This window comes from Vibrio sp. 10N.239.311.G01, from assembly GCF_041465805.1.
Lineage (GTDB): Bacteria > Pseudomonadota > Gammaproteobacteria > Enterobacterales > Vibrionaceae > Vibrio > Vibrio crassostreae_C.
This window is the reverse complement of the sequence record NZ_JBFSRM010000025.1, coordinates 35000-75911: the sequence shown is the minus strand read 5'-3', so window position 1 is coordinate 75911 and position 40912 is coordinate 35000. Positions and strand designations below refer to the sequence as shown.

General features: G+C 43.1%; 38 protein-coding genes and 1 riboswitch. Of the genes, 12 read left to right on the top strand and 26 right to left on the bottom strand.

The genetic code is table 11. From position 1 onward, the window contains the following. Positions 1-419 precede the first annotated feature (419 nt). Entirely contained in the window at positions 420-872 is a 453-nt protein-coding gene (locus tag AB6D06_RS17985; RefSeq protein ID WP_017061054.1) for an RNA-binding protein, read from the top strand. Here AB6D06_RS17985 and murI read toward each other — a convergent pair. The 3 genes from murI to AB6D06_RS17970 are packed head-to-tail and all read right to left on the bottom strand — an operon-like array spanning position 835 to position 4236. Beyond that, positions 835-1641: a glutamate racemase gene (gene murI, locus AB6D06_RS17980; protein ID WP_017061053.1), complete on the bottom strand. Its 807-nt coding sequence runs from the start codon at positions 1639-1641 to the stop codon at positions 835-837. The two genes, AB6D06_RS17985 and murI, sit on opposite strands and share 38 nt — an antisense overlap. 60 nt (positions 1642-1701) lie before the next feature. Beyond that, the gene (locus tag AB6D06_RS17975; protein ID WP_372101097.1) at positions 1702-2367 is read right to left on the bottom strand and encodes an ATPase; all 666 of its coding nucleotides are present in this window, start codon (positions 2365-2367) and stop codon (positions 1702-1704) included. A 48-nt stretch (positions 2368-2415) separates the two neighbouring features. Continuing rightward, positions 2416-4236, bottom strand: a complete 1821-nt coding sequence (locus tag AB6D06_RS17970) for a TonB-dependent receptor domain-containing protein (protein WP_102444726.1) — start codon at positions 4234-4236, stop codon at positions 2416-2418. Positions 4237-4275: 39 nt separating this feature from the next. After that, a riboswitch (cobalamin riboswitch) is annotated at positions 4276-4479 on the bottom strand. A gap of 154 nt (positions 4480-4633) precedes the next feature. Between AB6D06_RS17970 and trmA the strand changes: the two genes are divergently transcribed. Beyond that, the gene (trmA, locus tag AB6D06_RS17965; protein ID WP_372111251.1) at positions 4634-5743 is read left to right on the top strand and encodes a tRNA (uridine(54)-C5)-methyltransferase TrmA; all 1110 of its coding nucleotides are present in this window, start codon (positions 4634-4636) and stop codon (positions 5741-5743) included. Between the two features lie 155 nt (positions 5744-5898). On the opposite strand, the gene AB6D06_RS17960 is transcribed toward trmA, so the two are convergent. From AB6D06_RS17960 to AB6D06_RS17935, 6 genes are all read right to left on the bottom strand, one after another. Then, on the bottom strand, positions 5899-9711 hold the full coding sequence (locus tag AB6D06_RS17960; protein ID WP_372111250.1) for a hypothetical protein: 3813 nt from the start codon (positions 9709-9711) through the stop codon (positions 5899-5901). 669 nt (positions 9712-10380) lie between these two features. After that, complete coding sequence (locus AB6D06_RS17955) at positions 10381-12990, bottom strand: S8 family peptidase (RefSeq protein WP_372111247.1); 2610 nt, start codon at positions 12988-12990, stop codon at positions 10381-10383. Positions 12991-13003: 13 nt separating this feature from the next. Next, a complete protein-coding gene (locus tag AB6D06_RS17950) occupies positions 13004-13978 on the bottom strand; it encodes an AAA family ATPase (protein ID WP_311017989.1) in 975 nt (324 codons plus the stop codon). A 388-nt stretch (positions 13979-14366) separates the two neighbouring features. Then, positions 14367-14546, bottom strand: a complete 180-nt coding sequence (locus AB6D06_RS17945) for a hypothetical protein (RefSeq protein WP_372111244.1) — start codon at positions 14544-14546, stop codon at positions 14367-14369. Between the two features lie 285 nt (positions 14547-14831). After that, positions 14832-15017, bottom strand: coding sequence for an AlpA family phage regulatory protein (locus tag AB6D06_RS17940; RefSeq protein ID WP_311017990.1), 186 nt, complete (start codon positions 15015-15017; stop codon positions 14832-14834). Between the two features lie 161 nt (positions 15018-15178). Then, positions 15179-15616: an RNase H family protein gene (locus tag AB6D06_RS17935; RefSeq protein WP_372111240.1), complete on the bottom strand. Its 438-nt coding sequence runs from the start codon at positions 15614-15616 to the stop codon at positions 15179-15181. A gap of 221 nt (positions 15617-15837) precedes the next feature. Here AB6D06_RS17935 and radC point away from each other — a divergent pair, with 221 nt between their 5' ends. The 6 genes from radC to AB6D06_RS17905 all read left to right on the top strand — a co-directional run bounded on the left by radC (position 15838) and on the right by AB6D06_RS17905 (position 19775). Beyond that, complete coding sequence (gene radC, locus AB6D06_RS17930; RefSeq protein ID WP_137033702.1) at positions 15838-16314, top strand: DNA repair protein RadC; 477 nt, start codon at positions 15838-15840, stop codon at positions 16312-16314. Further along, a complete protein-coding gene (locus AB6D06_RS17925) occupies positions 16311-16736 on the top strand; it encodes a DUF2787 family protein (protein WP_137033704.1) in 426 nt (141 codons plus the stop codon). The genes radC and AB6D06_RS17925 overlap by 4 nt, the downstream gene beginning before the upstream one ends. Before the next feature lie 26 nt (positions 16737-16762). Beyond that, positions 16763-17191, top strand: coding sequence for a DUF2787 family protein (locus AB6D06_RS17920; protein WP_372111237.1), 429 nt, complete (start codon positions 16763-16765; stop codon positions 17189-17191). Between the two features lie 227 nt (positions 17192-17418). Further along, a complete protein-coding gene (locus tag AB6D06_RS17915; protein WP_372111232.1) occupies positions 17419-18249 on the top strand; it encodes a hypothetical protein in 831 nt (276 codons plus the stop codon). Between the two features lie 366 nt (positions 18250-18615). Beyond that, positions 18616-19176 carry a tyrosine-type recombinase/integrase gene (locus AB6D06_RS17910; RefSeq protein ID WP_372111229.1) on the top strand — a complete coding sequence of 187 codons (561 nt, stop codon included), beginning with the start codon at positions 18616-18618 and terminating at the stop codon, positions 19174-19176. A 98-nt stretch (positions 19177-19274) separates the two neighbouring features. Next, positions 19275-19775, top strand: coding sequence for a lecithin retinol acyltransferase family protein (locus AB6D06_RS17905; RefSeq protein ID WP_372111226.1), 501 nt, complete (start codon positions 19275-19277; stop codon positions 19773-19775). Positions 19776-19799: 24 nt separating this feature from the next. Here AB6D06_RS17905 and AB6D06_RS17900 read toward each other — a convergent pair whose 3' ends face one another. Further along, positions 19800-20567, bottom strand: a complete 768-nt coding sequence (locus AB6D06_RS17900; RefSeq protein WP_016788406.1) for an inovirus Gp2 family protein — start codon at positions 20565-20567, stop codon at positions 19800-19802. A gap of 191 nt (positions 20568-20758) precedes the next feature. Further along, a complete protein-coding gene (locus tag AB6D06_RS17895; protein WP_372111224.1) occupies positions 20759-21871 on the bottom strand; it encodes a hypothetical protein in 1113 nt (370 codons plus the stop codon). Between the two features lie 113 nt (positions 21872-21984). Here AB6D06_RS17895 and AB6D06_RS17890 point away from each other — a divergent pair, with 113 nt between their 5' ends. Then, positions 21985-22566 carry a hypothetical protein gene (locus AB6D06_RS17890; RefSeq protein WP_372111221.1) on the top strand — a complete coding sequence of 194 codons (582 nt, stop codon included), beginning with the start codon at positions 21985-21987 and terminating at the stop codon, positions 22564-22566. 92 nt (positions 22567-22658) lie between these two features. Here AB6D06_RS17890 and AB6D06_RS17885 read toward each other — a convergent pair whose 3' ends face one another. From AB6D06_RS17885 to fabR, 3 genes are all read right to left on the bottom strand, one after another. Beyond that, the gene (locus tag AB6D06_RS17885) at positions 22659-23918 is read right to left on the bottom strand and encodes a tyrosine-type recombinase/integrase (protein WP_372111218.1); all 1260 of its coding nucleotides are present in this window, start codon (positions 23916-23918) and stop codon (positions 22659-22661) included. Positions 23919-24219: 301 nt separating this feature from the next. Next, positions 24220-24591, bottom strand: a complete 372-nt coding sequence (locus AB6D06_RS17880; RefSeq protein ID WP_004736696.1) for a YijD family membrane protein — start codon at positions 24589-24591, stop codon at positions 24220-24222. Continuing rightward, positions 24591-25232, bottom strand: a complete 642-nt coding sequence (gene fabR / locus AB6D06_RS17875; protein ID WP_010438693.1) for an HTH-type transcriptional repressor FabR — start codon at positions 25230-25232, stop codon at positions 24591-24593. The genes AB6D06_RS17880 and fabR overlap by 1 nt, the downstream gene beginning before the upstream one ends. A gap of 327 nt (positions 25233-25559) precedes the next feature. Between fabR and sthA the strand changes: the two genes are divergently transcribed. After that, positions 25560-26960 (top strand): Si-specific NAD(P)(+) transhydrogenase, encoded by a 1401-nt coding sequence (gene sthA / locus AB6D06_RS17870; protein ID WP_017061048.1) that lies wholly within the window; start codon positions 25560-25562, stop codon positions 26958-26960. Positions 26961-27143: 183 nt separating this feature from the next. On the opposite strand, the gene dinF is transcribed toward sthA, so the two are convergent. The 4 genes from dinF to AB6D06_RS17850 all read right to left on the bottom strand — a co-directional run bounded on the left by dinF (position 27144) and on the right by AB6D06_RS17850 (position 30670). Beyond that, complete coding sequence (dinF, locus tag AB6D06_RS17865; protein WP_017067882.1) at positions 27144-28499, bottom strand: MATE family efflux transporter DinF; 1356 nt, start codon at positions 28497-28499, stop codon at positions 27144-27146. Positions 28500-28616: 117 nt separating this feature from the next. Continuing rightward, positions 28617-29495, bottom strand: a complete 879-nt coding sequence (locus tag AB6D06_RS17860) for a class I SAM-dependent methyltransferase (protein WP_017070281.1) — start codon at positions 29493-29495, stop codon at positions 28617-28619. 97 nt (positions 29496-29592) lie between these two features. Then, entirely contained in the window at positions 29593-30213 is a 621-nt protein-coding gene (gene lexA, locus AB6D06_RS17855) for a transcriptional repressor LexA (RefSeq protein WP_022570862.1), read from the bottom strand. 94 nt (positions 30214-30307) lie between these two features. Next, positions 30308-30670: a diacylglycerol kinase gene (locus tag AB6D06_RS17850; protein ID WP_010438699.1), complete on the bottom strand. Its 363-nt coding sequence runs from the start codon at positions 30668-30670 to the stop codon at positions 30308-30310. Positions 30671-30891: 221 nt separating this feature from the next. Between AB6D06_RS17850 and plsB the strand changes: the two genes are divergently transcribed. Beyond that, positions 30892-33315 carry a glycerol-3-phosphate 1-O-acyltransferase PlsB gene (gene plsB, locus AB6D06_RS17845; RefSeq protein ID WP_010438703.1) on the top strand — a complete coding sequence of 808 codons (2424 nt, stop codon included), beginning with the start codon at positions 30892-30894 and terminating at the stop codon, positions 33313-33315. A gap of 101 nt (positions 33316-33416) precedes the next feature. Here the strand turns inward: plsB and ubiA are convergent, their stop codons facing one another. Next, positions 33417-34271: a 4-hydroxybenzoate octaprenyltransferase gene (gene ubiA, locus AB6D06_RS17840; RefSeq protein ID WP_102332802.1), complete on the bottom strand. Its 855-nt coding sequence runs from the start codon at positions 34269-34271 to the stop codon at positions 33417-33419. After that, positions 34272-34814: a chorismate lyase gene (locus AB6D06_RS17835; protein ID WP_164091128.1), complete on the bottom strand. Its 543-nt coding sequence runs from the start codon at positions 34812-34814 to the stop codon at positions 34272-34274. It lies immediately after the preceding gene. Between the two features lie 162 nt (positions 34815-34976). On the opposite strand from AB6D06_RS17835, the gene AB6D06_RS17830 reads away from it, so the two are divergent. Beyond that, positions 34977-35384 (top strand): flagellar basal body-associated protein FliL, encoded by a 408-nt coding sequence (locus tag AB6D06_RS17830; protein ID WP_017063771.1) that lies wholly within the window; start codon positions 34977-34979, stop codon positions 35382-35384. Between the two features lie 87 nt (positions 35385-35471). On the opposite strand, the gene glpG is transcribed toward AB6D06_RS17830, so the two are convergent. The 6 genes from glpG to ftsY form a co-directional block, all read right to left on the bottom strand. Further along, positions 35472-36314 carry a rhomboid family intramembrane serine protease GlpG gene (glpG, locus tag AB6D06_RS17825; RefSeq protein WP_017063770.1) on the bottom strand — a complete coding sequence of 281 codons (843 nt, stop codon included), beginning with the start codon at positions 36312-36314 and terminating at the stop codon, positions 35472-35474. A gap of 58 nt (positions 36315-36372) precedes the next feature. After that, a complete protein-coding gene (gene glpE / locus AB6D06_RS17820) occupies positions 36373-36693 on the bottom strand; it encodes a thiosulfate sulfurtransferase GlpE (RefSeq protein WP_017061039.1) in 321 nt (106 codons plus the stop codon). A gap of 440 nt (positions 36694-37133) precedes the next feature. Continuing rightward, complete coding sequence (gene rpoH / locus AB6D06_RS17815; RefSeq protein WP_017055518.1) at positions 37134-37991, bottom strand: RNA polymerase sigma factor RpoH; 858 nt, start codon at positions 37989-37991, stop codon at positions 37134-37136. 177 nt (positions 37992-38168) lie between these two features. Beyond that, positions 38169-39137 (bottom strand): permease-like cell division protein FtsX, encoded by a 969-nt coding sequence (ftsX, locus tag AB6D06_RS17810; protein ID WP_017061038.1) that lies wholly within the window; start codon positions 39135-39137, stop codon positions 38169-38171. Next, complete coding sequence (ftsE, locus tag AB6D06_RS17805; RefSeq protein WP_004736585.1) at positions 39124-39801, bottom strand: cell division ATP-binding protein FtsE; 678 nt, start codon at positions 39799-39801, stop codon at positions 39124-39126. The genes ftsX and ftsE overlap by 14 nt, the downstream gene beginning before the upstream one ends. A 78-nt stretch (positions 39802-39879) precedes the next feature. After that, on the bottom strand, positions 39880-40912 hold a 1033-nt coding region (gene ftsY / locus AB6D06_RS17800; RefSeq protein ID WP_372101093.1), incomplete at its 5' end, for a signal recognition particle-docking protein FtsY.

The following is a 40912-nucleotide window of genomic DNA, read 5'->3' as shown; positions in this document are numbered from 1 at the left end:
TGATATTCATCAACGAGTGCCCACACAGATTGATAGGTTTAAATTGTTAAAGAGCGCTAGCGTTTTGTGATTCACATCTCAGTCGCTAGGGGTGCGTACTATACCTGCACCACTTTGAGAGTCAAGGGTTATTTTCAAACTCTTTTTCTCTACCGATTTCGCTGTGTGACTTTCGTCTCACTCCGTGTCGGTGAGGCGGCATTATAGAGAGATTGAGATGGAGCACAAGGGCTTTTTGAAATAAAAGTTTTGTTCGCCTAAAAAGCCACCAGATCCGCATTTTTCGAATAAAAACTAAACATTTGAGACGTATCACAGCAATACATTGGAAAAATGGAAGCCATGAACGTAAGATTCATGTGTCTATTTTGTTAATGGTAGATGCGTCTATTTCGTTTATTAATATGTAGTATTCCGATATGAACTCAAAAAAATCGATGTTGTTAATTGTCGCACTGGCTGTATTAGGCGGCATTGTTTTCTCTCAGGTAGATATATCGCCTGCAATTACCTTTATCCTTGGTGTCTTGGCTTCCGCTTTTGTTGTTAACTTTTCAAGCACCGACTCAAAATCAGATTCAGAACCTAAGGCTTCAACCAAAACACTTTATGTGGGTAACCTTCCATACAAAGCGAACGAATCACATGTACGTGAATTATTCTCAGAGCATGGTGAAGTATTTGCAGTACGTTTAATGAAAGACAAACGTACTGGTAAAAGAAGAGGCTTTGGATTTGTTGTTATGGCAAGTAATGATGTGAATCATGCAATCTCTGCACTTAACGATAAAGATTACATGCAACGCACTTTAAAAGTACGTGTTGCAAATGATCCTAAACATCCTGAAGCGGACGAATCTGAACTGAGCTAAACCCTAACTGCTTTAACATACTATTTAGTGCACTTTCTTTTTTAGGAAGTGCACTACAAAAAACTTCACGTACTCCCCCTTCTTTATTAACGCTTTCCAAACCCAACAAATCTTGAACCCGCTTAGCTATCGCTTTACCAGAATCTATCAGCACTACACTTTCACCTAGTACTTGTTGAATCTCTGATTTGATCAATGGGAAATGAGTACATCCTAATACAGCCACATCAATTGTGTTGATCATCGGCTGAAGGATTTGCTGTAACTCTTCAAGGCTAATCTCCTCGCCTCTGAGTTTATCTTCGGCCATATCCACCAGCCGAGTAGAACCCAACAGCTCTACTCTTTTATTACTCGAGAAGTTTTTGATGAGCTCGTGTGTGTATTCACGAGTAATCGTCGCGGGAGTCGCAATAAGGCCAACCGCTTTATTAGCCAGTAACGAAGCAGGTTTGATTGCCGGGACTACGCCGACAATAGGGATAAGGTTATTAGCGCGAAGTGTCGGCAGGACTATCGTACTGGCCGTATTACAAGCTATCACCACGATATCAATAGCGTGACTCGCCACAAAACTGGCGACGATACTTTGGACTCGCTGAATAAGGACTTGCTGATCGAGCTCACCATAAGGGTAAGCCTCGTTATCGAATACATAGATATAGTTGTGATTGGGTAGTAACTGGCTTATCTCTTTATATACAGACAGACCGCCAACTCCAGAATCAAAGACCAATATGTTTTTTTGTATGCTTTCCGACACAACCATTACCTGTAATAAGTTCCGCAGCAATGATACCCCTTCACCTAGTTTTCGCCAATCATCACTCTACATAATGCAAGCTCGGTAGCGTTGATGCCCAAAGCGCTCACCCTGCTCTACATTTTCTAGCTCTATCTTAAGCTTACCTTTAAAGCATGGCGCTGACGTGACTAAGGTATGGAACTCACCATCTTCTCCACATGGGTCGACGTGACTTGGCAAACTGTCTATTAGTTCAGGCGTGTATTCTTTCCCGCAATAGCTCATGTCTAATGCATCGCTATCAACTGTGACGAGAAAGGTTTCGATTCCTCTATTTATGATTTCTTGAGCCAGAGTTTGGCTACTCTCTCCCATTAGGGGAAACACACACTCCCAACCCGCTGGTTCTATATAGCTTCTTCGGTAATCGGCAATGCCATTACAGAACATGTCTCCAAACGCGACCGCATCAATTGATAAGCCAGAACTTTTAAGTGCGGAGACAATAGTACTTTGATAAATCTCATTACTAGGGAACACTTCTGGAAGCTCAATCGTAACTAATGGCAACCCGACTAACTTAGCTTGCATAGCAACCACATCAATCGGAGTCACTTGGAAAGGAACTTCATCTCCAACATACGTCGTATAGAGAGCTACAACTTCATATTCGGAGCTTTCAAGTAGACGCTCCAGGGTTAATGTCGAGTCTTTACCTGACGACCAACTTATGATGACTTTCTTTTTCATTGATATACCCAATAAGAAAAAACCGCCCGAAGGCGGTTTAGATGTAAATTAGAATTGATAAGCTAGATTAGCAAAGTACCTGCGTTCAGGAGCGTTATATCCTAGCGTTGTTTGGTATTTCTCGTTAGTTAAGTTATCAACTCGACCACGAACAACTAGCTCAGGGGAAATCCAATACCCCACAGAAACATCCCACAAGCTCACTGATGGCAAAATATTATCTGGATCGGTTGTTTCTTTTGGATTACCCGCTCTATCACCCGTGTATGTATAAGTAAGGTTCACATCAAAATCTTCATATGAAGCATCCATCAACCACTTGTAGTTTTCATCAGCACGCTTCGCTAATTTGTTGCCCGCAGAGTCTTTATGATCTTTAAACTCAGCAACAACCGTGTGATGGATAAACCACGTGTCAAAATTACCTGTGATTTCTAAACCTTTAAGTTTTGCATCTACGTTTTGAGGATACCAAAATGGGCTACCTTCATACCAAATAATTAAGTTATCGACTTCATTATCGTATGCAGTCACATCCAGCTTGAATAAATCGAATTCACCGGTGTATCCAATTTCGCGATTTTCGGCCTCTTCAGGTTTTAGGTCTGAGTTTGTTGTTAGATCAGAATAGCTCGGAGCTTTAAATGATGTACCTGCGGCAGCTCTTAACGAGTGTTTCTCCGTTAGGTAATAGCGAGTCCCTAAAGACCAAGTCGTATGATTATCGTATGTATCGTGTTTATCGTTACGCACACTACCTACGATTTGAACATCACCGAATCTAAGTTCAGAAGAAGCGTAAACACCCGTCGTATCGCGAGACTCACCAGCTAGAGCATCAGGAGATCCATATGACAAAGCATCATCATCAAGCTTTTCTCTACGCCAATCTGCGCCAGCACCAACAGAAACGTTCTCGTTGATGTAATACTGATTTAAGAACTGTAAGTTCGTTAGGTCTATTTTCTTTTTAGTACCAGCATTATCTTTACCCTGAGCTTGAGAATAGTCTAGGTTCTCGATCGCTTGTTGATTAGCCCTAAGAGTCGAGCTTAAGTTATCACCTTTATAATCAAGAGCAGCTGTAACACTCAGATTCTCAGAGTAGCCATAGTTCTTACCACCAGAATCGTACTCAGTTAAACTATCGAACCAGCGAACTGAAGCACTACCTGAAAAGGCCTCATTAATAGGTTGAGAATACGATGCAAAAAGATTTTGGCTTTCATACCCATAATTAAGTCCAGTAGCAGGATCTTTGATATCGTAACCTTCAGTCTCATCAAAACCACCAGCGAGCTTTAATGTTCCACCATTAGACAAATTACGGGTCGTTGAAAAATTAGCTTCCTTTTGAGCGTCGCTACCAGCTCCAACGGAAATCATTGTCGATTCAGTTGAACTACCAGAGGCTGTAATAACATTAATTACACCCGCTACAGCATCAGAACCATAAAGAGCTCCGCCAGAACCACGAATCACTTCAACTCTCTCAATAATGCCTACTGGGATATGATTAAAATTAATACCGCCAGCAGCAGAGTCAATACGGACACCATCAACTAGAAACAATACTTGATCACTATTATAGCCGCGCATAAAAACAGATGCGCTATGTCCACGTCCGCCACTTTGAGAAACTTCAACGCCAGGTACTCGTTTCAATACATCCACTAGAGATTTAGCTTGGGTTTCTTCGATTTCTTGTTTAGAAACAACCGTTGTTGATGCAATAACATCACTTAAAGGCTGCTCAAAACGGTTAGCCGTAACCACCATGGTTTCGTCAGTAGATACTTCTTGTGCGTGTAAATTGGAGATAGGTGAAAGTAGCGATGCTACAGCAACCGCTAAAAGGGATTTGTTCATGTTGTGATCCTAAATCGCGTAAAGTCCTACCAAGCCACATTGTATGGCTTAGCCGCTGGCAGGTATTCGGACTCAAGAGCACAACCTTATGGTTACCTGATATTCGACTTCCCACAAAACGCTATTTGCAGTGTCTTTGAATACTCGTTCTCTCTTACCGCTGCGCGTCAGTTCTGGATTCACACCAGATTCCCTCTTCAGCCATCTATACATCTAAATGGCACCAGCTTGCCGAAGATAGTATTGACCTCTGAATCATTTGTCTAGTCTAAGATAGTTATAAGCTATAGTTTTCATGGCCTATTTACACTGATTGGCTCTCAACACTGGACAAGCGCCTGTGATTGAATAAAATCTGCGCTCTTGATTTAAAAGCACGACAGCAAAAGGCATAACAATGGCGAATTTAGATGTAAACCCGCAACGCTACCAAGAACAACTGGCAGAAAAGACTGAGCGTCTTACTGAAATGTTCTCAGAATATAATGTGCCTGAGCTGGAAGTGTATGAATCTCCAGAACAACACTACCGCATGCGTGCTGAGTTCCGCGTGTGGCATGAAGGTGACGATATGTATTACGTCATGTTCAATCAAGAGACCAAAGAAAAATATCGTGTAGACCAGTTCCCTGCTGCTAGTCGTCTTATTAATGACTTGATGCCTTTGTTAGTCGATGCAATGAAGGACAACCATTCTCTACGCCACAAGCTATTCCAAGTAGACTTCCTATCTACACTAAGCGGCGAAATTTTGGTGTCACTGCTTTACCACCGTCAATTGGGTGAACAGTGGATTCAAGATGCTAAAGCACTTAAACAGCAATTAAACGATGAAGGTTTCAATCTAAACCTGATTGGCCGTGCGCGTAAGATGAAAATCGTACTAGACCGCGACTACGTCATTGAAAAGCTAGACGTGAATGGTGACAGCTACATCTACCAACAAGTAGAAAACAGCTTTACTCAACCAAACGGCAAAGTAGCAGAGAAAATGTTGGAATGGGCTGTCGATTGTACTCAAGACAGCAAAGGCGACTTACTTGAGCTTTACTGTGGTAACGGTAACTTCTCATTAGCGCTAGCACAAAACTTCGAGCGTGTACTGGCAACTGAACTGGCGAAACCGTCAGTAGAATCTGCGCAATACAACATCGCTGCGAACAACATTGAAAATGTTCAGATCATCCGTATGTCTGCAGAAGATTTTACTGTAGCAATGGAAGGCAAGCGTGAGTTCCGTCGTCTACAGCAAGCGAACATCGATCTTAAGAGCTACAACTGCAACACTATCTTTGTTGATCCACCGCGTTCAGGTATGGATGTTGATACTTGTAAGATGGTTCAAGGCTACGAGCGTATCATGTACATCTCTTGTAACCCTGAAACATTGAAAGAGAACCTAGACATCCTAAGCGAAACGCACGACATCACTCGTTTTGCTCTGTTTGACCAGTTCCCTTACACGCACCACATGGAAGCAGGTGTGCTTTTGGAGCGCATAAAATAAGGGAAAAGCAGGATCTATAACATCAAAAAAATACCTCTGGGTACGGCCCTGGGTACGGATAGAGCTTAAGACTTTAAAACTAGAAGTGTTAAAAAACAAAAAGAGGATGCGCTTGGCATCCTCTTGTCAGTTCATACTAAAAGACATAGTTTAGATTAATACTCATATGGATTACGCTTTTCGTCTTGTTCAGCTTGTCGTTCATATCGCTCAGCAAACTCTCTCATTTCAGTCGCAAACCTCGTGTATCCGTTCGCATCTAGGGCCTCCGCTTTATCCCTATAACCTCTTGCTAGGTTACGTTCCTCTTGCCCATGCGTAAATCCATAAACTCCACGATCATTGAAAAGTTGATTGGTAAAGCCTGAGCGCATGTCTCCTGTATCACGATAATTTAAGACCGTCGCAACCGCTTTATGAATCCATAAACCATCAGGGTCTGGGGGAGCACAGGTTAATACATGGCCAACCTGAATCAGAGCAACTTCTGCATGTCCCGATTCTTCTGTTAATTTACGCACTTCACTAAACCAAGTATTAAATGATTCAGTAATAAACGTCCCATCCTCTAGGGTTCCAGGGCAACGCTTCCATTCAGTAAGAAGTTTATAAGCATTTTTTGCTAAGCTTTTTTTATGTTCATCGAATTGTTCATTATCTTCTTGATGAGACTTTTTCGAACGATAAACAAGCCCAACAACCTCCGCAAAGAAACCTGGTTCAGACGCCAATCGCTTTTCTAACGTAACTGGTGAGCCGGATGAGAAACGATCTAACCATGGAAGGAAATTCCATTCGATTTTGAACAAGGCATCCTGATCTGCGGTTTTAGATTTTTGAAGATGTGTTATCAATTCGACAGTTTGATGAGCATTCAGCTCCGAGATTCCACTACCTTTTTCAATAACATCTAACAAAGCTTGTATCGCGAGGGATTCATTAAATTGAGAACTTCGGTCAGCCATTCGAGAAACGCACGTTACTGCCGAACCTCCACGCCCGTATTTTAACAAATTTTCAATCGCTACAGTCAAATCTCGAGCTGGACCATATGGATTCACAACCACATTTTTCCAATACAGTGACTCTTGCTCATCTAAGAACGATGAAACCCTCTCCCATATCTTCTCTTCAAAAGGAAGATGAGTTAAAAACTTAGCTTTTTGCTCAATAGTCCAAGCTCTTTGAAGGATTTCATCAACCCACTCTATTTGAAATTTCCAGTATCTAGACCAAACATAACCAGCAACAAGTCGAGCAGATATATCATCGTTACGATCAAAAAAAGAAGGAAGAATCAACAGCTCAAAATTATCTGACGCAACAGTTCCTAGTACCCGTCCAACTTCACTGGGAACAGTAACGCTTGAAGCAAAGTGAAACACGGCATTACTATCGTCATCATTTATGATCTCTATGATAGCTCTCTCGCGTAATGAATCGAGTCGCTTTTGTTGCTCATCAAAATCTCCCTTTTCGTCATAAAGGTCAATATCCCTGCCACTAAAGAGGTGCCGATATTTTAGCTCCGGCAAAGTAGGAGCAAGTATTTGTGCTGTATTCGCTATTTTGTGAACCGTATTTTCAGGCAAAGCCCAATCGGCATCAGCGAATTTCCTGTGGTGCCGAACTAGCTCATCAAGACACTCCCAAATAGGTAGACGCTCTACTTCTGGTAAGGACACAATTAAGTCGGAATTCAAATGCTCAAGTAAACTGTCGTGAGCAGGCTCTGGTAAGTCAGATAACCTCTTTATTAACTCACACAGCTTCTCTGAATCACTTTTAGCTAAATTAACAGCGAGAACCGTAAATGTATCAATCTGCTCCCAATACTGACTTTTTAAAACGCCACCCTTCCAATCTCTAGGAATAAATTCACGCCAGACAGGGCGATGGCACCCACTTGTAAAGCCATGGTTGTGTGGCAAAAGTGCAAGAATAAGCTGCCACCCAACCACAGGATGCTCCCTAATCACAGACTCAATAGCAGCTTTGCGTTTATCAAAGGTAGCCGTAGTCTGTACATGCCATGGTAAAAAAATGTCAGCTAAAGAATTAGAAGGACGATTTGACCATTGCCCGCCAGTATCAAATGAAGCGATATCAGCCAAGATAACTGATACACGAGACAAATATTCCGGACTCCAAGCCAATGTTTCCAACGCCCAGAGCAGGCCAACCATATAATTCTCGCCACCTACGGCCCCACTTCCCTCTTCACTAAAAATTTTATGAAATGGTGTATCTCGCAGATCCATAAGGACAGAATCTAATGCATCAAGGAACTCGTCAGGAGCAGCTTCTGCTAAAAGTGGCATGAGAGAGTCTAAACTTGCCCAACGTTTCCAGTCTGCTTTATTTAGTAACTCACGTACAACAATAACAGCCGTAGAAGTCGCTTTTCCGAAGGAGCATGAAGTCAATGCTTGAGGGCGACAACCAATTAAAGCTAGCGTTTCGGCAATACCCTTTCTAACTAGGGAAGAATGTGTAAGGACTTTTCCATGAACACTGGCAGCAAACCGATCTTCCTTAGCAAGTTCAAACTTAGGATCTTCCTCTCCTAATACAAAAAGGGCGGTCTTTTCAAACCTTTCTAGGTCATCATCAGTAACTCGAGCTCCGAGAGCCCCCCAAGCTTCACCACGCGCGACAAATCTCCACTTCTCATCATGTTGAACTAGGGGAGAGTCCGAGCGAAGTGTGCCAGGCCTAAGAGTTTCGATCCACTCCCCGTAATCTTTTCCCAGCAGCATCTCAATTAAAGCTCGATCTGAAGGATTAGAACCGTCCCATTTTCCAACTAGTCCAGCCTGAGCTAACTGCGTTGCAGTATCCCAAGTAGCATATGGTGGTAAGGCCCCATATCCTCTTAAGTAACGTCGAAGTGCAGAAAGCCTCTCACCACCGACTCTTGCAAGTTCTGTAGCTCTTCCTTCGGTATAACCCGATTCTTTTAGAACCGATTCAATTTGTGATTGCGAAGGGCTTCTTAGCTTTAAAATTTCTGGATTATCACCAGACCAAGCGCCACATAGAGGAACAACGACAGCATGACCTTTACGACGAGCTAAAGCTTGGAGAGTAGCACCTTCATCTGTTTCTAAACCAAGGCGGGGATCTGCAACTAAAACATGTGGGGAACGAGTTTCAACGATGCTACGCCAAGCTTGTTCATCACTAATGTAGAGGCAACGATTACTGTATGCTGCTGATGCTTCCGGCTCTAATTCTGCAATAAAAGCTGAGACGAAATCAGCTACATCATTCGGACTCTCCGCAAAAAGCATTAATACTGGTGTCCTTCCTTCAAATAGTGCCTGCAACGCTTCACATGCACTATTTCTTCCTATAGTAAATAGCTTAGGCGGGAGAGCTTCACCATCCTCACACTCTGAGTTTACATTTTCCCAATGTTCAATCGCAGTCGCGATACCTCCTAAATTGGCAGTCAAGTTCAGCTTCTTGGCCATCCATTTTCCAATAGCTGGATATTCTCTTAACCAATCAGCAAGCTTAACTCCATCTATTATGCGAATCAGTTTCCACCCTGTATCTTTTCGTGTCTCCAACCATTGAGTTTGTGCTGGCTCACTCCATCCACCAGATCCTGATGATCGCGGAGTTACAAAAACAAAAGACGAGCTTGCACGCTCGACATCATCAATTTCCTCTGTTCGTTTCTTAAAATCATCTGTAGCCTTAGCTCTTGGATTAGAGTTTGTACCTATCTCCCAAAAAGATTTACCACTTGGAACAAATTCGAGAAACCCTTCCTCAACTTCAACCATACCATCCCAACCTGGTTGGTTGACGGCATCACCATACGGAATTCGACATAAAACGAGATTGGAACAAGATTGGGTCACAAGCCAATAAATTAGTTCCGGAATAACTGACTGACTTTCTCTTGTTGGAGCAAATCGGTCTAGATCGCCAGCTTGGACTATATGAGTGTGATCCATGCTCCTGCTTCCTTAGATTGAAAAGTGCTTCATGTAGGTAGTTCTCATATTTGATATACTGATTACCATTGAGCTTCTATCCGACACCCGATAGGCGTGTAGTCTAATTCATTAATATTTGCTACATTGAAGTTCAATATTCAGAATGAATACCAGACTGCCATGCCCTACTAAACTTTTGATATTTATAACAATAAAAATCCATCAACACTTTTCAGATCGAAGTAAACCACCCCTAAAAATGCACCGGATTGCTTAATAGATTAGCAAAATTAGCACTTAAGCGTATATAGGCATAAGACACAAGTCGAGAGCATATTTTCTAAAGCTAAGAGAAGTTTAGAACAAATCGAAACCATAAATTCCTTTGCTCTTCGTTTCTATAGCAGGGGCATAATCTCAACCTCAGAACCTTCAGTATTAGTACAAACCCATCTAAAGATGATAGACGTTCTTTCTGTGCACATTTAACCTCAACTGTTGCACATTATCAGCACATTAACCCCTCGGCCATGTGGCCGAGGGGTGCTTGAATCACAAGTTAAAAGGTGTTGAAGGAATTTATGACCGACATGATTATTTTGAAGAGCAAAGCCACCTACTTCGCGTTCCGGCAATCTGAAGTTAAAAAATAAAGCCCCCAATTTTGGGGGCTTTGTTATCTTAAGATTAGACTTGAACCTGTGTTCTCGTACTTTGTTGAACCTGTTGCTCGATTCCCTGCTGCACTTCTTGGTAAAGATCAATGCTAGTGCCATCTGCAACTTCGAGGGTAATCGCTAAGCCATAACGAATTGGTTCTACAATGTCTACAGCATCACTTTTACAGCTAACTTTAATATGAATACTGCGGTCATCTTGCGCTAGAACAACCAAATTCTCACCTTCAAAGATTTCATGCTGCAACGTTCCTTTTCTGACCATCTGCCAATCATACGCAACGTTTCTAGGTCGAGATGTTAGGGTCTTATTATCACCCTCAACAGTAAACCAAAGAGCACTATCTCTGTATTTGATATATGCAGGACAAGGTGTAGCAATCCAAGCTAAAGTAACAGTAAGTCTTCGCCAAGTATCAACACCACCTAATCCCTCAGGAACGGGAAGCTTAAACAGATGAGCCTGATCGTGCTCTAGTGCACCGTAACCAAGGACCGTTGCTCTGTTATCGAGACAATACATAGCTCTATCAAAGTCCGGCTTGCCATATCCGAGCATTTTAGAGATCGCTAACTTAAACTTTCTGGTATCAGTAATTCCTAGATAACCAGACATACGATCGTACATTGCTCCCCATGCTGCGCCATGGACAGAAAGCGCTTTTAGCAATTGAGTACCGTACTGTTCCAATTGCGCTGTCTTATTGTTTTCAGTAAACAGCTCACTCATAACATCCCATAGCTGAGCACAAGCCCTCGACGTTAAAGCAGTCGAGTTACTGGTACCTCGCATGTACGCTGTATAGCTCAAATCACCAGAACTGCTAGGCGCCGGAACTTTGTGACCAGGGGCTGCAATATAATTCAACGGTCTAAGATGAGCATCAGTAGCTAACGGCTCTTCAAGAAGCATTCGCCCGCCATCCACTGCAATATCTGGCTTCATAGAACGAGCATAACCAATCCCATGAGCTGAATAGAATGCAGGCATTTCATCTCCCATGTAGATGTCATACTTCCCTACCAAAAATGCTGGTGGAATAGTCGAGCTATCAGAACTAATTGCCCCAACAGTAACAGAGTTAATACTTTCAGCAGGAGACAGTATCTTTCGATTCCACGTATCTGCATGAACAGCCTTCAAAGCTTCGCTAGCTTTATCATCACTACTTAACTGTCTGAACTGACTAGCATTCATATTGGGAACCGCAATACGCCCTGCATGATTCCCCGTACTAACCATGAATAAAACATTGTAGCGTTGACTTAACCAGTCAAGAAGTCTCGCAAAAGGACTAATAGAACCGTTAAAGTGAATATTAGGGTCACCAACAGAAAGGTTAATAACTTTGACTGTCGGTGCTACTGGTGGCTCTGCTCCATCATATTCAAATAGTCTTCTAACTGCCCTGTGAATTAGATCTAGAGGTAGCACTGAGTCCGGGATTGTTTCCACATTCGAAATATTATGAGGACGGAAAATCGGTCTCACATACAATGGGGAGGATAGAGGATCGCTATTTAATTCAAGATCACCATTACAGATTAGGGACGCCATTGCGGTGCCATGCTTACGATAAGAAGCCGGATAATTTTGCTCAAAGTTATCTGGATCATCAACAATCAACTTTCCAATAAGGTCGTTGTGATTAGTTATTGGCAACCCATCTAACAAAGCTACGACTGGTTCACCTTGAACAGGCTCAGCTTCCCCTTCATAAGGAACAGTATCCTCTGAAACAATATCTTCTTCTAAGCTATCATTCCAAAGAGGCTCAATTGTCATTTGACCAAGAGGTCTGAACAACATCACATTGTCGCACTTAACGAGCTCAACATTTCGATTATCAATGATCGTTTGAATCTGACCTGCTGGCAACTCAAGGAGTAGGGAGTGATATCGAATCCCTTCAATACAACAGCTAGAGATAAAGCTACCGCCTAGTTCTTCTACTAGTTCACGGATATGTGATTCAGCTCGTTCACGCGCTCGTTCATCATTTCGAAACCAAAGCTCAGTTTCAAATCGAACTTCACTGTCAGGCATTTCTTCTAGTCGATAGCGCCAATCTTCCAAAACACCTGTGTGTTCCAAGCGGTCCTGAACATCCCAAACTCTGATGTCTTTTAATTGACGAAACAGGTGCTTACACTTTGCTAAACCAGTTGGAAAAACCATTGTCTCATTACGAGCAAAACGGTTCCAAAGAGATAGAAGTTCATCGATGGCTCTCCTGTCTGAAAGCATCAACATTACTTGCCCGTTTAGAGGTTTTTCTCTATTCGAGCCGTCATAGAAGTCATCGTCAGGTTGGATATCGCGCAGCTCATACTCGCCAAGCCATTCAAGACCGGGAATTAGTTGAGCAGCATTGTAAAATTCGGCAACGGTTCCGATTGTTTCTAAGACAAGAGTGTATTCCGGCTCGACACCTTGAGCAGAGCCTCGAAAATCGAGCCTACGGCTATCTAAAGCACGCTCTAAACGGCTAATGGTAGGGCGTAATCGTTCTTGCTGGCGAGACACAGGGGGCAGAACATTGTTACCACCGCCACCTCCTCTTCTCGCTGTACTTGTTGTATCCGGATTAGGAAATAGCAATAGTGGGTGACGACTCATCAATTAATCCTCTTTAACTAGAGGACAGAGTCCTCTCAGACCAAGTTTTTAGAGTCGATGATATTATAGAACGCATATTTGCACCAGGTTGAGTAAGCACGTACTTGCGTAATATCACTCTGCCAAATTCTTCAATTTCCGCAAAGTTTGATCCATATAGTCGCTTGGACAGCGTTTCATAGCCGTAATCAATCGATACGTTATGTCGCTTTTCAAAAGCCATAAACCAAGCTTCAATCTGAGCTCTCGTAGGTTGAGGAACCTCTAACCTCAACTGGAATCGCCTCCATACTGCTCTATCTAACAGCTCAGCGTGGTTTGTCGCAGCCATAACAATTACATGACTAGGAAGGGAGTCTATCTGCATCAACAGAGAACTAACAACACGCTTGATCTCACCTGTTTCATGAGTGTCGCCACGCTCTTTTCCAAGAGTCTCAAATTCATCAAATAGGAGCACACAACGACGGGTAGACGCATAGTCTATTACTTTCTTAAGTCTCGAGGCTGTTTCACCAAGGTAAGAACCAATGATTCCCTCATAGCGCACTACCAACAGCGGAACCATCATTGACTCAGCGAGAGCTTCAGCTAATGAAGTTTTGCCATTACCAGGAGGTCCAATAAGTAAAACTCTATTTCTTGGTTCAAGACTATATGAGCGAAGTAAGTCTACTCTGGATTGCTCTTCAACTAACTCATTCAAAGACTCTTTGACCGATGCAGTTAAGATTAAGTCTTCAAACCTTAACTTGGGTGAGATCTCATCGACTAATGACGATACGCGACTATCTTTAGCAATCGGAGCTTCCACTGTGGAATTAGAAGTGCTGAGCTTTACCAACTCTTGTTCTAATCTCTCCGCTATAACGTGATGTCTTTTTTGCCTTTCATCAGCTATCAGAGACTCTACAACTCTCTTGAATTGTACCTTGTCTCCCATAGCGCCAGCTCTTACTAAGCTGATGATTTTATCTGACTTTGCCATTTTCTGTTCACTCCACACAATTATTCATACACACGAAATCCCAGTTAAATACTGGTAACTGCTTAGAGCTGCTAGTTATGTATGGTGTACATAGTGAACCTCAATAGGATGAAAAACTTGCGTGATGCAATTAAAAATGTGGTGCGATATTACCACACTAAAACCTTAAATAGTTATGAATCTGCTTTACTAAGTTAGTAATTATTGAAGCGGAACCACCCCCCAAATCAAACTTATCTACCTGTTTTTAATGATAGAACCATATCTAAGATAGTACACATCAAGGTGCACAATATTGTTAACTAAATAACTATGCTCAATGCGAACCTGAAGCGTACTTCACAGCAAATGTTTTGAAGGGAACTCACATTCATCCCAAGACGGTTTATTAGGACGAAACTATCTGCTTGGTGAAGTGGGCGATGCCATCGACGCCGTGCTTTGTGGTGCTGGATAGAGCCTGAGAATGATTTTGAAGAAGCTGCGGCTTCTTTTTTGCTGGATTTTGGCTCAGATAATGAGCCATCAAAGGCAAATGCCTTTTCAGCTTAGCCCAGAAGGTCATCATTGATGCGATCCAGCATTTCTTTTAGCGTCTTGCAAACTTACAATACTCAACACCTTCTAATTTCACCCAAGTTGGGCGAAAGAAATAGTGCCTGCTTCAACAGGTCTGAAGGTGAGGGTATTGTCGTAGTTTTTAATGACGTTGCTTATGCACTCATTTATAGCCTTGCGCACTCTGTTCTAGGCATACTGCAAACATGGCTTCCTCACTAGCAACGTCTTGGTTTATAAAAATTGATAACCTGCAAGATAATACAAACCTTATCTGTGTCATTTTCTATCTGATTTACAATTCAGAGTTCTCCATTTTACTCATCATCCAATCTTCAACCGCTTTTTCATTCCAGGCCTTACGTTTACCTGATACGGTGAAGTTTTTTGGAAACTCTCCAATTTTCATTAGCTCATAAATAGTGCTTTTGCATAGTGTTGTTTTGGTTACAACTTGCTCTAAATTAAGGAAATTCAACATTTTAAAACCTTGTTATGTAGTTCAACTCATAACAAAGGCCGCTGCGTTATTTTTTACTTTTCCTACTCGCCTACTCTAAGGCTACAGCTAACAGTTCCTGTACAAAGCAGCACACAAAGATGAATCACTTGCTGGCTATACCAGCAAGTGATTCATTGTCTTTACAACTGACGTTTCGTCGCTAGGAGAGCATATCTATAAGCGGCATCTTTCCCAGCTGAACAGGCAGCGACTTTTCTTACCTCAACTTGCTTATCTGTACTTCGTTTATCCACTAGCTCCCAAAGGTCTTGATGAGCTATCGGCTTTTTATTTGCTTTACGCCAATTTCGACGTTTCCAACCATCAAGCCAGTCATTAAAACCATCAACGCAATAGTCACTGCTTAAATAAATAATATCGCCATCACAAGCACGCTCCAACCCCAAAGCAAGTGCTGATAAGTCTGCGTAATTACGGTCTGTGATGCTATCAAGGAGCAGCCAGTCTTCATCCGCTATTCTTTCATAGTCATCGAATACAACCAGCCCTACCCCAGCAGAGAGTCGTCCTCTTCGCTTCTCTGCGGTGGCTGCTTCTACATAAATTTCTTTTTTCATTTTTATACTCTCCAGAGACTAAAAAGCCGATACATCCTTTGCACCAGCTGATTATGTTGATTGTTCATTCGTCGCTTTATTGCGATTGCTACATAACAACGGCAAGAGAGTTATTTTTTACCTGTCTCTGGAAATACTCCCCCCTCCACGCCTCGATTCAAAATGCTCTCAGATATATTTCATCAGTACGCATAACCAAACAGATAACCCAAGGAGCTCTTATGCGTAACGCCAACAACCAACACGATTACCCTTTTAAAACTTCAGAGTTAAATGAACTGCTAGAACGTGCAGCCGACGCACTGGCTGCAAAATACAAACGAGAGGGCACGTTCACTAATCCAACCAATGTTAAGGAATATTTAAAGCTCAAGTTAGGGGCTCATGACCGCGAAGTGTTCGCCGTGATGTTTCTTGATAATCAACATCAATTGATCAGTTTTGAAAAGTTGTTCTTTGGCACTATCGATGCTGCCTCTATTTACCCACGCGAAGTACTCAAAGCAGCACTAAACCATAACGCTGCTGCCGTCGTTTTTGCTCATAACCATCCTTCAGGTGTCGCTGAGCCCTCTCAAGCAGATAGACGCATTACACAGCGCTTAGTAGATGCTCTCAAGCTGGTGGATATCCGAGTATTGGACCACATCGTTGTGGGTGAGGATTGTGTGTCATTTGCAGAAAAGGGGTGGGTATGAACAAATTTGTTATTTCAGGACTTAATGATGAACTCGTTAGTCCCATGCACTGTTTTCTTGAAGCACTTATGTCTGAAAACGCCATCCCGAATACAGTCGGGCGGGTAGCGTTAAACATACGCTCTAAAGATATGAATAGCCGTTTTCAACCAATCGAAATTCAATTGGAGCGAGCATCAAGCAAAACACCTTGGCAACTACGCTTTATTGCCACCTTTGATGTGATGGTCACAGGTACTCCACAAAAAGAGCTATCGCTGTATTTCAACTTCGCAGGGTGTTGGTTCTACCACCCAGAGATTAAGCAGTGCAACTTACAACGGCCAGAAGTACAAGCCTTGCTTGCTAGCTGGCTGAAAGCCATCACTCACACTCTCATCACGCAACCAGCTATCTCAATCAACATCACATCCGTTCGTTAACCCTAACTTACTTCAAAGAGGTCCCTATGAATCAAGCTGCCAACCTGGCTCTATTCGCATGCAAGCGTGCCAAGCCTTCACATCAACTGAAAGACTTAATCAAACGCTCTATTGATGATGTTAATTACCGAGGAAAAATGACCATCTGTTTTCAAGATACCAATTACCACCCGAAAGACGGCGGCTTTCACCCTGTATCTATTACGGTAGATGTCAAAGATAGCCATATCGCTCTTATTGAAATCACTGACCTTGTTTATGTGGGAGCCAGTACACCAGAGCTCGTTCCTGACTTAGCTTTTGATTTTGCTAACAACGTCGCTTTCGCTCGTTTCAGCGGATGGCTTGGTATGTACCTGCAAGAAACAACCGAACTATATGAGATGTGGGAGTGTAACTTTCTAGCTTATGTAGAAATGGGGGCTTATGACTCGATAAAAGTAACCGAAGATTGAGTTGAACTTTGCAACCATACAGAAAGCGCATTCTTTATCAAAAAAATCAATGTGGCGCATAGAAAACTCCACACATAAATAGGTATAGTGCCGCCTATATAAGTATTTCCGTTCAACATGACGGGGAAGTCATCACCAACGTGGCTACGACTACTTTTGTTGGTGATACCGCTTCGCTTATAAAAAGGCTTAACTTAACAATTGATTAATGACCCTAAGGATAAACAATGTCAGTAAAAAAACAGTTTCTGTTAAGTGTAACGGCTGTCGTCGCTACCGTTTCACTTTCAGGTTGTGAGGGTGATATAGAATCACTCCAAAACCAACCGTTTAGCTACATCAATGTAGATAACGAAGTTATCCAATATGAACGCTCATTCACTATTGAGCAGGCTTTCAATAATCGTCAGATATGTGAAGAAGTTAACTGGGAAACTTTCGAAGATAGTCGTGAAAGAATCATCGTACAATACCAATGTGACTTTAAACAATTAACCAATGCAGTTAATACTCAGGTTGAAGATGAAAGGTCTGAGAAAATCGAAATACTAACTCAAGAATACAAAAAGTTAGTTAAAGATATGGAGCTAAAACATTCTCTAGAACAACGTTTAGAAGAAACAGCCAAGATCGAAAGCCTACTCAAAAAGCTTGAAGCTGAAAGGCCCATCAAAGATCGCCTTGTATGGCTGGAGCATTCCGAACGAAAGATGAAAAAAGAGTTCCCTCAAGGGTTGGACCCGAGAATCGACGAGATCAACAATAAATATGCCGATATCATATCTCCAGTTAAAATCAGCGAAATTTATCAATGGTCTACCACACCAGATGAAACCTATATATTTTCTTACAATGGCTTTAGCACAGAGATGTCGGACGGTACTCATGTTGACTGCCAAATTGACCTCTTTGACTCTCTAAAAAGTATCTACAAAGATAATAATGCAATAAGTTATATGCCATTAACCAAAACGATACTGCATTGGACTCAAGGCATTAATGGCTTGAGTAATAGCGACATTATCCACTTACGTGATTTAAAGTGTAAGCGCACATAAAATGTTCTTCAGCCTTGGGTAGTTCTCAGGGCTTTTTATTACAACAAAATTACCTTTCATCCAAAACATAATGCTCTAAATCACTGATCCTTTCTCACCTGCGTACGTCTAATCTAACCTCATTCTTTACGGCTTACATCAACCACTATTCTGCAAAAGTTTAAACCTGTCATGTAACACTCCGTAAACCATTGCATTTCCAGTGACTAAGGATTCAACACAACCACCAGCATAGAGCCAAAACGAGGCTGCTTCCCATATTGTTAAAACGGGAAGCTTCCATCCCTTGCCGTATAAGGGCTCTTTAATATCGTCGGCTCTGTGCTTCCCAAAACACCCTTCTACAGACAAAAAAGGAAGCAGATTATGGCTGAGGTCCAAGCAGTCAAAGACGATGACACTATACGTATGGTTGGTCACCTATTGAGTATTCGTTGTCATCCACAAATGGCCGATGTATGGCATATCGGATTAAACTTGGCACTGAGGATTTCTGATTTGTTATCGATTCGCTTTGAAGACATTCATGATGATCGAGTCATTATTCGTGAAAGTAAAACAGGCAAGCTCGCTAACATTCAACTCAATACCAAAGCGCAGCAGCACATTGCTAGATTGAGAGAGCAACATCCCGACCACGTTTACTTGTTTCAATCCCACCGATGCCAACAGCTGAAAAATAAACCACCACAGCCAATCTCACGACGCGCCGTGTCCATGGAATTTCAACAAGTAGGTCAAGAACTGAATATCGCTTTAGGTACTCATTCGATGAGAAAGACGCGAGGTTACTTTCTTTACCAATCAACAAAAGATATAGGACGTGTCATGAAAATGCTTCGTCACACATCTGAGGGCGTCACACTTCGCTATATAGGAATCACTCAAGATGAAGTCGATAAAGACTTTGTTTCTCTTGAACTTTAAACCTAATCATTTATTCAGGGGGCGGGACCGCTAATCCCTTATAAACATTAAGCTCAGAGCCCTTTTGAGTTTCACCACCACATTGGAGAACAAATAACATGAACCCATATAACGCAATAGGGAGCTTTGTTGTAGGCAGCTTATCGAAAAGCTTAATCCAAAATTTATTCTGGAAAACCGACGGTCCAGTTAGAGGGAGCATTGTGTATTGCGATCTCGCGTTTGGATATGCTGAACATTCAGGTGTCTACGTGGGAGATGGACGTATCATCCACCGTAATGGCAAAGGTCTTATCGAGGCCGTATCAATTCATCAATTCCTGACCGATACCACAGCCCTTTCCATTTACGTGAGTTGCAATGCGCAAGGTAGAGCCATTGGTAATGAGTTTACCGCTCAAATTGCAGAAGCCATGCTTGGCATACAAACAGACTATTCCCTGCTAAATGAAAACTGTCATCAGTTCTGTAGCTACTGCCTAAATGGTGACATCTTCTCTAACACTTTCACATTGACTCAGCTTAAACGTGACGCTCATGCGCACATTCAAGCGAGTCAGTGGCGCGCATGGGACTTAAGACATCGTCACAAAGGATAAGGGGATTCTATCCCCTTTTTTTGTTTAAAAGCGAGGAAGTAAGCTGTCTTGCAATAACTCTCTAAAGAACTGATTATCGATTTCTTCTTGAGTACGCCGACTAGTACCAAATGTTCTACCTCTACCGACAGCCCTCGACCTTAGCTTAGTCAAATATATGGCACGGTTAAATAACGAATTGAACATTGCACTAAAACTCTGCCCCTCATAATCCTCATCGTCATAATCATCAAAAGGATGACGCTCTACCACATAGTAAGTTGGATTAGCTGGGACTCTTACGCCCCAATGCGCCGCCCTAAATTCAATATTGAGCGCCCGCGACCATGCACATACCACCATTTGATAAAGCGTTTTACATTTACCAACATTTTCTAAGAGGCTAAAATCACTGTAGTCTCCTAGGTAACGAAAGTTATCTTTGTTTAAGATAATCACAATGTGGTAATGAGGATATGATGAAGAATCGATTTCTTTACACCAAATAAACCGTAAGCGCTCTCTACTAACAGAAGTTTTTCGTCTTTTTCGCCGCTTAAGCTCCTCTTTGATTTGACTGTTTAATGAACGAAAAAAACTGGTAATCGCATTAGGGGCTTCATTACCTTCATATGATTTAGGGTATCGTAAATCGAACCTAATAGCCGTTATTCGTGAAAAGTCCTCAATCGCATCCATCAGTACATCGTGAACTTGAACTAGGTTTTTAGATATCAAAGGAAGCTCCCTGGTTTTAAGGTGTATTCCTCTAAACCTCTTAACATTCGTCGTTGATGGGCTACGTCTTGTCATGATACTACTCCTTAATTTATGAACATATGAGTAGTAATGATGTAAATACTTACGGTATGGCTAGTCCTCTATCTTGAAATAGATAACAGGTAATATATTAAACAGGTCCGACACCGAAACATCACATGACAATAGATACTGATTAGGCTAGAGGACAGGGTTCAACTCGACATTTAGTTACATATAAACGACTAGCTATCGAGAAAACGTGGTACAAACCCTTGGATATCCACTTTTAGATCATTCGACTCAAACTCTATGATCTTTTCTTCAGAGTGACTCAAAACTAGACGCCCTCGAACTTTTAAAGGCAAGTTCAATAAAATGATCATGGATTGCTTTCGTTGAAAGCAATAGATATCCAATTCTTGGCTTTCAGAAGCTTCTGGGATAAGGGTTGGTATAATATTGCAGATCGGTATGGAGTACTCATTCACATGATCTCGCAAACTCTTTGCGATTTCGCGATTCAATTTAGGATCATCGGTAAGTACGTTAAACTCCCGCTCTCTTATTTGATAGTTTTGTTCTAAAATCCCCCTGACCTTTCGTGAAATCAGTTCATCAAACATATGATAGAGTCTGATATCACTGTTATGTCGTGAGACTTCACCTCGACGCTTGTGGTCTACCCCCCAAATCCATGCTTTGACCCCTTTATGGATAGCGCTTAAAGGGTCGTAACTGAAGCAATCTTGAGTAAGGTAGTCTCTTACATAAACTTTACCCCCACCGAATCCCTCTGGGTCAATAATAAAGATAGAATAGGCCTTTTTATAAAGTGTTGGGGCATTACATCCGTTGATAAATTTTAGGATAAAGCCCGAGTCTATGAGCTCGTCCCTATATCGACGTAAGCGTTGCACCGTCATTCCTGTAACACTTGAAAGCTGAGAAAAACTAATCATATTGACTACTCCGATGTCGTCACTCAAAGCGACCAGTACCGATTTTAGTAACCGTTTAGAGATACTTTCAGCTCGTACACCGTACAAGTCCTCACCTTCTCCCAAAAGCTGTTTTATATAGGATTTCTTCGCTTCACTTAGCTCTCGATTTTTATCGCCGATTTCAGGTTGAGCAATGACATATCGTCCTCCTTCTTTACTTCGAGTCACATACTCATTTAGACATAACCGGGTAACCGAAGCTCGGACCATAGAAGCTTTCATCATTAGCTTTTCAGCCAATAATGCGATTGAGCATTGACTATACCCTTGTCCATTAGCAAGTAAGAGCCACCGTATATATATGACCTTATCTTGAGGCTTCAAACCTTTCCAAGGCTGGATCAGTATATTCATAACCATCAATTATTAACTTTATAATACCTATTAAATTCATAATACCATATTTTTTGACAGCGAATTAGTTACATGTAAAGCTACATGTAACTAATTAATAAGAAAAGAAAGCAATGACTAAAGAAATGGATGACTTCCGGGATTGGGTAAATTTTAAGAACCAAAAGATGACCCGATGGGTAACTGATTATTTTGTTAAAAAAGGGATCACTAGAAGACTTCCTTCCATAGAAGATATAACTACCTACTCTCAGGAAAAAGGTATTTTAGAACAAGCTGAGCACTACTTTTCTAGCATGAGAGACCAGGTTTCAAAGCAAGAAAAACTGTCGAAGATGAAAAAATCTTGGGCACAATACAGCCGCAGAAAAAAAGGCACCAAAAGAGTACATACTGTCTATGTCGATGATAGCACCCACAAAGTTCTTGAGAGCATTAAGAAAAAAAAAGGATTAGATAACTTAGGCCAATCTGTAGAGTCAATTATCAATGGAACAGCATTTAGAAGAGAGATTCTAAGACTAGAAAAAGACAATTATTCACTGAATGAAAAGCTCGAAAATTTCAGCTTGCTAAAGGCGAAATATCGTCAGCAAAGAGACCAATTGGAAGAAATACGTAATAAAGTAGACTCACTTGAAGAGAGAAACTTAATGTTGACGAAAGCGCTCGAACAGTTAACCAACTCTCTATAATCTAAGTAACATAGGCTCATAAAACTAGAATTCATGCTGTTCCTCGAACCATTAAGAAGAGTCTGTATCTTCGTTACACATTGGACGAAAAATCAAGCCGATCTCGTCGCTGATAAAGGAACAATATTCTCAACTGTCAAAGCCTGAAGCTTATCGCCCCACGCCTGTAAAACGACTAGTTGCTCATCAAGGTAGTCATGGTGGTTATAAACTCTAAGCATACCCGGTAGCTGGTGGCCGACTGTCTTTTCTATTGCCACGATATCCAGCCCCATTTCACTACAACGGCTGATAAAGGTACGACGCAAGTCATGGGGTGAAAAACGCTCTAGATCGGCTGGTAAATTACGTTTGATCAATGCCCGTACTGCCGCAGGCTCTTGGGCTTTATCTACAGTGAGTTGAGGCCAAACAAACTTCCATTTACTTGGGACACTTTCACGCTGCTCTTGCAATAACTCAACAAGATAATCACTGAGCGGTACTTTGCGACTATCCGGACTTTTAGTATGTCGCTCTGCTGAGCTGGCTGGTAGAGTCCAAACCTTGTTTTCCAGATCTAGCTCACCCCAACGCATTTCTAGAACAGCACTGATACGTTGACCACATCCCAGCAAGAAACGTATTAAACGGACGTTAGAAGGGGCTGTGCGCCACTCCCCTAAGCTAGTTAACAATATCTTCAACTCAGAAAAGCTAAGGTTTCGCTTTGTTACTTTAGAGCCCCCTCCAACATCCTTTGCTTTTAGTTGTGGTGCCGGATGAGAATCAAGCATATTAAGAGCTAAGGCATGGTTAATCACTTGATTGATGACTTTATGGCAAGCACCGATAGCACCAGCCATACGCTTACCCTCTTTATCAACCTTCGCATCAAAAACCTTATTAAGATCATATATGCTTAAATCCGCCAGCTTAATATTACCGATAATTGGCTTTATATCTCGATTGTAAATGGTTCTCGACTGATCGCCTCGTAATTGCTTAGAAAGACGCTTCTCATCAAAACTCTCAAATGCATCGTTAAAGGTCTTTGCCTCATCTTGTGCGCGTTTTTCTTTATCCAGTTCAACCTTTGGGTTCTTGTTGTTCTCCAGCCAACTCCGATAGCGGCCAGCTTCTACTCTTGCCTGCTCTAATGTCATACCCTGCTCAGGTTTTGACTTCACATATCGCCCCATAGAGATTTTTTCGTGTTTCTTTCCAATCTGAAAACGAAATGTCCATGTCATTGTACCGGTAGGACGAACACGTATATTCAGCCCTTCAATTTTTTTATCTGGGATTAAATACTCTTTATCTTTTGGCTTCAGAGCTTGTAGTGTGGCATTGCTGTTTATTCGTTTTGTCATTATAAGCAACTCTCTAACTAAATCCTGGGTACGGCGTGGGGTACGGCAATAACGCGGTTTCTATTGTACCCATAAAGACGTCAATGGAAAACAAATAGAGACAAACAACCATAAAACATTGACTTAAATGACATCGAAAGACATTGGTGGACACCTATGGAATTATGTAACCATTTACGCAGCACATGGAAGCTGGCGTATTCCTAGAGCGTAAAGCGTAAGTATCGCTTTCAGGTCTAAGCCAAACAGCAGATACAAAAAAACGAGCCCATTGGCTCGTTTTTTTAATTTCTAAATCAGCTTAAGCAGTTTTGCCAATAAAGCCGAGTTTCTTACCTACCCATGCAAGAAGCAACATCGCGACAATAATCGCAAAGAAGTTTGAGCCAGCATCAGGGTGTTGTGCCTTCACAAAAGCCGAGTGGCCAAATGCACCCACGAAGAAACAAGCTAAACCTACTAGTGGGATATCTTCAGATACTGGGTTAGTTAGGTACTCTTGGTAAAGCGCTTGTACAGCCAAAACTAAAGCGATAAGCGGGAAAATAGAGAAGCCCACTTCGCTCATTGTTACCCAAGATAACAATGCATCACCACACACACCGGCTACAACAGCAAGTACGAGTGTTTTTCTTTCAGAACCACGGTTTACAGTATTATTTTCATTCGACATTATTCAATCCCGCCTTTTAATCGGTTACGTTCACGTTCTTTACGATACCAAAAAGCTCCTTTGGCCATCATTCGCAATTGCATGATCAAGCGTTCAGCCAATTCATCTCGCTGACGTCGATCTAAATCTAATGCTTCTGCCCCTGAGTTGAAGACTAAGATAACCGAGGCTTCCGCTTGAGTGAAAGCTTCGTCCCTTGTCATGCCAGTCGTTATCAAATATTCGGTTAACTCAGCAGAGAAGTGCTGTATCTCACGAGCTACCGCTGCACGAAACTCAAATGAAGTTCCTGAGCGCTCTCGCAATAACAGTCTGAATACGTTAGGGCTGCTTTCAATGAATTCCATAAAGGTTTCAACCGATGTACGAATCACACTGCCTTCTTTTACTATGCGTTGCCTAGCTTGACGCATTAACTGGCGCAGCAGTAAGCCACCTTCATCAACCATGGTTAAGCCAAGCTCATCCATGTCTTTGAAGTGACGATAAAAGGAAGTCGGTGCTATTCCAGCCTCACGAGCGACTTCTCTCAAGCTTAGATTGGAAAAACTACGATCGGCGCTGAGTTGGCTAAATGCTGCATCGATTAAGCTGCGACGAGTTTTTTCTTTTTGCTGTGCGCGAATGCCCATTGGTTTCATACTTTATCAATTTCTTCTTTTACAGCCTAAACAGGCATGTCTAATACTCTATTCAATATAACGCGAATCACTTATTTATATAAGGCACTCTGGTTATATAAGACACTAAACATACCTCTTTGTTCACGTACCGAAGTAAATACGTTCGAAGAAAAAATTTCAATATCCACACTGTCATTTGGAGACATACGACATACCAAATATTATTTTTTCGATAACACTGCGTGATCCCACCGACTCTCTGATGCCCTTTTCATGTACCCAAGAACAGAATCAGTTAAAATCTCGCTAAAGCAATGTTACTCAAATATAACAAGGAAGATATCTATGCCGCACTCCAACCACTTTGATGTAATCGTAATTGGTAGTGGCCCCGGAGGAGAAGGGGCAGCGATGGGATTAACCAAAGCCGGGTTGAACGTTGCAATCATTGAGAAAGAGAGCAGCGTTGGTGGTGGTTGTACTCACTGGGGAACCATTCCTTCAAAGGCACTGCGTCATGCCGTAAGTCGTATTATCGAATTCAACAGTAATCCGCTGTTTTGTCAGAACAACAAAAGCATACACTCAACGTTTTCTAACATTTTGGGGCATGCCAAATCGGTTATCGACAAGCAGACTCGATTACGCCAAGGCTTCTACGACCGCAACCAGTGCACGTTGGTCTTTGGTACTGCACGTTTTATCGATACCAACACTGTCTCGGTAATGCAAAGCGATGGCACTGAAGAACATTACAGTGCAGACAAATTTGTTATCGCGACAGGCTCTCGCCCTTACCAACCAGATAACGTCGACTTCCTGCATGAACGTATCTACGACAGTGACTCGATTCTTTCTCTTAAACACGACCCGCAACACATCATCATCTATGGTGCTGGCGTTATTGGTTGTGAATACGCGTCGATTTTCCGCGGTTTGGGTGTAAAAACCGATCTTATCAATACTCGTGACCGTCTGTTGTCATTCCTAGACAATGAAACCTCAGATGCACTTTCTTATCACTTCTGGAACAGCGGTGTCGTGATTCGCAACGATGAAACCTTTGAGAAAATTGAAGGCACTGATGATGGCGTGATCATTCACCTAGAGTCAGGTAAAAAGATGCGCGCTGATTGCCTACTGTATGCCAATGGCCGAACGGGTAATACCGATAAACTGAACCTTGGTGCTGTTGGCTTAGAAGCGGACTCGCGTGGGCAAGTCTCAGTAAATACCAATTACCAAACCAATGTTGACCATGTTTACGCTGTCGGTGATGTGATTGGCTACCCTAGCCTAGCAAGCGCGGCTTATGACCAAGGTCGATTTGTGGCTCAAGCAATTGTGAAAGGTGAAGCTGAACGCCACCTTATCGAAGACATTCCAACAGGTATCTACACCATCCCGGAGATCAGCTCTGTTGGTAAAACTGAGCAAGAGCTTACCGCAGCTAAAGTACCGTATGAAGTGGGACGTTCTTCCTTCAAGCACCTAGCTCGTGCTCAAATTGCGGGTAAAGACATTGGTAGCTTGAAGATTCTGTTCCATCGCGAAACCAAAGAGATTTTAGGTATCCACGTGTTTGGTGAGCGTGCCGCTGAAATCATCCATATCGGACAAGCGATCATGGAACAGAAAGGTGAAGCAAATACCATCGAGTACTTTGTGAATACAACCTTTAACTATCCAACGATGGCGGAAGCTTATCGTGTTGCAGCACTCAACGGGCTTAACCGTTTATTCTAGATAAAGAACCAATAGGAGTATTTGACCACCCATAGGCCAAATACATAAACAGCAAGCCACGCGCTTGCTGTTTTTATTTAAAACACTGAATATTAAGGCATTGATAGTAATTAGATCATGATGTTCTAAATACCCCTTTACCTGTACAGCCTCATTTACTCTCCACAAACAGAGCCCTCAGAGCTAAGCGAGAAACTCCCCTTTCTTCCACTGAGAAACAAACAACACACCAAGACCAATTCCGCGCATTGCCATAAAGCTCAGCATCGCTAACCACAGTGCATGGTTCTCTAAACCTGATGCTAAATAGAAAATCGCGAAGAAACTACAGGTCGCAACAAACATACTATTGCGCATATCCTTGCCCTTGGTTGCTCCAACAAAAATACCATCCAACAAGAAGCACCACATAGACACCAATGGCATTGCGACTAACCACGGTAAATACACCTCGGCTTGGTTCTTCACGTCAGGAATGGTAGTGATCATATTAATCAAACTCGAGCCAGCGAGTGCGAACGCTATGGTCAGTACCAAACAAATATTAAAGCTCCAGAAGAAAGTACCAATCAATGACTGGTTCAGTTCATCTTTGTCTTTCGCGCCTATCGCCTTACCGACCATCGCTTCCATTGCGTAGGCAAAGCCATCCATCCCATAAGAGATGATCATCAAGAAACTCATCAACACTGCATTGGCCGCAACAACATCATCGCCAAAGCTTGCACCTTGGAAAGTCATGAAAGTGAAAGTCGCTTGTAGATACAATGAACGAAGAAAGATATCGCGATTCAATTTCACGAAACGACTCAAACCTTGGCTGGTTTTCTTAAGCAGATCCCATGGCGATGGTAACTGCTTCTTCGCCCAGATTCGGTAAACACAAATCAAGCCAAATGTTAGACCGGCATAATCAGCCATTACAGATGCCAATGCTGCACCTTCCACTTGCCATCCTAAGCCGATAACAAAAACAATATCCAAAACGATATTGGTGATATTGGTGATGATCACCATCCACATGGGCGCTTTGGCATTTTGAGTCCCGAGTAACCAACCTAGAATCACAAAGTTAGTTAGCGCAGCAGGCGCACTCCAAGCGCGGATTGAGAAATATTGCTGACCATAGTGCTTAACTTGATCACTGGCGCTACTCAATGAGAAAACTAAATCGGCGACTAGACTGTGTAAAAGCAAAAAGACACCAGCAAACCCTAAGGCCATGGTCACGCCTTGCACAAAGACTAAACCAAGTTGCTTGCCATCATTCGCACCATAAGATTGTGCGGCTAGCCCTGTTGTCGACATGCGCAGGAAACCAAGCAACCAAAAGGTCACGCTGATCATTGTGCCGCCCAGCGCCACACCACCTAAATACCAAGAGTGCTCGAGGTGACCGATAACCGCCGCATCGACTAAGCCCAGCAGTGGAACAGTAATATTAGAGAGAACCATCGGGATCGCGAGCAGCAGCACTTTTTTGTGCATCGCCTGATTGGATAGCGTTTGAAAAATAGTTTGGGGATTAAATAGCTTCACGATCACCTCTTAGATTAGAGGCGATAGTTTAACCTAGTGGGTGGGCTTTCACTATGTTGTGGAATTTTACTTATACCGGCTATGTACTCAGTTACTCGAAATACAGAACCACTAGGGTTACCACTTAACGAGCACTAACTGCGGCGTTAAACGCTTTTTGACCTGAGAGATCTTACAAAGAAGCCGCTGCCACAATTTCCAACGATTGCATTGTTGGTCTAGGGGAGAAAACGCTTTTACCCATTGAGCCCATGGCAGCCAATTAAGAACGCTGTCTATTGGTGAAGACAACCCATGAGCATACTTTCCTGAACCAAGCTTTTGTCCCAACGTACTTGAGCTTTTATCTCCAGCTAAGACTAAACACGCATGTGCATGAGTAAAGTAGCGGCTCAAAGACTGAATGAAGTTCGCGGTCTGTTGTTCATTACAATCCAGCAAAGCATGTTCACACACCACCATCACCGAGGCTTGTTCTGGAATATTAAGTTCATCCAACCAAGTTAGGTCATCGACAGAGCCACACTCTAAGCGATAGCGTTCATTTTTGTGGAACAAGCGTTGTCGCCAAAGCAGATTCTCGGTTACATCTAACTCAACCCAATGACAGCGGCCATTATCTAAACGGTAGAAACGGGTATCGAGCCCTGCTCCCACGTTAATAATCCAAGCATCTGGGTTATGAGATAAAAACTGTTGAACTTGAGAATCACAAAGTTGAGTCAGTGTCGCGTAAAGGAGTTGCTGTTGGTCGAGTTCACCGGTAAGACATTCTGGTGCGAGCTGGCAACGCTTGCAGGCTTGAGCTGCGATAGGATCATAAACGAGACCATCATCAGCTAGGCTTTCACGGCTACGAAACCAAAGATGCTGAACGAGGTTCGTCGGAACTTGGAATTCTTGATGTGCAGACCCTTGTTCAGAAGAAGCCTTTTGAACAGAGGAGCGCGGCTTACGAGTAAGCGGCTTCATTTGAGGTTTGGTTGGGTTTGGCATCATCATCTTCCTTGTATCTCGACAAAGAAGATGATAATGAATATCAATTACAATGGCAAGTTATTGAGAATAAATATCAATAAGCTGTTTGTACTGACTACATCCAGTCGGTGTTGCGAATAATACCAACCGCAAGCCCTTCAATAGACAAGTGTTGAGATTCTAGATCGACATGGATTGGAGAAAACTCTTCATTTTCAGCATGTAACAGAACCGTTGAACCTTTACGTTCTAGGCGTTTTACCGTTACATCATCATCGACACGAGCCACTACAACCTGACCGTCGCGTACGTCTTGTGTTTTATGAACAGCCAGTAGATCACCATCCATAATACCGATGTTTTTCATACTTTCGCCATTTACACGAAGTAAGAAGTCAGCCTGAGGTTTAAACATACCTGGGTCTACTTGGTAATGCATTTCTACATGTTCTTGAGCCAGAATAGGCTCACCAGCGGCAACCTGACCGATTAATGGTAAACCTTGTTCCTCATTTGCTGCATCTTCAAGCAAAATACGAATACCACGAGACGCACCCGGGATAATCTCTATCGCTTCTTTACGAGCAAGAGCTTTTAAATGTTCTTCTGCAGCATTAGCAGAGCGGAAGCCTAGTTCTCGTGCAATTTCTGCACGTGTCGGTGGCATACCGAAATCGTCAATCTTACTTTTGATAAGATCAAAAACTTGTTGTTGGCGCGGCGTTAACGGCTTCATGATTCACCTGTCTTTTTATACAGTTGACTGTGAGTATATCCAGTAACTGAACAAAAGCAAAGCAATTGGTTGTTTTTAGTTCATTTTACAAGAATCACAAAAATAGGATCTCTAGCCACACGTAACCCGCTAGTATTAGACAGATGAGAACAGCCGCCGAGCCGACATCTTTCGCCATCCCAGAAAGCTCATGATGCTCACTACCGATTCGATCAACAACTGCTTCAATCGCGGTATTGATTAACTCGACAACCATCACTAACACAACAGCTGAGATCATCAAGATTCGCTCAACTTGGCTTACGTCCAAATAGAATGCCAACGGAATCAGTATTGCTGCCATGAACACTTCTTGCCGAAATGCAGCCTCGCTTTTAAACGAACTTGTGAGGCCTTGCCATGAAAAGCCTGCTGCTTTTATGATGCGTTTGAATCCGGTGTTTGATTTTTTGGTCATTTTTAACTCTATACTCAATCAGTCGATGAATGATTTTCCACAAACTTAACGGCAATATGACTATTTCCATTAAAAGGTTAGACCAGTTTCTGGTATTCTTACATCGATTAAATTTACGCCTAGGCTTATCCCTATTTCACTCATAGGATTTATCCTTTTTCATCATAGAAATAGAGATACGCTTGAGCACATTGAAATAACTATTGAGGCAGTGAACCTATATGTCTTCTGGACAATCTTTTTCACGTTCATTAATGAAGCTACCTTTATCCGTATTGGTAAAGGGCACATCAATTCCTTCAAACCCTGTTGAGGATTTGAACATTGATTTGAGCAAACCGATTGTATACGCCTTACCGTTTCGCTCAAGTGTCGACATTCTTACATTGCAAAAACATGCACTTGAATTAGGTCTACCTGATCCATTAAGCAAGCTTGAAATCAACGGCAAATCACTGCAACGCTACGTTTTTATATCTTCTCGCAAAACTCTGCTTCAAGACGATGATTATGTACCAAGCTCTTCAATTGAAGTGTTCTCTGAGTTGCTTTCACTGCATGCTGAAGACTCTGAGCTCGATGTTCAAGTTATCCCTGCCACTGTGCTTTGGGGACGTAAACCAGGTAAAGAGACTAACCAGAAACCTTACCTACAAGCAATGAATGGCTTAGAAAAATCAAAAGCGGTATTGCTCGCAGGTCGTGACTGTCTAGTTCGCTTTAGTCCTGTGGTATCTCTTCGCTACATGGCAAACTCACACGGTACCGACAGCACCATCGCGCACAAACTGGCGCGTGTAGCGCGTATCCACTTCTCTCGCCAAAAACTTGCTGCATCAGGCCCTAACCTTCCAAGCCGCCAAGCGCTGTTTGATCGCCTGTTAAAATCAGAAGCGATCAAAAAAGCGATTGAAGACGAAGCACAAGCAAAGAACATCTCGATCGAGAAAGCGAGCAAAGAAGCTCAAGACATTATGGACGAGATTGCTGCGAACTTCTCTTACTCGCTGATCAAGCGTGGTGAGAAGATTCTTGGTTGGCTGTGGAATAAGTTGTACCAAGGCCTGCATATCAGCAACGCTTCAACGGTTCGTAAGTTGGCTCAAGATGGTCACGAGATTGTTTACGTGCCTTGTCACCGTAGCCACATGGACTACTTACTGCTTTCTTATGTGCTTTATCATGAAGGCATGGTGCCGCCGCACATCGCTGCGGGTATCAACCTGAACTTCTTCCCTGCCGGTCCTATTTTCCGTCATGGTGGTGCGTTCTTTATTCGTCGTAGCTTCAAAGGCAACAAGCTGTACTCGACGATTTTCCGTGAATACCTAGCGGAGTTGTTCGCTAAAGGTTACTCAGTAGAGTACTTCAGTGAAGGTGGGCGTTCTCGTACAGGTCGTTTATTGCAAGCGAAGACCGGCATGTTGGCGATGACTATTCAAGCGATGCTGCGCGGCATGAATCGCCCGGTGACTTTGGTTCCTGTGTACATCGGCTACGAGCACGTGATGGAAGTGGCGACTTACGCAAAAGAACTTCGTGGTAAGCGTAAAGAGAAAGAAAACGCGAGCTTAGTGATTCGTACCATTCGTAAGCTACGTAACTTTGGTAAAGGCTACGTGAACTTCGGTGAGCCTATTCAACTGAACCAATACCTGAATGAACACTCACCTGAGTGGACCAAAGACATCGACCCAATGGGCACCAGTAAACCACAATGGATGAATCCAGTGGTTAATGACCTGGCGACCAAAATGATGACGCACATTAACGATGCCGCGGCGACCAACGCATTGACCCTTTGTGCAACCGCGCTATTAGCCTCAAGACAGCGCGCATTGTCTCGTGACTCTTTGGTTTCTCAGATCAATTGCTACCTGTCTCTGCTTAAGAACGTACCTTACTCTGATACATTTACGGTACCAAAAGACAGTGCTGAAGATCTGGTAAAACACGCTGAATCGCTGAACAAGTTCCTAATTGAATCAGACTCAATGGGCGACATTATTTCGCTAGACCGTCACCAGTCAATTCTGATGACCTACTACCGAAACAACATCATTCACTTGTTCGCTCTGCCATCTTTAATTGCCCAGATGACCATTCGTCAGCGCGGTTTATCGATTGAAGCGATTCAAAAGAATGTTGCAGCAATTTATCCGTTCTTAAAGAAAGAGCTGTTCTTAAGCTACGACGAATCACAGCTTGAAGGCGTAGTATCAAACATCATTGATGAACTTGTTAGCCAGGGCATGATTGTTGTGTCTGACAATGAAGTGACGATCAACCAATCGAACAGCCAAGCTCTTATGCTGTTAGGCCGTACGATTTCAGAAACGCTACAGCGCTACTCTATTGCTCTAAACTTGCTGGCAGAGAATCCGGAACTGGACAAATCTGACCTTGAGCAGAAAAGCCAAGACATCGCACAGCGACTTGGTCGATTGCATGGTATCAATGCTCCCGAATTCTTCGATAAAGGTGTGTTTGCTTCTATGTTCGCAACGTTGAAGCAGCAACAGTACCTAGATAACGACGGCAACTGCGATTTAGAGAAGACTCAGCAATTCGCTAAGCTTCTTTACTCGATGCTTTACCCAGAAGTCCGTCTGACTATTCAAGAGAGTATTCACCAAGTCGAGTAATTCCTGTATATAGCAGGGCTCTGATAGCAGATTCAACGCGATCAAAAAAGGCACCCACTGGGTGCCTTTTTCTTGAATATTCGTTTGATAAAAACTGATGCTTACCAGAAGGTAACGAACAAACCGACCGTTACGGCCATACCAACATAGTTGTTATTTAGAAAAGCTTGAAAACATAAGTCTCGGTCACGATGCCGCATCAAATGTTGTTGGTACACAAACAAGCTGCCTGCGGCTAACAATGCCCAATAGAAAGTATCACCCAATTGGTAGTGCATACCTAACACAATCAGCATCGCTAGAGTAACAAGTTGCAAAGAGCCGACGATAAGCTTATCGAAGCGACCAAATAAAATAGCCGTCGATTTAATACCAATCTTCAAGTCATCATCTCGGTCAACCATCGCATATTGCGTGTCGTAAGCAATCGTCCACAACGCGTTAATCACGAAGACAAACCACACAATGCTTGGCAGTTCATTGGTTTGTGCCGCCCAAGCCATTGGTATCGCCCAACTAAACGCTAAGCCAAGAAACAACTGTGGAAGATGCGTAAAACGCTTCATGAAAGGGTAAATGAACGCCAGACCAACACCAATAAATGAGAGCTTAATGGTCAGTGGATTCATGGTGAGTACCAGCAAGAATGAAACTACGGCTAGCACTAAAAAGAGCAGAATCGCTTCCTTACTGGAAACCAAACCAGACGGCAGTGGACGCTGCTTGGTACGTTTAACATGACCATCTACTTTACGGTCCGCAAAGTCATTGATCACACAGCCAGCTGAACGCATCAACACCACGCCGAGTACAAAAACAACCAAGACATCAAAATCAGGCATACCTTGTGCGGCGATAATCAGTGACCACAAGGTCGGCCAAAGGAGTAATAGGGTACCAATCGGGCGATTCATTCGCGTTAATTGCCAATACGCCTTCGCTTTGGTGGCAAGCATTTACACACTCTCCTTAGAGTAAATGGGTGATGTTGGTAAAAACAGTTCTGCCACAAGCATCGGTTTATGGTTCATCCATAATCGAGAACGACGCGCGAGTAATCGCTCATCGCCTGCGATAACCCAACCAACTTGCAGCGCATCTCGCTCCACGTTCTCAGCACTAAAAACGGTCAATCCAAGCGGGACATTACCTTGTTGAGAAAGGTCTGAGTGCTGATGATCTTCTAATGTGACTCGGGGAATCAAGGTTCGACCTAACACCCACGGTTCGTCATCACCCTTTAAAATCACTTTACGCAGTAAGCAATCAAACGATGATAAAAGATGTTCCTCGTCTTGTTGCAGCATTGAGCGTTCTACAACTTGATTATGAAGCAACTCAACAGACAGGTGCTGACAGCACTTCCCCAACTTGCGGGAAAGAGAACCTTGCTCCATCAGCCACTCTTTGGTGGTTTCATTAGGAAAATCAAATGTTTCTGTACTTTGCCAATCTACATTCATTAACGAATTAAGATACAGCGATATTGGCTGATTCATACTAGTATTCAATAGGTGACTTTACACGTACAATAAAGCTTCAACTTTCGAACAAAATTAAAGCGTTCTTCGAATTGTAAACGTATTTAGATTTAGACCGCTCATTGTAACAAGACTAATGCGTTTCGAATATCGCGAATAAACTAAAGAAAAGTCACAAATATGCACAAACGTTATGTAGCCCAAATATTTCTTGCGATTACCCTACTCTTTTCAGCATCAAGTTTCGCGGAAGAGGAGTCGGCAGCTAAACTCGCCTACTTCACGCTAGAGCCAGACCTGACCACCAATTTTTACACTAAAGGTAAAAAACTGGGCTACATTCAGGTTCGCCTCGACATCATGGTGGCAAATAGTAGCGACTTGGCCGCTATTGAGCATCACCAACCACTGATTCGCGATGCGGTGATTGAATTGCTTGGCAAACAAAACGAAGAAACCATTAAATCTCTATCTGGCCGTGAAGACTTAAGAAAATCCTTAGTTGAACACCTCAACAAGATTTTGCTTCCAGAGACAGGTAAAACCCTGATTGCTGACTTACTGTTTACCAAATACCTTTATCAGTAATGATGTAAAACGAATCCCAATAAAAAAGCGGCTCATCTGGCCGCTTTTTTTGTCTCTATCGTTTGGCTACTCATTAGAAGATATGAATTAGCTTCTTGCCGAGCTTGGTGCTTTCATCGCATCGATAAAGCCAATAATCACACCAGCGGCTAGACCAGCTAAATGCGCCGTATTGGCGATAGCCATAAATGGCTGCATGTACCCAAGCACCAACCACACCAACATAAAGCCGACAATCTGTCTTGGGATACCTAAACCAAGTTGTGGCGCCTTCGCACCAACCACCCATAAGTAACCAACCAAGGCATACACAACACCAGACAAACCACCGAAGTTCGCCCCTTCAACCCAATACTGCCCAGCACCTGAAAGCGCAGAAGAGACAGCAAAGATCTGAAGTAGCTTGAGGCTGCCAAGTTTCTTCTCAATGTCTCCACCTAGCTGCCACCACCACAAAATATTAAATGCGATGTGCATAACAGAGAAATGTAGAACGGCATGACTCAACCAACGCCACAGCTGCCATTGCTGTCCATCCACCGCTGGGAAATGTAGGGCATTGAAAATAGCTTGGCCAAAACCGATCTGTTGCAGCGCAAAAATCACCACACACACCAACATCAGGCTTAGTGTCACTGGGCCTGCTTTGGCTTTGATCATGCCCATGAAGCTTGGCGTGTGGTAATGGAAGTTGCTCTTTCTGGTCTCTGCCATGTCCCAAGATGCAGCTTGATAGCGCTTATGATTGGGCTCAGCCAGAAAACGATTCAGCTCAGCTTCGGTTTCAACCTGAAATTGGCCATCAAGAAGCCAAAGAGCAAAACGCCCTTCTCCCTCTGGAGACATCTGAATAGGGATCTGACGAGAGGCCATATAATCAATAAATGCTTGAGCAAGACGTGGATTGTCTAACACCATCAATCTAATCATTGTTACTTCCTATTCATTTTATGAGGGATGCTTGAGGCGGTTCAGGTGATGAAAGTCATTAACCTGCGATCACTGGAAGTTCAGCACGATGCCAAGCTTCGAAACCACCATCAACACTATATACCTCTTCAAAGCCTTGGTTCACTAAATATTGTGCCGCACCTTGGCTACTGATGCCGTGGTAGCACATCACTAAGATAGGTTGTTCGAACTCAACCTCATCCATGAATGACACCATCGTATCGTTAGTCAGGTGGTAGGCTGTTTTTGGGTGGGCAACCGCAAAAGACTGCGGGTCACGTATATCGACAAGTCGAGCTTCGCCTTGTTCGATGAGGGCTTGAGCGCCTTTAACATCGATATGTTTAAACTGGTCCATGACTTTCTCTTTTTATACTGATTTACTTTGCTGCCATTGTAACCTATCCCAAGGCTAACATTCACATCCACTTAATAAGGTTATCCACCAGCGATCACTTTTACACCATTTGTGGATAAATCTGTGAATTGCGTGAATAAAGTGTCTTTTCAAAAATAGATCCACAACATGTAGTAATGATCCTGATCTAACTGTGGGTTAACTGAAACATATCCCCACTCGAAAAACCCCGTCAAAGCCTTACTACACACTGCTTTTAGATAGCTGACGAATAAACTTCTCACAGAGTTATCCACAAAATCATTTTGCAAATTTCGATCGCAAAAGTTGAGAAATCGATCCAAAACAAAAAGGCCGAGATCTCTCGATCTCGGCCTTTTCAAAATTCAGCTATTTGTTAGCTCTACTAGAAAGTAGAAGCTAATAGAAACTAGATGCTATTAGAAATCACCAACGGCTTGTTTCAACTTCTTCATCGCATTCTTTTCTAACTGGCGAACACGCTCAGCTGATATACTGTAGGTATCCGCTAAGTCTTGCAGGGTTGCCTTGTTGTCGTCTAACCAACGTGAGCGAACAATGTGTTGGCTACGCTCGTCTAAGCTTGCTAGTGCTAGCCCTAGGCGATTATTGGTGTGTGACTCCCAGTTAGCCGCTTCAACCGTCTCAGCAACGTCTGACGCCTTGTCTTCTAGGTAGTAAACTGGAGCAGTGTAAGCAGAACCGCCATCGTCATCGTCCATAGGCGCTTCAAACGTCGCATCTTGTGCTGCTAAGCGAGATTCCATCTCACGAACTTCTGAAGGCTCAACACCCAGTTCACGAGCAACCGTCTCAACTTCACCGTTATTGAACCAACCCAAACGCTTTTTAGACTTACGAAGGTTAAAGAACAGTTTACGCTGTGCCTTAGTGGTCGCAATTTTAACGATACGCCAGTTACGTAGAACGTATTCATGGATTTCAGCTTTGATCCAGTGAACAGCAAACGAGACGAGACGAACACCAACTTCTGGATTGAAGCGCTTAACAGCCTTCATCAAGCCGATGTTACCTTCTTGGACGAGATCAGCCATTGGTAGCCCGTAGCCAGAGTAGCCTCTTGCAACGTGCACCACGAATCTTAGGTGGGAAAGGATCAAGCCTTTCGCAGCGTCGATCTCACCTTTGTAATGTAATCGCTCTGCAAGTCCACGTTCCTCTTCAGGAGTCAGCATAGGGTAGCTGTTCGCTGAGCGGATATAGCTATCTAAACTATCTTGTGTGACTAAAGCCATTTGATACGCTTGGTTTGCCATTCGGTTCCTCATCAATCTCTGATCTGGAGTAATACATCTATTAAAACCCTACAATCTTGAACCTAAAATGAACAGGTTTCAAGGAGGGGGAAGTAATTATGCATAATCAATTCGTCTATACAAGGCAAAAACTGGTTAAGAAGTGCCTATTTTTCGTCTAAATATGACTCTATTCACCTAAACTGGTTCAATTTCTTTTAGGTGACGCTGTGCAGAAAGCTTTGCAGCCACACTACCAAGCAGAGTTCCGACGATCAAAAGCAGTAAAGATTCATCCCAACTCAGGCCAATTAAACGGAAGTGGCTGTCGTATAGCTGAGCCAAGTCATCCACCGCGCTGTTCAGCAATACGGTAATCAATGCCGTCATTACCCAAGCGCTAATCGAACCTAAAACGCCAAACCACATCCCAGCATAAAGGTATGGTCGAAGAATGTAGCTGTCGGTCGCACCAATCAGCTTCATGGTTTGAATCTCTTCTTTATGCGCCAACACATTAAATCGTAGTGTATTGCCGATAATCAGAAATACCGCGCCCAGCATCAATACCGTTAAGGTAATCACGATGACAGCCGCTAATGCTTTGATCGCATCTAATCGCGCTAACCAATCTTCGTCTAGGCGAACATCGGTCACTAATTCTTGTTGTTTAACTGTGCCTGCCAGCTCTTTAATTAAGGTATCGCTGTGCACGCTTGGCGTAATCACCAGCACACCTGGCAGTGAATAATCGTCGAGAATGGTTAGGGCGTCTTCAAAACCAGAATACTGGCTGAGGTCTGCAAGCCCTTGCTGCGGAGAAATGTACTCCACGAGCTCAACTTGATCCCAACTTTCGATTTCATCCTTAAGCACCATTACTCGTGGCTCAGGAATACCATCCTCTACATAAGCACTTATTTGTGACGGGCTAGTGACATCTTGCGCCACTTCCCCTACATTTTTACCTAATAGGTACAAACAAGCTGGCATCGCCAACGCCATAGAGATCACCGCAAGGGTCAGTAAGTTGCCTAACGGGCGCTGCCACATTTGCGAGAACGATGACTTGGCTTGTTTCCAGTGAACAACAAAGAAGCCGTCGCTTGAAGCGCGGTTTGCTGCTCGATTAGATTGAGGTTTTTTGATGCGCTTATTCGCGGCCATAGTCTTCAACCTCACTCAAAAATCCTTGGTTTAATTCAAGATGGCGGTACTGAGGGCGAGTGTTCACTAACCCGATATCATGCGTCGCTAGGATGATCGTCACACCTGCGCGGTTGAATTCTTCAAATAATCGCAACACACGGTTAGATAATTCAGGGTCTAGATTACCGGTAGGCTCATCGGCTAAAAGCAGAGTTGGACGGTTAACCACGGCGCGAGCAATACCCACGCGTTGTTGTTCACCACCAGAAAGTTGGCTTGGCAAACAACGGGCTTTATCTAATAAACCGGTTTTATCCAACGCAGCACTGACTCGGCGTTTTATTTCGTTTTCAGAAATAGATTCAATACGCATAGGCAGAGCGACGTTATCGAAAATCGAACGGTCCATCAGCAGGCGATGGTCTTGAAAAACAATCCCAATATTACGGCGTAAGAAAGGAATGTCTTTGGCTGGGATACGAGTGATATCGTGATCGTTGAACCAGACACGTCCATCAGTTGGACGCTCTATCGCGCAGATCAACTTCAGCAAGGTACTTTTACCAGCCCCAGAGTGCCCACCCAAAAAAGCCATCTCTCCACGTTTCAGGTGAAAGTCCACTTTTTGGAGCGCTTGTCTTCCACCTCGGTAGGCTTTACTCACTTGCTGAAATTTGATCACCGAAAATTCCTCTTACGATCACTAATATCAAATTTAAAAACGGTAGCAGATTAAGGATAAACCACTTTGCTACTCGCGTTACTCTTCGCGGCTAAATAGTGCTTCAATGAAGTCTTTAGATTCAAATGGACGCAGGTCATCAATACCTTCACCCACACCAATGTAGCGGATTGGAATCTGGAACTGGTCAGCAATTGAGAAAATTACACCACCTTTCGCCGTACCATCTAGCTTAGTCAGTGTAATACCCGTAACTGGAGCCACTTCACTGAACAACTTCGCTTGGCTGATAGCGTTCTGACCTGTACCTGCATCGAGCGTTAGCATGATTTCGTGTGGCGCAGAGTCATCAATCTTCTTCATTACACGAACGATCTTGCGTAGCTCTTCCATCAGGTTGCTCTTGTTCTGCAAACGACCGGCTGTATCAGCAATCACAACATCAACACCACGAGCCTTCGCTGCTTCAATCGCATCGTAGATAACAGACGCACTGTCCGCACCAGTGTGTTGAGCGATAACTGGCACATCGTTACGCTGACCCCAAACCTGAAGCTGTTCAACGGCTGCAGCACGGAAGGTATCACCCGCTGCTAGCATCACTTTCTTGCCTTCATTTTGGAATTGTTTCGCCAGCTTACCGATCGTAGTTGTCTTACCTACACCGTTCACACCCACCATTAAGATAACGTAAGGTGTTTTAGTGGTATCAACAACCAGTGGCTGTTCCACTTGGCTTAAGATGTCTGCCATCTCTTCTTTGAGCAGACCATAAAGCGCTTCACCGTCTTTTAGGTCATTGCGAGATGCTTTTTCTGTCAGGTTTTCAATGATTTTAACCGTGGTATTCATACCCACGTCAGCAATCAGAAGTTGCTCTTCTAGCTCTTCAAACAGGTCTTCATCGATTTGCTTGCCTTTGAACAGACCAAAGAAACCAGCACCGATGTTTGCTTTAGTGCGGCTTAGGCTGCGCTTAAGACGAGCAAAGAAGCTTTCTGTCGGCTTCTCTTGTACTTCTTCAACCTTAGCTTGAGGAACTGCCACTTCTTCCTGTTCTGCTTCTGCTTCTGCTTCTGCTTCTGCTTCTGCTTCTGCTTCTGCTTCTGCT

Bases quoted from the DNA above. Each gene is read 5' to 3' on its own strand.
- AB6D06_RS17985 (WP_017061054.1), top strand. From the start codon at position 420: ATGAACTCAAAAAAATCGATGTTGTTAATTGTCGCACTGGCTGTATTA.
- murI (WP_017061053.1), bottom strand. From the start codon at position 1,641: ATGGTTGTGTCGGAAAGCATACAAAAAAACATATTGGTCTTTGATTCT.
- AB6D06_RS17975 (WP_372101097.1), bottom strand. From the start codon at position 2,367: ATGAAAAAGAAAGTCATCATAAGTTGGTCGTCAGGTAAAGACTCGACA.
- AB6D06_RS17970 (WP_102444726.1), bottom strand. From the start codon at position 4,236: ATGAACAAATCCCTTTTAGCGGTTGCTGTAGCATCGCTACTTTCACCT.
- trmA (WP_372111251.1), top strand. From the start codon at position 4,634: ATGGCGAATTTAGATGTAAACCCGCAACGCTACCAAGAACAACTGGCA.
- AB6D06_RS17960 (WP_372111250.1), bottom strand. From the start codon at position 9,711: ATGGATCACACTCATATAGTCCAAGCTGGCGATCTAGACCGATTTGCT.
- AB6D06_RS17955 (WP_372111247.1), bottom strand. From the start codon at position 12,990: ATGAGTCGTCACCCACTATTGCTATTTCCTAATCCGGATACAACAAGT.
- AB6D06_RS17950 (WP_311017989.1), bottom strand. From the start codon at position 13,978: ATGGCAAAGTCAGATAAAATCATCAGCTTAGTAAGAGCTGGCGCTATG.
- AB6D06_RS17945 (WP_372111244.1), bottom strand. From the start codon at position 14,546: ATGATGACCTTCTGGGCTAAGCTGAAAAGGCATTTGCCTTTGATGGCT.
- AB6D06_RS17940 (WP_311017990.1), bottom strand. From the start codon at position 15,017: ATGTTGAATTTCCTTAATTTAGAGCAAGTTGTAACCAAAACAACACTA.
- AB6D06_RS17935 (WP_372111240.1), bottom strand. From the start codon at position 15,616: ATGAAAAAAGAAATTTATGTAGAAGCAGCCACCGCAGAGAAGCGAAGA.
- radC (WP_137033702.1), top strand. From the start codon at position 15,838: ATGCGTAACGCCAACAACCAACACGATTACCCTTTTAAAACTTCAGAG.
- AB6D06_RS17925 (WP_137033704.1), top strand. From the start codon at position 16,311: ATGAACAAATTTGTTATTTCAGGACTTAATGATGAACTCGTTAGTCCC.
- AB6D06_RS17920 (WP_372111237.1), top strand. From the start codon at position 16,763: ATGAATCAAGCTGCCAACCTGGCTCTATTCGCATGCAAGCGTGCCAAG.
- AB6D06_RS17915 (WP_372111232.1), top strand. From the start codon at position 17,419: ATGTCAGTAAAAAAACAGTTTCTGTTAAGTGTAACGGCTGTCGTCGCT.
- AB6D06_RS17910 (WP_372111229.1), top strand. From the start codon at position 18,616: ATGGCTGAGGTCCAAGCAGTCAAAGACGATGACACTATACGTATGGTT.
- AB6D06_RS17905 (WP_372111226.1), top strand. From the start codon at position 19,275: ATGAACCCATATAACGCAATAGGGAGCTTTGTTGTAGGCAGCTTATCG.
- AB6D06_RS17900 (WP_016788406.1), bottom strand. From the start codon at position 20,567: ATGACAAGACGTAGCCCATCAACGACGAATGTTAAGAGGTTTAGAGGA.
- AB6D06_RS17895 (WP_372111224.1), bottom strand. From the start codon at position 21,871: ATGAATATACTGATCCAGCCTTGGAAAGGTTTGAAGCCTCAAGATAAG.
- AB6D06_RS17890 (WP_372111221.1), top strand. From the start codon at position 21,985: ATGACTAAAGAAATGGATGACTTCCGGGATTGGGTAAATTTTAAGAAC.
- AB6D06_RS17885 (WP_372111218.1), bottom strand. From the start codon at position 23,918: ATGACAAAACGAATAAACAGCAATGCCACACTACAAGCTCTGAAGCCA.
- AB6D06_RS17880 (WP_004736696.1), bottom strand. From the start codon at position 24,591: ATGTCGAATGAAAATAATACTGTAAACCGTGGTTCTGAAAGAAAAACA.
- fabR (WP_010438693.1), bottom strand. From the start codon at position 25,232: ATGAAACCAATGGGCATTCGCGCACAGCAAAAAGAAAAAACTCGTCGC.
- sthA (WP_017061048.1), top strand. From the start codon at position 25,560: ATGCCGCACTCCAACCACTTTGATGTAATCGTAATTGGTAGTGGCCCC.
- AB6D06_RS17860 (WP_017070281.1), bottom strand. From the start codon at position 29,495: ATGCCAAACCCAACCAAACCTCAAATGAAGCCGCTTACTCGTAAGCCG.
- lexA (WP_022570862.1), bottom strand. From the start codon at position 30,213: ATGAAGCCGTTAACGCCGCGCCAACAACAAGTTTTTGATCTTATCAAA.
- AB6D06_RS17850 (WP_010438699.1), bottom strand. From the start codon at position 30,670: ATGACCAAAAAATCAAACACCGGATTCAAACGCATCATAAAAGCAGCA.
- plsB (WP_010438703.1), top strand. From the start codon at position 30,892: ATGTCTTCTGGACAATCTTTTTCACGTTCATTAATGAAGCTACCTTTA.
- ubiA (WP_102332802.1), bottom strand. From the start codon at position 34,271: ATGCTTGCCACCAAAGCGAAGGCGTATTGGCAATTAACGCGAATGAAT.
- AB6D06_RS17835 (WP_164091128.1), bottom strand. From the start codon at position 34,814: ATGAATCAGCCAATATCGCTGTATCTTAATTCGTTAATGAATGTAGAT.
- AB6D06_RS17830 (WP_017063771.1), top strand. From the start codon at position 34,977: ATGCACAAACGTTATGTAGCCCAAATATTTCTTGCGATTACCCTACTC.
- glpG (WP_017063770.1), bottom strand. From the start codon at position 36,314: ATGATTAGATTGATGGTGTTAGACAATCCACGTCTTGCTCAAGCATTT.
- glpE (WP_017061039.1), bottom strand. From the start codon at position 36,693: ATGGACCAGTTTAAACATATCGATGTTAAAGGCGCTCAAGCCCTCATC.
- rpoH (WP_017055518.1), bottom strand. From the start codon at position 37,991: ATGGCAAACCAAGCGTATCAAATGGCTTTAGTCACACAAGATAGTTTA.
- ftsX (WP_017061038.1), bottom strand. From the start codon at position 39,137: ATGGCCGCGAATAAGCGCATCAAAAAACCTCAATCTAATCGAGCAGCA.